At 62.6% G+C, this 51,571-nt stretch carries 54 protein-coding genes and 4 tRNA genes (1 of these 58 cut by a window edge); 15 read left to right on the forward strand and 43 right to left on the reverse strand.

The window, feature by feature from the left end; translation table 11 throughout:
• From DM373_RS00805 to DM373_RS00815, 3 genes are all read right to left on the reverse strand, one after another.
• Window positions 1–414: the 5' end (the start) of a hypothetical protein gene (locus DM373_RS00805; protein WP_110991732.1), read on the reverse strand. Its footprint begins 1,194 nt before the window's first position; 414 of the gene's 1,608 nt are visible here — the first part of the coding sequence; it begins with the start codon at window positions 412–414; the stop codon falls past the left edge of the window.
• 222 nt (window positions 415–636) lie between these two features.
• Complete coding sequence (locus DM373_RS00810; RefSeq protein ID WP_110991733.1) at window positions 637–1,122, reverse strand: PIN domain-containing protein; 486 nt, start codon at window positions 1,120–1,122, stop codon at window positions 637–639.
• Complete coding sequence (locus DM373_RS00815) at window positions 1,103–2,170, reverse strand: helix-turn-helix domain-containing protein (protein WP_110991734.1); 1,068 nt, start codon at window positions 2,168–2,170, stop codon at window positions 1,103–1,105. Before DM373_RS00815 ends, DM373_RS00810 begins: the two co-directional genes overlap by 20 nt.
• A gap of 201 nt (window positions 2,171–2,371) precedes the next feature.
• Here DM373_RS00815 and DM373_RS00825 point away from each other — a divergent pair, with 201 nt between their 5' ends.
• Window positions 2,372–2,965 (forward strand): transglycosylase SLT domain-containing protein, encoded by a 594-nt coding sequence (locus DM373_RS00825; RefSeq protein ID WP_110991736.1) that lies wholly within the window; start codon window positions 2,372–2,374, stop codon window positions 2,963–2,965.
• Between the two features lie 69 nt (window positions 2,966–3,034).
• Here DM373_RS00825 and DM373_RS00830 read toward each other — a convergent pair whose 3' ends face one another.
• Window positions 3,035–3,256 (reverse strand): hypothetical protein, encoded by a 222-nt coding sequence (locus DM373_RS00830; RefSeq protein ID WP_110991737.1) that lies wholly within the window; start codon window positions 3,254–3,256, stop codon window positions 3,035–3,037.
• A gap of 1,206 nt (window positions 3,257–4,462) precedes the next feature.
• On the opposite strand from DM373_RS00830, the gene DM373_RS28635 reads away from it, so the two are divergent.
• Window positions 4,463–5,311: a hypothetical protein gene (locus DM373_RS28635; protein WP_157966798.1), complete on the forward strand. Its 849-nt coding sequence runs from the start codon at window positions 4,463–4,465 to the stop codon at window positions 5,309–5,311.
• 78 nt (window positions 5,312–5,389) lie between these two features.
• On the opposite strand, the gene DM373_RS00840 is transcribed toward DM373_RS28635, so the two are convergent.
• The 3 genes from DM373_RS00840 to DM373_RS00850 all read right to left on the reverse strand — a co-directional run bounded on the left by DM373_RS00840 (window position 5,390) and on the right by DM373_RS00850 (window position 7,363).
• Window positions 5,390–6,544 carry a Fic family protein gene (locus DM373_RS00840; protein ID WP_110991791.1) on the reverse strand — a complete coding sequence of 385 codons (1,155 nt, stop codon included), beginning with the start codon at window positions 6,542–6,544 and terminating at the stop codon, window positions 5,390–5,392.
• A 274-nt stretch (window positions 6,545–6,818) separates the two neighbouring features.
• Window positions 6,819–6,894: transfer RNA gene (locus tag DM373_RS00845), tRNA-Thr, on the reverse strand.
• A gap of 58 nt (window positions 6,895–6,952) precedes the next feature.
• Entirely contained in the window at window positions 6,953–7,363 is a 411-nt protein-coding gene (locus DM373_RS00850) for a pilin (RefSeq protein WP_110991739.1), read from the reverse strand.
• Window positions 7,364–7,574: 211 nt separating this feature from the next.
• Between DM373_RS00850 and DM373_RS00855 the strand changes: the two genes are divergently transcribed.
• Genes DM373_RS00855 through yacG form a run of 4 tightly spaced genes read left to right on the forward strand, consistent with a single transcriptional unit; the run spans window position 7,575 to window position 10,472 of the window.
• A complete protein-coding gene (locus DM373_RS00855; RefSeq protein WP_110991740.1) occupies window positions 7,575–8,783 on the forward strand; it encodes a type II secretion system F family protein in 1,209 nt (402 codons plus the stop codon).
• Window positions 8,784–8,785: 2 nt separating this feature from the next.
• Window positions 8,786–9,652 carry a prepilin peptidase gene (locus tag DM373_RS00860; RefSeq protein ID WP_110991741.1) on the forward strand — a complete coding sequence of 289 codons (867 nt, stop codon included), beginning with the start codon at window positions 8,786–8,788 and terminating at the stop codon, window positions 9,650–9,652.
• A complete protein-coding gene (gene coaE / locus DM373_RS00865; protein WP_110991742.1) occupies window positions 9,652–10,275 on the forward strand; it encodes a dephospho-CoA kinase in 624 nt (207 codons plus the stop codon). The genes DM373_RS00860 and coaE overlap by 1 nt, the downstream gene beginning before the upstream one ends.
• On the forward strand, window positions 10,272–10,472 hold the full coding sequence (gene yacG, locus DM373_RS00870) for a DNA gyrase inhibitor YacG (RefSeq protein WP_110991743.1): 201 nt from the start codon (window positions 10,272–10,274) through the stop codon (window positions 10,470–10,472). Before coaE ends, yacG begins: the two co-directional genes overlap by 4 nt.
• Window positions 10,473–10,685: 213 nt before the next feature.
• Here the strand turns inward: yacG and DM373_RS00875 are convergent, their stop codons facing one another.
• Window positions 10,686–11,393 carry an energy-coupling factor ABC transporter permease gene (locus DM373_RS00875; RefSeq protein WP_110991744.1) on the reverse strand — a complete coding sequence of 236 codons (708 nt, stop codon included), beginning with the start codon at window positions 11,391–11,393 and terminating at the stop codon, window positions 10,686–10,688.
• Between the two features lie 86 nt (window positions 11,394–11,479).
• Here DM373_RS00875 and DM373_RS00880 point away from each other — a divergent pair, with 86 nt between their 5' ends.
• From DM373_RS00880 to DM373_RS00895, 4 genes are all read left to right on the forward strand, one after another.
• Entirely contained in the window at window positions 11,480–11,911 is a 432-nt protein-coding gene (locus DM373_RS00880) for a hypothetical protein (protein ID WP_110991745.1), read from the forward strand.
• Window positions 11,912–11,966: 55 nt separating this feature from the next.
• A complete protein-coding gene (locus tag DM373_RS00885; protein ID WP_110991746.1) occupies window positions 11,967–12,596 on the forward strand; it encodes a DUF1780 domain-containing protein in 630 nt (209 codons plus the stop codon).
• Window positions 12,597–12,727: 131 nt separating this feature from the next.
• Window positions 12,728–12,901, forward strand: coding sequence for a DUF3094 family protein (locus DM373_RS00890; RefSeq protein WP_110991747.1), 174 nt, complete (start codon window positions 12,728–12,730; stop codon window positions 12,899–12,901).
• Window positions 12,902–12,985: 84 nt separating this feature from the next.
• Complete coding sequence (locus tag DM373_RS00895; protein ID WP_110991748.1) at window positions 12,986–14,281, forward strand: NAD(P)/FAD-dependent oxidoreductase; 1,296 nt, start codon at window positions 12,986–12,988, stop codon at window positions 14,279–14,281.
• A 150-nt stretch (window positions 14,282–14,431) separates the two neighbouring features.
• Here DM373_RS00895 and DM373_RS00900 read toward each other — a convergent pair whose 3' ends face one another.
• On the reverse strand, window positions 14,432–14,968 hold the full coding sequence (locus tag DM373_RS00900) for a dihydrofolate reductase family protein (RefSeq protein WP_110991749.1): 537 nt from the start codon (window positions 14,966–14,968) through the stop codon (window positions 14,432–14,434).
• Window positions 14,969–15,158: 190 nt separating this feature from the next.
• On the opposite strand from DM373_RS00900, the gene DM373_RS00905 reads away from it, so the two are divergent.
• Window positions 15,159–16,418 (forward strand): VWA domain-containing protein, encoded by a 1,260-nt coding sequence (locus DM373_RS00905; RefSeq protein ID WP_110991750.1) that lies wholly within the window; start codon window positions 15,159–15,161, stop codon window positions 16,416–16,418.
• 10 nt (window positions 16,419–16,428) lie between these two features.
• Here the strand turns inward: DM373_RS00905 and DM373_RS00910 are convergent, their stop codons facing one another.
• From DM373_RS00910 to rluD, 20 genes are all read right to left on the reverse strand, one after another.
• Window positions 16,429–17,436, reverse strand: a complete 1,008-nt coding sequence (locus tag DM373_RS00910; protein WP_110991751.1) for a hypothetical protein — start codon at window positions 17,434–17,436, stop codon at window positions 16,429–16,431.
• 115 nt (window positions 17,437–17,551) lie between these two features.
• Window positions 17,552–18,130 (reverse strand): TerD family protein, encoded by a 579-nt coding sequence (locus tag DM373_RS00915; protein ID WP_110991752.1) that lies wholly within the window; start codon window positions 18,128–18,130, stop codon window positions 17,552–17,554.
• A gap of 34 nt (window positions 18,131–18,164) precedes the next feature.
• Window positions 18,165–18,740: a TerD family protein gene (locus DM373_RS00920; protein WP_110991753.1), complete on the reverse strand. Its 576-nt coding sequence runs from the start codon at window positions 18,738–18,740 to the stop codon at window positions 18,165–18,167.
• A 29-nt stretch (window positions 18,741–18,769) separates the two neighbouring features.
• Window positions 18,770–19,801 (reverse strand): TerC/Alx family metal homeostasis membrane protein, encoded by a 1,032-nt coding sequence (locus DM373_RS00925; protein WP_425272552.1) that lies wholly within the window; start codon window positions 19,799–19,801, stop codon window positions 18,770–18,772.
• An 11-nt stretch (window positions 19,802–19,812) separates the two neighbouring features.
• Window positions 19,813–20,262, reverse strand: a complete 450-nt coding sequence (locus DM373_RS00930) for a tellurite resistance TerB family protein (RefSeq protein ID WP_110991754.1) — start codon at window positions 20,260–20,262, stop codon at window positions 19,813–19,815.
• Window positions 20,263–20,308: 46 nt separating this feature from the next.
• Window positions 20,309–21,490 (reverse strand): TerD family protein, encoded by a 1,182-nt coding sequence (locus tag DM373_RS00935; RefSeq protein WP_110991755.1) that lies wholly within the window; start codon window positions 21,488–21,490, stop codon window positions 20,309–20,311.
• Complete coding sequence (locus DM373_RS00940) at window positions 21,487–22,086, reverse strand: TerD family protein (protein WP_110991756.1); 600 nt, start codon at window positions 22,084–22,086, stop codon at window positions 21,487–21,489. The genes DM373_RS00935 and DM373_RS00940 overlap by 4 nt, the downstream gene beginning before the upstream one ends.
• Before the next feature lie 2 nt (window positions 22,087–22,088).
• Complete coding sequence (locus DM373_RS00945) at window positions 22,089–22,817, reverse strand: HAD family hydrolase (RefSeq protein ID WP_110991757.1); 729 nt, start codon at window positions 22,815–22,817, stop codon at window positions 22,089–22,091.
• A complete protein-coding gene (locus DM373_RS00950) occupies window positions 22,817–23,764 on the reverse strand; it encodes an HpcH/HpaI aldolase/citrate lyase family protein (RefSeq protein ID WP_110991758.1) in 948 nt (315 codons plus the stop codon). The genes DM373_RS00945 and DM373_RS00950 overlap by 1 nt, the downstream gene beginning before the upstream one ends.
• Entirely contained in the window at window positions 23,761–24,849 is a 1,089-nt protein-coding gene (locus tag DM373_RS00955) for a cysteine protease StiP family protein (protein WP_110991759.1), read from the reverse strand. Before DM373_RS00955 ends, DM373_RS00950 begins: the two co-directional genes overlap by 4 nt.
• Window positions 24,842–25,600, reverse strand: coding sequence for an HAD family hydrolase (locus DM373_RS00960; RefSeq protein ID WP_110991760.1), 759 nt, complete (start codon window positions 25,598–25,600; stop codon window positions 24,842–24,844). Before DM373_RS00960 ends, DM373_RS00955 begins: the two co-directional genes overlap by 8 nt.
• The gene (locus DM373_RS00965) at window positions 25,590–26,717 is read right to left on the reverse strand and encodes a phosphoribosyltransferase domain-containing protein (RefSeq protein ID WP_110991761.1); all 1,128 of its coding nucleotides are present in this window, start codon (window positions 26,715–26,717) and stop codon (window positions 25,590–25,592) included. The genes DM373_RS00960 and DM373_RS00965 overlap by 11 nt, the downstream gene beginning before the upstream one ends.
• A 70-nt stretch (window positions 26,718–26,787) precedes the next feature.
• The gene (locus DM373_RS00970) at window positions 26,788–27,927 is read right to left on the reverse strand and encodes a trypsin-like peptidase domain-containing protein (RefSeq protein ID WP_110991762.1); all 1,140 of its coding nucleotides are present in this window, start codon (window positions 27,925–27,927) and stop codon (window positions 26,788–26,790) included.
• Window positions 27,928–28,000: 73 nt separating this feature from the next.
• Window positions 28,001–28,999, reverse strand: coding sequence for an ATP-grasp domain-containing protein (locus DM373_RS00975; protein ID WP_110991763.1), 999 nt, complete (start codon window positions 28,997–28,999; stop codon window positions 28,001–28,003).
• A 329-nt stretch (window positions 29,000–29,328) separates the two neighbouring features.
• Window positions 29,329–29,404, reverse strand: a tRNA-Lys gene (locus DM373_RS00980).
• A 6-nt stretch (window positions 29,405–29,410) separates the two neighbouring features.
• A tRNA-Pro gene (locus DM373_RS00985) sits at window positions 29,411–29,487 on the reverse strand.
• Window positions 29,488–29,491: 4 nt separating this feature from the next.
• Window positions 29,492–29,567, reverse strand: a tRNA-Asn gene (locus tag DM373_RS00990).
• Between the two features lie 460 nt (window positions 29,568–30,027).
• Window positions 30,028–32,592, reverse strand: coding sequence for an ATP-dependent chaperone ClpB (clpB, locus tag DM373_RS00995; protein ID WP_110991764.1), 2,565 nt, complete (start codon window positions 32,590–32,592; stop codon window positions 30,028–30,030).
• A 262-nt stretch (window positions 32,593–32,854) separates the two neighbouring features.
• Window positions 32,855–33,595, reverse strand: coding sequence for a peptidoglycan editing factor PgeF (gene pgeF, locus DM373_RS01000; RefSeq protein ID WP_110991765.1), 741 nt, complete (start codon window positions 33,593–33,595; stop codon window positions 32,855–32,857).
• On the reverse strand, window positions 33,592–34,554 hold the full coding sequence (gene rluD, locus DM373_RS01005) for a 23S rRNA pseudouridine(1911/1915/1917) synthase RluD (RefSeq protein WP_110991766.1): 963 nt from the start codon (window positions 34,552–34,554) through the stop codon (window positions 33,592–33,594). Before rluD ends, pgeF begins: the two co-directional genes overlap by 4 nt.
• Window positions 34,555–34,703: 149 nt before the next feature.
• Between rluD and DM373_RS01010 the strand changes: the two genes are divergently transcribed.
• Window positions 34,704–35,723 (forward strand): outer membrane protein assembly factor BamD, encoded by a 1,020-nt coding sequence (locus DM373_RS01010; RefSeq protein ID WP_110991767.1) that lies wholly within the window; start codon window positions 34,704–34,706, stop codon window positions 35,721–35,723.
• Between the two features lie 94 nt (window positions 35,724–35,817).
• Window positions 35,818–36,048: a PP0621 family protein gene (locus DM373_RS01015; protein WP_110991768.1), complete on the forward strand. Its 231-nt coding sequence runs from the start codon at window positions 35,818–35,820 to the stop codon at window positions 36,046–36,048.
• A gap of 157 nt (window positions 36,049–36,205) precedes the next feature.
• Here the strand turns inward: DM373_RS01015 and thiO are convergent, their stop codons facing one another.
• From thiO to DM373_RS29480, 5 genes are read right to left on the reverse strand one after another with little or no spacing between them, the layout of a single operon-like run.
• A complete protein-coding gene (gene thiO, locus DM373_RS01020; protein WP_110991769.1) occupies window positions 36,206–37,303 on the reverse strand; it encodes a glycine oxidase ThiO in 1,098 nt (365 codons plus the stop codon).
• Window positions 37,304–37,356: 53 nt separating this feature from the next.
• On the reverse strand, window positions 37,357–37,755 hold the full coding sequence (locus tag DM373_RS01025) for a type IV pilin protein (protein ID WP_110991770.1): 399 nt from the start codon (window positions 37,753–37,755) through the stop codon (window positions 37,357–37,359).
• A gap of 1 nt (window position 37,756) precedes the next feature.
• Window positions 37,757–38,227 (reverse strand): hypothetical protein, encoded by a 471-nt coding sequence (locus DM373_RS01030; protein ID WP_110991771.1) that lies wholly within the window; start codon window positions 38,225–38,227, stop codon window positions 37,757–37,759.
• Window positions 38,224–38,859 (reverse strand): PilW family protein, encoded by a 636-nt coding sequence (locus DM373_RS01035; protein ID WP_110991772.1) that lies wholly within the window; start codon window positions 38,857–38,859, stop codon window positions 38,224–38,226. Before DM373_RS01035 ends, DM373_RS01030 begins: the two co-directional genes overlap by 4 nt.
• Window positions 38,856–39,212: a type IV pilus modification PilV family protein gene (locus tag DM373_RS29480; protein WP_110991773.1), complete on the reverse strand. Its 357-nt coding sequence runs from the start codon at window positions 39,210–39,212 to the stop codon at window positions 38,856–38,858. The genes DM373_RS01035 and DM373_RS29480 overlap by 4 nt, the downstream gene beginning before the upstream one ends.
• Window positions 39,213–39,321: 109 nt before the next feature.
• Between DM373_RS29480 and DM373_RS01045 the strand changes: the two genes are divergently transcribed.
• The gene (locus DM373_RS01045) at window positions 39,322–39,801 is read left to right on the forward strand and encodes a GspH/FimT family pseudopilin (protein ID WP_110991774.1); all 480 of its coding nucleotides are present in this window, start codon (window positions 39,322–39,324) and stop codon (window positions 39,799–39,801) included.
• Here the strand turns inward: DM373_RS01045 and ispH are convergent, their stop codons facing one another.
• The 6 genes from ispH to murJ all read right to left on the reverse strand — a co-directional run bounded on the left by ispH (window position 39,802) and on the right by murJ (window position 47,133).
• Complete coding sequence (gene ispH, locus DM373_RS01050) at window positions 39,802–40,749, reverse strand: 4-hydroxy-3-methylbut-2-enyl diphosphate reductase (protein WP_110991775.1); 948 nt, start codon at window positions 40,747–40,749, stop codon at window positions 39,802–39,804. It lies immediately after the preceding gene.
• Between the two features lie 14 nt (window positions 40,750–40,763).
• Window positions 40,764–41,201 (reverse strand): FKBP-type peptidyl-prolyl cis-trans isomerase, encoded by a 438-nt coding sequence (locus DM373_RS01055; protein WP_110991776.1) that lies wholly within the window; start codon window positions 41,199–41,201, stop codon window positions 40,764–40,766.
• Window positions 41,194–41,706, reverse strand: coding sequence for a signal peptidase II (gene lspA, locus DM373_RS01060; RefSeq protein ID WP_110991777.1), 513 nt, complete (start codon window positions 41,704–41,706; stop codon window positions 41,194–41,196). The genes DM373_RS01055 and lspA overlap by 8 nt, the downstream gene beginning before the upstream one ends.
• Complete coding sequence (gene ileS / locus DM373_RS01065) at window positions 41,699–44,530, reverse strand: isoleucine--tRNA ligase (RefSeq protein ID WP_110991778.1); 2,832 nt, start codon at window positions 44,528–44,530, stop codon at window positions 41,699–41,701. Before ileS ends, lspA begins: the two co-directional genes overlap by 8 nt.
• Entirely contained in the window at window positions 44,527–45,477 is a 951-nt protein-coding gene (ribF, locus tag DM373_RS01070; protein ID WP_110991779.1) for a bifunctional riboflavin kinase/FAD synthetase, read from the reverse strand. Before ribF ends, ileS begins: the two co-directional genes overlap by 4 nt.
• 117 nt (window positions 45,478–45,594) lie before the next feature.
• Window positions 45,595–47,133 (reverse strand): murein biosynthesis integral membrane protein MurJ, encoded by a 1,539-nt coding sequence (murJ, locus tag DM373_RS01075; RefSeq protein WP_110991780.1) that lies wholly within the window; start codon window positions 47,131–47,133, stop codon window positions 45,595–45,597.
• Between the two features lie 251 nt (window positions 47,134–47,384).
• Here murJ and rpsT point away from each other — a divergent pair, with 251 nt between their 5' ends.
• A complete protein-coding gene (rpsT, locus tag DM373_RS01080) occupies window positions 47,385–47,663 on the forward strand; it encodes a 30S ribosomal protein S20 (RefSeq protein WP_003247625.1) in 279 nt (92 codons plus the stop codon).
• Window positions 47,664–47,867: 204 nt separating this feature from the next.
• Here the strand turns inward: rpsT and DM373_RS01085 are convergent, their stop codons facing one another.
• Genes DM373_RS01085 through DM373_RS01095 form a run of 3 tightly spaced genes read right to left on the reverse strand, consistent with a single transcriptional unit; the run spans window position 47,868 to window position 51,430 of the window.
• Complete coding sequence (locus DM373_RS01085) at window positions 47,868–50,168, reverse strand: PqiB family protein (RefSeq protein WP_110991781.1); 2,301 nt, start codon at window positions 50,166–50,168, stop codon at window positions 47,868–47,870.
• Complete coding sequence (locus tag DM373_RS01090) at window positions 50,161–50,784, reverse strand: paraquat-inducible protein A (protein WP_110991782.1); 624 nt, start codon at window positions 50,782–50,784, stop codon at window positions 50,161–50,163. Before DM373_RS01090 ends, DM373_RS01085 begins: the two co-directional genes overlap by 8 nt.
• Window positions 50,771–51,430, reverse strand: coding sequence for a paraquat-inducible protein A (locus DM373_RS01095; protein WP_110991783.1), 660 nt, complete (start codon window positions 51,428–51,430; stop codon window positions 50,771–50,773). Before DM373_RS01095 ends, DM373_RS01090 begins: the two co-directional genes overlap by 14 nt.
• Window positions 51,431–51,571: the final 141 nt, after the last annotated feature.

Raw genomic sequence — 51,571 nt, forward strand, 5'->3', positions numbered from 1 at the left:
CAACTGCCGGGTCACCCCCTCGGCGCACTGTCGATTGTGTTTGTACAACTGCTCGCGGCTGACCGTGCGCTTGCGCACCATCGAGCGGATCGACAGGGAGTACTTGTGAATGGGCAGTTCGACGGGGTCGTTGCCACTCATGTAGGCCAGCGTACCGTCGAGCAGCTCGAAGGTCGTCAGCACTTCCTGGCTCGCCATGCGCTGCGCGTCCAGTGACAACTGTGGGCTGCCGAGGTTGGCCTGCAGGCGGGTGGTGGAGGGTTGCTTGCGATGATTGAGCGGCGTGGCCAGGATCGTGAACGGCGTGGCAGCCCTGCGGTTCCATACCCGCCAGGCCTCTTCGAACTGACAGCAGAGCCCGCGTTGATTAAGCGACAGCGCAATATCGAAATCTATCAGAGGGGTCGTGTCCATGTAGCTTGCAGCCTCGATTGCTGAGTGAGCACAGCAAGGAACCTGAGCAACCTACCTGTCGCGCCCACGTCCTTGCGTTCGCCGATAAATGGCCAGTAGCCATCATTCGGCAGCGTAACTCAACCGATTGGCTTTTTGTATGACGATCTGACAAGGCGTTTGAGGGAGTTGTATGAGGCCCGGCACGGCTTGAAGACAACCCCCAGCCCCGTAAACCCGCCTCTATCGATAAAAATCATCCAGCCGCTGATGAGCAATTGGCCAAGGTAGCCGTCGTGCATTCGCCCGCATCCGACGATAAGCCTCATGGGCCTGATCGACAGTGATGACAGCGTTTCGAACAAGCTCCTCGACCACCCAGAGCGTGCCTTTCACCTCGACAGCTTCCTGCACGGCCGCTTTGCGCAGCGCTTCGTCCCTGGATAACAGCGGACACTTTTCCTGCCTTGCCAGCGCCAACGCGAAGCAATCATTGCGGCCTGGCCCGCTGACTCGCCCTATCAGTTCCATGGCATACAGCAGGGTGGATGGGCTCAGCTCAGCCAGCTCAAGCCCCATGTGCAACAGATGTGCATGCTGCGCTTCTAGCTCATCGAAATAGAGGATGTCCGGCACTGTGAACTGGTAAGGCAGCGTGAAGAGTTGAGCCAGTAGCTCGCCCTCTTCAAGGTCGATCAGGATGTTGGCATCACTGATGAGTAGCTGCATCCAGTAACTCCAGTTTGCGCGCCTGGTGGAACTGGTACACCGTCATGCCCAGCAGCTCCGCCGCCTTGGACTCGCCGACAATCCCCTCCCCCAGCGCGCGGTAGACCAGTTGCTGGAACAGCCGGGTGGTTTCTGGCCGGTACGCCGCACCAGGCTCCTGTTTGCGCCAGCCCTGTTTGGCGAACAGCAAAAACAACCGCTCGCGCACGGCGTGCGGGATGATCTCCAGGTCCCCAGCGCGATACAGGCAACCCTGCATGCTGAGGCCATATTCAGCCTTGAGCAGGTACAACTCGCGAACCTCCAGCATGTGGCGGGTATCGCCCAGATGCTGCCGCATGGCGCTGGCGGGCACCAGCAATGCCGAGGCAAAACGGTTACAGGCCTTTTCCTCATCCAGCGCTTCGGCCAACCGACCGTGCATCAACAGGTGGCCAAGCTCGTGGGCCAGGGTGAAGCGCTGACGATCGCCCGGCCAGTCCGCCGACACCACAATGACCGGCTGCCCTGCCACGCTGGCCTGCAAACCGTCGAATTTCGCCTGTGCATCGACCTGGGTGATGATCACCAGAATCCCGTGAGTCTCCAGCACGTCGATCAAGTCTGGGATGGGGCTCGAACCGAGGCCCCACAGCTGCCGCACCTGGTCGGCCAGGCTGTCGACCGCCTGCAGCGAGGCAATCTCAGCAGGCAGGCCTGCTGGCACGCTGAACGGCTGCACGGGATAGGCCGGCCACAGGTTGATCAGCTCTTGCCAGCGCTCCGCCTGATCCAGTACATCGGCCTCGATGCGTTTCAGGATTGCCTTGGGGGTGCTGCAACGCTTGCGGTACTCGACCCCCGCCAGCTCGACCCTAGCCGGGCGGAAGAAATACTCGGCGCGTACCGACAGCGCCTTGCACAAACGCACGAGCACGCCGGAACTGGGCATGCTCTGGTCATGTTCGTATTTCTTGATCATGTTGGCGCTCACGCCCACCAGTTCGCCTAGCGCCTGCATCGACAGGCCAGCAGCAGCGCGGGCACGTTTGAGGCGCTCGCCGATCATCAGCTGACTCCCTCGGTTTACGAAAAATAAAAATACTGGAGAAATATAAACCCGATAAGCCTGACCGTCGAGGCATGGGCGACGGCCGTACTGGCCTCAGCCTGGGATCGCGCGAAAGCCCGCTGATTCATATGCGCCTGCAAAGCCTGTATAAAGCGCCCGCGAACTGCGATCCCGACGTCTGCAAAAAGGAACTCCTCCATGCTTCGGCTCTCGATGCCAGCCCTGCTCCTGGCGCTTGCCGGCTGTGCCACCAAGCCCCCCGCCAACCCCGACAACCTCTGCGAGATTTTCCGCGAGAAGCCGAAATGGCACGAGGCGGCGCTGAAGATGCAGGCGCGCTGGGGTGCGCCGGTGCAGGTGCCGATGGCGATGATGTACCAGGAGTCCTCGTTCAAGCACGACGCCCTGCCGCCACGTTATTACTTCCTCGGCATCATCCCCTGGGGCCGGGTCAGCACCGCCTACGGCTACGCCCAGGCCAAGGACGAGACCTGGGCCGACTACAAGCGCGAAGCCGGCGGCTGGGGCGCCGCCCGCGACGACTTCGCCGACGCCGTCGACTTCATGGGCTGGTACATGCAGAAGAGCCAGCGGGTGAATGGCGTGTCCAAGTGGGACGCCTACGGCCAGTACCTGAATTACCACGAAGGCTGGGGCGGCTACCGCAACCGCAGCTATGACGCCAAGCCGTGGTTGATGAACGTCTCGCAGAAGGTTCAGGCACGGGCGGAGGTGTTTGGGGCGCAGTATCGCAGCTGTGAGCAAGAGCTTTCGCGGGGTGGGTGGTTTTGACAGGCCCAGCCGATAGAGGCCACGCGAGAGGGCCGCAAAGCGGCCCCTGTGACGCGTAGCATCAGTCGTTTATATCCCCTCTTCTCTCAAAGCCTCCAGCTTGCCGACCTGTTCGCTGGCCAGCCGGCTAATGATCCGGATTACCTGGTGGATCCCCGCCGTGTTGCGGAAGCTCAGTTGCGGGTTGTGTTCGCATTCCAGCATTTCGTCGTGCTGGACCAGGGCTTCGCCTAGCAGTTCGAGGGTCCAGGCGTAGCTTTGGATGGTGGACAGGCGCTCGCGGTCAGTCATGGGGCACCTCACGGGTGGCGAGGGACTGGCTGTCGATTGGGTAGAAGGTTGGGGATGGGGTGGCCGCGGGGGTTGGGCGGCGGAGAGCGGATGCGAGGATCTTGCTCAGAATGCGAATAAGCATGCATGAGACTCCAAGTTTGTGTTTGGAGCGGCCACGATCCTTCCTACGGGATTGGGTGGCAGCTGTGTATGGGGTAGGAATACCGGGAAACTTGGAACCCGGCCAGGCCGAAGCCTGCCCACACACAGCCGCCATGACACAGCGCAGCAGGCACAAAAAAAGCGCCAGCCGTTGTGATGGGGCGCCCAGTGCGTGCGCCAAGTTTACCAGCAGGTTCCTACACCTGGCCGCAGATTTTGCTGCGACTTGGGGAATCTATCCCTAGGGTGGATCGGTTCGCAACAGGCCTGACTGGAGGAAATTTCCCAAAGTGCTGAGGGAAAGAGGTTCGAAAAAATTGCCCTCGTCGATTCAGTCATACTGATGTCCGCAAAGCCATCAAGGTAGTGCATGAGCGCGTTGGTCAGGGGTACGCGTACTGCAACATCAAAGCCCGCGCTTAGCGGGTTTGCTGGATGTTTTACAGACAGTCATAGACTTCTGGGATCTGGTCGGGGTACAGGATTTGTATTTTTACGAAACTCATTGAATTTAAAAGTCATTATTCCTCACATTAGGGGTCTCTATCCTTGGACTTGTCCTTAAACAACCTCTAGATTGCAGACCGTGGTGAGATGGTGCAGACCCGCCAAAGGGCTTTGCCACGAATGCATTAAAGCCGCTTCAGACGCCCCTCAACAGACGGTCGTTGACCGTGACTCCTGCTTTTTGCGGGACTGCACTTTGATATATCTTATAACGCTCCTGATTGGGAATTTTAATAAATCAGCCAGCATGGATTTTAATGAAATCGAATCAAGAATTATCCGACCAATTCAATAGATGAGCTCGACAGGGTGGCTGACGCCGGCAAATTGAGATGTATAAATTACTTCAGCGAGAACCGCGACCACACGTTACAAACACCATGCAGGGATCGTCAGAGCACGGCAATAACCGGAATTTCGAATGTGCCCACTAAACTAATAACCGTTCAGCATCTAAAAGCCATCAGCCATTCCAAATCAACTTAAATCAAATACAGAAACCCCTGAAAAACCTGCCAAACTTTCGTGCAATACCTAATGGCGAGAGCCCGAAAAATGGACGTTATTGACGTAATTTTAAGCTCGGTACCCGCAGCCTTAGCTTCGAGCGTGGGTCTTGCTTTGGCGTTGTGGAATGCTGACAAGCTAATCAGCGCTGCAGGCGCGACGCGACTGTATGGTGCTATTAGCCAGACGCTCAATGCTCCAGAAACGTCGGAAGTTCGAACCGTGCTTGAGTCTTTTCTAGATTGCTATTTTTCGCCTGGAGGAGGGTTTAGATTTTTTTTAAACGTCTTAATACTTACACTAGCCTCGATGATATTCGTACTTGCCTTATATTCAGCACACACACCTGGCATGAGCGAAGCGCTAACAACCAGAGGATTTATTGCTCAGTTTTTTGGCAATGGCTTCTTGGTTACCTTTATTGTTAATTGCGTAGTATTTAGCCAGTACAAAACACTAACCAACCTATTTGTGATCAACTCTATTCTCCGGAACATGCTTACGATTTTTTTCGACATCACAATTAAAGCAGTATTATTCACCACTTTGACACTTGCGACATACATGGGGTTTACATTAATATCTGGCGCGTTCGGAGGCAATATAGAATCATTGCCAAAAATCGTTGCCACCACGATCATTCAAGCATTGCAATTTAAAAACCTGACTTCCGTCTATATTTATTCGCTGACCTTGAGCTCACTTCCGGTTTTTGTTGTCGTTTTGATTAAACTAATGATACTAAGTCCGGGTTTTGCTAAGGCTATCCAGGCGACTTTTTTCTGGTTGCCTTTTGAGGGAAAACCAATACGTGCCGTTGCGGTTGTTTTTTCCGCGCTGGCCGCATTGTTCGCCTTGGCATTTTACATATTGCTATCTAAGCTAGGAACATTTTAAGCGCTGGATTTGTGATGCGGAAGTCTGGGGGATCACCCCCAGCCTGATGCAGTGTTCAATTCGTTGACTCGCTACCCATCACGGCTTATCAAGCGGCTCAGGAATGAACCCCTGCTCCCTCAGCGCCTTGATAACTCCACGTACCAGGTAATTGTTGGAAAACCCCAGCGTGTATTGCCTCGAACCTGCGCTAACCGGAACAAGCATGCCCTGCTCCACCAGTTTCTTGATCTGGTAGGTACGCTGACCCGATGAGAGCTTGGGCAACGCCTGCGCAATATCAGCCGACTTCACGACTTTCCCCCTTATCGCACAGTCCAGAATCAGCTTCTCTACTTCGGTGATCCACTCCCGATCCCGCGCAAAGCTCACCGCGGGTGCCAGGACACTTTTCGTGAGATAGCCATAATCCGTGAGCCTATCCACCTTCTCCAGTTCGTCGCGAATACCTTCCAGAACGTAGATACACCAGGCCTCCAACCCCGCCGTCGTGCCGGTATCGGCCATCCCGAGCATGGTGTAGTAATTCTCTCGATCATTGCAGAACACCGCCGTGGGGTTCAGCACCCTTCCGCCCACATTCACATTGAAGCCGTACTTCATCAGCAGCGCATAGGTGAGCAGCCTCACCACCCGGCCATTGCCATTGCCGAACGGGTGAATCCAGCCGAAACGATGGTGCGCCAGCGCGACTTTCATCAAGGCGTATTTGGGTGAGTCTTCACGATTGATGAAGCTGACCAGCTCCTGCATGTACTGAGGCACCAGCACAGGGTCCGGCGGAAGATGTTCCGACTGAGCAATCCTCACCAGCCCTTCACGATAGGCTCCAGGCGTCTTGTCCCCTTCACGGCGCAATCCGACCACGGTCATGGCAAGCAGCTCTCGGATTGCATGCTCAGTCAGATCTACACCGGGCTTCATTACCTCTTCGATGTAGTCCATGGCCTTTTCGATGTTGGCAATCTCCAGCAACTGATCGGTGCTCTCGGCTTTGCCTTCGACCTTGCTCTCGATGTAGTCCGCCAGGGTGGTGTGGTTCCCCTCGATTCGGGCAGATCCCAAGCTTTCCAGGGTATGGAACAGGGCCTTGAGCTGGAAGAAAACCTGCGGTGGGGTGTCCCCCTCAAGCCTCAGCCTGCGCAGGAATTCAAGCTCGCTCAGCACGTCTACCAAAGGCGAGTCGAAGGACGGGTTCAGCAACTGGAGATCGTGATGCGTAAATCTGGCCATCTGAAAATTATCTCTGATCAGCAAAGGCATTATCTTGAAAAATTTAGCAAAACCACCCGTAAATGCTGGGCAAAAGCCAAGCATCAGATAAGCACTATCTCAAAAGCCATGCAACCGTAAGTGGAATGTGGCTGATCACTAACTTGAACCAGGCCATAGGATGGAGCTGGCCTGATCAGTTGGAAACGATAGGGACGGAGACAAAAAAGCCCGCAAAGTGCGGGCTTTCTTGGAGGGGGCCAACAGCGTGGGACGCTGTATCAGACCTACTGAATGGTGCCGGAGACAGGAATCGAACCTGCGACCTTCGCGTTACGAGTGCGCTGCTCTACCGACTGAGCTACACCGGCGTGTTGCGCAACGTACCACTGCCGTGTGCGTTACGCAAACCCCTGTTCCACCTCACTTTCACTGCACCTTGCAGCCGTTCGGGGCGAGGTCTTCCTCGACAGTGGTGGTGCAGCTCCAGCCGGCCTGGGTGCGGCTGAGCGTGAGGGTTTTGCCGAGTACGTTGGCGGGGGCTTCGGCCAGGGTGCAGACGATGCTGCCGGTGCCGTCGGCAGCGGTGCCGGTGGCGGTGATGGCGCAATGGGCGGTGGCGGCCTGGCCGCCGAGGCTGGCGACGTCGGGGACGTTCTTGCCGTCGTTCAGGCGGATGTCCATCGGGGTCTTGAGGGCGGAGATTTCCAGCAGGGCGGCCGCGGTTTTGGCGCGGGCCTGGTGGTTGGTGTACATCGGGATGGCGATGGTCGCCAGGATGCCGATGATCGCGACGACGATCATCAGTTCGATCAGGGTGATGCCGCGTTGCCCTTTCATAGGCGGTATTCCTTCGTAATGCGTGGAGGCGCAGGGGCGCTGGGGCCCTGCCGGCAGGCGCGCAGTAGGCCTGAACCGACACCTTTTGTCACCCCTGGTTGGCGGGGCGGGCTTGGTGCTGGACTACTCTAGTGACCGTCATGGGATCGCGCCCGCTGTCGGGCCCGGCAAGCTGTTACCGGGCTTGTCGCTTCACTGCAAAGGACTTTGCATGCCACCGTCTACCCGCCTCTACGCCTGGGAGGGCATCGATGCCGCCGGGGTTCGTCAACAGGGCCAGCAGCCTGGGCGCAGCCCGGCGTTCGTGCGGGCGTGGCTGCAGCGCCAGGGCATTCGCGCTACGCGGGTGCAGCCGGCGGGAGGTTGGCGATGGCGCTGGCCGCAGCGCGAAGGCAAAACGGATGCGCCGGGGTTCAGCCGGCAGCTGGCGACCTTGCTGACGGCGGGGGTGCCGCTGTTGCAGGCGTTCGAGGTGATGCTGCGAAGCAACACGGGCAGCGGCATGAGTGGGCTGCTGGCGCGGTTGAAACAGGATGTGGCGGCGGGGCTGGGGCTGGCGGATGCCTTGCAGCGCCACCCGGCGTGGTTCGATGCGCTGTATTGCAACCTGGTGCGGGTGGGTGAGCACTCCGGCACGCTGGACTGCCAACTGGAACAGATGGCGACGATGCTGGAGAAACGCCAGGCGCTGCGGCAGAAGGTGCGCAAGGCGATGTTGTATCCGGCGCTGCTGCTGTTGACCGGGCTGGGGGTGGCGGCGTTGTTGCTGCTGGAGGTGGTGCCGCGGTTCCAGAGCCTGTTCGCCAGTTTCGACAAGGCATTGCCGGCCTTCACCCAGTGGGTGATCGACTTATCCACAGCACTGGGCAATCACGCGGTGTGGTGGGTGGTGCTGATGGCGGCATTGGGGCTGGGCACGCGCGAGCTATATCGGCGGCATGTGCCTGCGCGCTTGTGGATGTTGCGGCTGGTTTTGCGGGTGCCGGTGGTCGGGCGTTTGCTGGGCCATGCGGCGTTGGCGCGGTTCGCCCGTTGCCTGGCGACCTCCTATGCGGCGGGGGTGGCGTTGCTGGATGCGTTGCAGACGGTGGCACCGGTGAGTGGTGACAGCCTGCACGAGCGGGCGATCCTGGCCCTGCGCCAGGGCGTGGCGAACGGGCTGGGCCTGCACCAGGCGATGGAGGCGGACACGCTGTTCCCGCCGTTGTTGCGCCAGCTGGTGGCAGTCGGCGAGGCCAGCGGCACGCTGGACCTGATGCTGGACAAAGCCGCGCTACATTATGAGGAGCAGGTGAGCCAGGGGCTGGAGCAGTTGACCACGCTGCTGGAGCCGGCCATCGTGCTGATTCTCGGGCTGCTGGTGGGGGGCCTGGTGGTGGCGATGTATTTACCCATATTCCAGTTGGGCAGCCTGATCTGAACATGAATGCCTGGTCCTTGGTCGTCGAACATCCTGCGTTTTTCTACAGCCTGGCCGTGGTGCTGGGGTTGCTGGTGGGCAGTTTTCTCAATGTGCTGGCCTACCGCTTGCCGATCATGCTCGAGCGCCAGTGGCAGCGGGAGGCGCAGGCAGTGCTGGGGTTGCCGGGGGCCACGCACGAGCGCTTCGACCTGTGCCTGCCGGCCTCTCGCTGCCCCCATTGCCAGCACCGGATCCGTGCGTGGGAGAACATTCCGGTCTTGAGCTACCTGGCGTTACGCGGGCGCTGCTCGGCGTGCAAGGGGCGGATCAGTGCGCGCTATCCCTTGGTGGAGCTTGGGTGTGCCCTGCTTTCGCTGCTGGTGGCCTGGCATTTCGGGCCGGGCATCGAAGCCTTGCTGGTGATGGTGCTGACCTGGGGCCTGATCGCTTTGAGCCTGATCGATGCCGAGCACCAGTTGCTGCCGGATGTGCTGGTGCTGCCGCTGCTATGGCTGGGGCTGGTGGTCAATGCCTTCGGGCTGCTGGTGCCGCTGGCCGATGCGGTATGGGGCGCGGTGGCGGGTTACTTGAGCCTGTGGTCGGTGTTCTGGGTGTTCAAGCTGTTGACCGGCAAGGACGGCATTGGCCAGGGTGACTTCAAGCTGCTGGCGATGCTCGGCGCCTGGGGCGGCTGGCAGATCCTGCCGCTGGCGCTGATGCTCGGGTCGTTGGCCGGTGCGCTGATCGGGCTGGTTCTGGTGCGCCTGCGCCGGGCGCAGATGGGCGTTGCGCTGCCCTTCGGGCCTTATCTGGCCATTGCGGGCTGGATCGCGGTGCTCTGGGGTGATGAAATAGTCGCCTCTTACCTGCAACTGCTTGGAACCTGATGAGCACAGCGCCCTTCACCCCCTGGATTCTCGGCTTGACCGGCGGCATCGGCAGCGGCAAGAGCGCCGCCGCCGAGCGCTTCGTCGCGTTGGGCGTGCACCTGGTCGATGCCGACCAGGCCGCGCGCTGGGTCGTCGAACCCGGCCGCCCTGCCCTGGCCCGCATCGTCGAGCGCTTCGGCCCTGGTGTATTGCAGGCAGACGGCCAGCTCGACCGCGCCGCCCTGCGCCAGCTGATCTTCGCCGACCCTGCGCAGCGGCAGTGGCTGGAGCAATTGCTGCACCCGCTGATCGGCCAGGAAATCTTCAGCTACCTGGCCAAGGCCGAGTCGCCTTATGCGGTGTATGTCTCGCCGCTGCTGATCGAGTCGGGGCAGTTCAACAAGGTGCAGCGCATCCTGGTGGTCGATGCCCCTACCGAGTTGCAGGTGCAGCGTACCCTGCAGCGCGACAACACCAGCCCCGAACAGGTGCAGGCGATTCTCAAGGCCCAGTTGGCCCGGGAAGAGCGCCTGCGCCACGCACATGATGTGGTGGTCAATGATCGTGACCTGCAAACGCTGCACGACGAGATCGACCGCCTGCACCACTTTTACCTGACTTTGCGAGGAGGCCAGCCATGAGCCAGCCGATGACCGTTGATTGCCCGACCTGTGGCGCGCCCGTTGAATGGGGGGAGCAGAGCCCGTTTCGGCCGTTCTGTTCCGACCGTTGCAAGTTGATCGACCTGGGGGCTTGGGCGGCCGAGGAGCACAAGATTGCCGGCTCCGATGAGTCCGAGGATGAGTTGTATTCGGGGGATCTGGAGCCTCGGCACTGAGCCTGGATTTTGGGTTGCCTGTGCTGGCCTCATCGCTGGCAAGCCAGCTCCCACAGGGATCGCGCTAGCATCAACAGCTGAGCAAGACAGTTGCTCCTACAGCTAAGGCCAAGCCTGGCGCAGCAAGTACCGACGCCATCGCGGGGCAAGCCCGCTCCCACGCGTGCTACGCCATTGGCTGCCTCGTGGGAGCGGGCTTGCCCCGCGATGCTTTCAGCGGTCGTCATCCTTCCACGGCGCCTGCAGGTAGCGGGTGCGGTTGAACGTCTCCAGCCACTCCGGGCTGAACACCACCAAAGCACTGATCACCGTGCCGTTGATGAACGCCTCGGGGAACATCATCAGCCACAGGTAGCCGACGAAGTCGCTCAGCCACTCCGGCATGGCGAAGCGTTCGTCCATCCACAGCAGCCCCAGCCCGGCCATCAGGCACACCAGCACCGTCAGGGCCGCGGGGAAAAAACCGCAGCAGAAGATATAGACGAACAGGTTACGCGGCTGGGCGCGCTCGACCAGGATCGCGCACACCTCGGTGACCAGCACCGGCAGGCCTACGATCAACAGGCCGTTGACGCCGATGGCGGCCAGGTCCTGGCGGCCGAGCAGCAGCAAACCGAGTTGGGCAAGAAAGCCGCCAAGCACCGCCAGCGGCCAGTCCAGCAGCAGGGTCACGGCGGTCATGCCGATGAAGTGATAGGACACGCCAGTGTCGAAGTCGCGGCGCACCAGCCACAGGGCAAACAAGCCGAACACGGTGCCGAACAGCAGGTGCTGGCGGCGAGTATCGGTGAACAGCTCGACCCAGCGGGTGCGGCTGATGGCCCAGGCCAGCAGGGGCACGTAACCGAGCCAGCCAAGGGTGAGGCTGGTGCTGGACAAGACCTGTGCGCTGATCACCTGAGCAATATCCCTGTCGGCCATGTGGACAAGCCTGAGTCTACACCCATTCTCCCTTGCGTCCGGTTGCTATAGGCTGGCATCTCCATTCGATGCAGGAAGCGTCCGCCATGCCTGAAGGGCTCAATCTCCCGCTACTGTTGGGCGCGGCATTCAGCGCGGTCGCGGGCCTGCTGCACCTGGCGATCATCCTGGTCGGGCCGCGCTGGTACCGCTTGTTCGGCGCGGGCGAGCGCATGGCCAGGGCCGCCGAGCAGGGGCGTAGCTACCCGGCACTGGTCACCACGGCCATTGCGCTGGTGTTGCTGGCCTGGTCGGCCTATGCGCTGTCGGCTGCCGGGCTGATCAAACCGTTGCCCTTCCTGCTGCCGGTGATCTGCCTGATCACCCTGGTGTACCTGGCTCGCGGCCTGCTGGGCCCGGTGCTGCTGGCCGGCACGGGGCGAACTCGGCAGTTTATCGCGGTCAGTTCGGTGATCTGCCTGGGGGGCGGGCTGCTGCATTTGCTCGGGGTGGTTCAGCAATGGTTGATGCTGGGCTGATTCCCACGCACAAACAGCATCTTACCGTCATCGTTTAGCGACTAAGCTTGTCCCCATGGATGACTCCGACTACTTGCGCCTGCTTACCATCCAGGCCGAACAAGCCAATGCCTTTCTCTCCAATGCGCGCAAATGGGAGCGCGAGCGTTGGGTGTGCCAGCGCCTGCTGCAAGGGTTGAACATTGCCTACCGCAGCGAGGACTTCACCCCGGCCGGGCAGGAGCCGCCGGATGTGCTGTTCCGCGATGCGGCGTTCGAGGTGTTCTTCGTGCTCGACGAGGGCCGGCGCCTCAACGATGAATGGCGCGAGGAGCTGCAACGCCGGCGCAGCGCGTTTTCCCTGAGCCAGCTGGTGCGTCGCGAAGCACGGCCGCGGCGCATCCCGGCCCAGGAGCTGCTGGCGCGCCTGGCGCCGACCTTGCGCAAGAAGGCGCATAACTACCGAGAGCGCGGGCTGGACTTGAGCGAGCTGGACATCATCGCCTTCGCCAGCCTCAAGCGCGAGGTGCTCGACCTCAACAGCCATTTCCCGCCCCCCACCGAATACCTGCGCCAGGGCTGGCGTTCGCTGTCGCTGGTGGGGCCGACCTTCGCCCGGGTGCTGTTCGCCCACCCGGATGCGCCGGATTTCTTGCGTGGCAACCTGGGGCGCAGCATCGTGTTCGATGTGGGGATCAGTCTTTGATCCAGTGCCGAGAGTCTTTGCGATCACGTACACTCGGCGCCAGAGATAGAACACATTATCATTCGTTCCACGCGTTTGCGTGAACGCTGTGGCGTACACGCAGTCACAAACGTCTATCTACGAGGCCCACCATGACCAGCCGCCTGAATCCTGAAGATCAGCGTCGCGTCGATGAGTACTTGAGTGCCCCCCAGCATCGTGTCGAGCGCAGGCCTTTCCGGCCGTTGCTGCTCCTGTTGCTGGTGGTGGCCGTGACCATCGGTCTGGGCCTGTTGAGCCGCCTGTTGAGTGGACTGGTGCTATGAGCTGCCTTGCGCTCGCCCTCCCCTTGGCTGCGTCGCGGCCGGGCCTTGTGCCCACGAATTCCGTAAAACTTGTGAGATATCCCTATGACTCATCGCATCGTGATTGTCGGCGGCGGCGCCGGCGGCCTGGAACTGGCGACCCGCCTGGGTAAAAGCCTGGGCAAGCGCAAACAGGCCGAGATCACCCTGGTTGATGCCAACCTGACGCACATCTGGAAACCGCTGCTGCACGAAGTGGCGGCCGGTTCGCTGAACTCCTCGGAAGATGAACTGAACTACGTGGCCCAGGCCAAGTGGAACCACTTCAACTTCCAGATGGGCCGCATGAGCGGCCTGGACCGCGAAAGCAAACAGATCCAGCTGGCCGCTACCCTCGACGACGAAGGCCGCGAGCTGCTGCCTGCGCGCACCCTGGGTTATGACACCCTGGTGATCGCCGTGGGCAGCAACACCAACGACTTCGGCACCCTGGGCGCGGCGCAGCACTGCCTGTTCCTCGACAGCCGCAAGCAGGCCGAGCGCTTCCACCAGCAACTGCTCAACCACTACCTGCGCGCCCATGCCGGCGATGTGGCCAGTGAAAAGATCAGCGTGGCCATCGTCGGCGCCGGCGCCACCGGTGTGGAACTGGCGGCCGAGCTGCACAACGCCGCCCATGAACTGGCGGCCTATGGCCTGGACAAGATCCAGCCCAAGGACATGCACATCACCCTGATCGAGGCCGGCCCACGCGTACTGCCGGCACTGCCCGAGCGCATCAGCGTGCCGGTGCACAAGACCCTGGAAAAACTCGGGGTGACGGTGATGACCAACGCCTCGGTCAGTGAAGTGACCGAAGATGGCCTGAAGACGGCGTCCGGCGAAGTGATCCAGGCCAGCCTGAAGGTGTGGGCGGCGGGCATTCGCGCGCCGGGCTTCCTCAAGGACATCGACGGCCTGGAAACCAACCGCATCAACCAGCTGGTGGTGCGCCCGACCCTGCAGACCACCCGCGACGACAATATCTTCGCCTTCGGCGATTGCGCCGCCTGCCCGCAGCCGGGCAGCGACCGCAACGTGCCGCCACGGGCCCAGGCCGCGCACCAGCAGGCGTCGTTGCTGGCCAAGAGCCTGAAGGCGCGCCTGGAGAACAAGGCGCTGCCGACCTACGAGTACAAGGACTACGGCTCGCTGGTGTCGCTGTCGCGCTTCTCGGCGGTGGGCAACCTGATGGGTAACCTGATGGGCAGCGTGAAGCTGGAAGGCTGGCTGGCGCGGATGTTCTATGTGTCGCTGTACCGCATGCACCAGATGGCGCTGTATGGGTTCTTCCGCACGGCGATGCTGATGCTGGGTAGCAAGATTGGGCGCGGGACCGAGCCTCGCCTGAAGCTGCACTGACAGCCACGGCACGGCTCAAGGTCAAGACGAAGATCTAGTGGGAGCGGGCTTGCCCCGCGATGACATCAGCTCAGGCGCCATCGTTGTAACGCCTGACGCCATCGCGGGGCAAGCCCGCTCCCACAAGATCCATATGGCCAATCGGCGAAGTTAACGAAGCACGCGATACGTGCTCTGCACGAACCCACTCTCGTAACTGGTCGTTTTCATGTGCTGCAACAGCACATCCTTCGCCAACTCGCCAAACAACGGTATCCCCTGCCCCAGCAGCACGGGGATGCGGGTAATGGTCAGCTCGTTCACCAGCCCCTCGCGCAAGAACCCCTGAATCAACTTGCCGCCATCCAGGTACAGGCTTTTCGCGCCCGTGGCCTGCAGGTGCTCGAGTAGCTCAGGGATCGGCCCGGGGTGCAGCTCGACTTGCCCAGGCGCATTGGCGGGCAACGCTGCCAGGCTGGCGCTGACCACCACCACGCGGGTGTCTGGGTAGGGCCACTGGCCGAAGGTCATGACCTTGTCAAAGGTGCCACGCCCCATCACCAGCGTATCGACGCCGGCCATGAACCCCGCATAGCCATGGTCATCGGCAGATTCGGTCGCCCCCATCAACCAATCAAGGCTGCCGTCTTCACGGGCGATGAAGCCATCCAGGCTGGTGGCGATGAACACACTGGCTTTCAAAGGCATGGCACGACGCTCCTGCGAGTAATGCCCGCATGCTAGCAAGAAAACCGCACAGCCCGCGCGAAGTGCACATTCATCGGTTTGCCGCGCGCCGGCGAATGGGTTTCGGCGAGTGCAGGGCTTCCCAGCGGCGCCTCGATAGGTCAGGCTCACACGGCGCGCAAAGGGACGCGGTATTTCAAGGAAGTGCTTCATGCAGATCAATCAAGGGCAACGCCTGCCGTTGTCCAACCTCATCCAGGGCCAGGCCCTGTCGTTTTCCCTCAACATCGCCTCGCCACACACGGTGGACTGCGCCTGCTTCGGCCTCGATGCCCAGGGCAAACTGTCGGATGATCGCTACATGGTGTTCTTCAACCAGCCCGCCAGCCCCTGCGCCAGCGTACGCCAGGCCATGCCAGGGGAATTCGCCCTCGACCTCGCCCGCCTGCCTGCCAGCATCGAGCGCCTGGTGTTCACCGCGGCCATTGACGGCCATGGCGCCATGCGCGACCTGCAGGCCAGCACCTTCACGATCAAGGATGCCGGCGGGCGCGCCGTGGCCAGCTGCCCGTTCTCCGGGGCGACGTTCGCTAACGAAAAGGCCATCATGGTGGCGGACATCTATCGCAAGGATGGCCAATGGCGCCTGATGTCCAACCTTCAAGGTTTCAACGAGGGGCTGGCCGCGCTGGTCAGGCATTTCGGCGCTCAAGTCGCCGACGAGCCGACACCAACACCAACACCAACACCAATCCAGGTGACGACACTGTCGCTGGAAAAGAAAGTGGCGGCCAGCGCTCCGCACCTGGTCAGCCTGGCGAAAAAAGCTCAGGTCAGCCTGGAAAAGGCCAGGCTGGACCAGGTGAAGGCGCGGGTCGCACTGATCCTCGATGCATCGGGTTCGATGAACGGCCAATACTCCCGAGGCCGTGTGCAGGAAGTGGTCAATCGCCTGCTGCCGCTAGCGGTGCATTTCGACGACGACGGCGCCATCGACTGCTGGGCCTTCGCCGCCAAACCGCAGAAGCTGTCGTGTATCACCCTCGCCAACCACAAAGCGTTCATCGACACCGACCATGACGGCTGGCGCGACTGGGATGTCGGCCGCCGCCTCAACGACGAACCCAGGGTGATGGAGCAGGTCATCGAACATTACCTGGCCTCGGGCGACCGTTCCCCGGTGTTCGTGCTGTTCATATCCGACGGCGGCGTCTCGGAGAACCGCAAGATCACCCGGCTGATGACCGAGGCGGCGAAGCTGCCGCTCTTCTGGCAGTTCGTGGGCCTCGGTGGCAGGGGCTACGGCATCCTTGAAAAGCTCGATGACATGCCGGGCCGAGTCGTCGACAACTGTGGGTTCTTCGCCCTGGACGATCTCCACCAGGTCAGCGAGGAGCAACTCTACGACCAGTTGATGGCAGAGTTCCCCAACTGGCTGAAGGACGCCGCGGCCAAAGGTATCGTCGCCTGAACCCTGCTTGTCAGCCGGCGTTCTGGCTCGGCGCTGGCAGTTCGGCGAAGGTCGTTCCGGTCCAACGGTACTTCACTTCGGTCTCCAGGCTTGGGCAGCAGCGTGGGTCATCTTCGCCATGGGACAGTACCTTCACGGTGATCGTCTCGGGGCCGGCACGCTGCAGTTGCGTGGCGCCACCGACGACCAAGGTCTGCTGCAACTGCCAGCCATCGCTGCCGTGATAGTAGGCGGCCAGCGTCTGGTAGGCGCTGTTGCCGCCGCCCTGGCCTTCGATGGTATAGAGCACGACCGCGTCCTCCACGCCATCGCCGTTCAGGTCGAGCTGGACCTGCTGGCGACCTTCCGGGTATTCGCTGCCACCGTCGCTGGCGATTTCCTGCGCGATCAAGGCCTGCATGGCGGCATCGAGGGTGACGAATGCGCGATTGGCGCTAGCGGAGGGTGTGAGTACCGGCGCGGCTGCCACCACGGGTGAGGGCGCGGGTTCAGGTGCAACCGGGGCCGGGGCCTGGCCTTGCGTCTCGCCGTATTTGGCGGCGGCGGCTTTGTCCGGCTGCAGGCCGGCGGCCTTGACCTTGGCGATGTAGACACGCTTGACCTGGGCCTGGATCTCTTGCAGGTCGCTCGGTGCGAATTCGATGACACCTTTGCCATCGAACGGCTGGGCATCGCCAAGCACCCAGCGCGAGAAGATGCCCGGGCGTTTCTTCTCCAGTACCTCGATCACCTCGTCCTTGACCTCCTCCTCGGCCTCCAGGAAGAGCGCCCAGCCTTTGTCGCCGAACAGGGCGATCAGCTCGTCCTTGTCCTTCGCGCCGGCAAGCGAAACAGCCTCCAGCACCTGAATGTTGAAGTCGATGGTCTTGCTCACGCAGCTGTTGGTGAAATTGCCGAAGCATTCCTCCCGCAGTGCCTGCCTGGCCATGGAGAGTTTGTAGTCGGTCATGGCATCGCAGCCGGCCAGCGCCAGTACCCCGCCCAAAGCCAAACCCCATTTGATGCTAGTGCTGATCATGTCTTTCGCTTCCTGTTGATACCTGATCGATCCGGCCCGTGGCTGAACCCTTTCCTTGGCGGTCGATGCAAAAAAGCCCCGGCCAGGCCGGGGCTTTTCTTCACCCGAAGATGAATCAGCCGATGTTCACGCCATGGGCTTCGGCCAGCGGCTTGAGGCCACCGGCAAAGCCTTGGCCAATGGCCTTGAACTTGAACTCGTCGTTGTGGCGATACAGCTCACCGAAGATCATCGCGGTTTCGGTGGACGCATCTTCGGACAGGTCGTAACGGGCGATTTCCTTGCCGTCAGCCTTGTTCAGCACGCGGATGTAGGCGTTCGATACCTGGCCGAACGACTGCTTGCGGCCTTCGGCGTCGTGAATGGTCACGGCGAACACCAGCTTCTTCACTTCGCTTGCCAGGCCGTTGAGCTTGACGAACACCTGCTCGTCATCGCCTTCGCCTTGGCCCGAACGGTTGTCACCCAGGTGCTCGATGGAGCCGTCGGCAGACTTCTTGTTGTTGTAGAAGATGAAGCCGGCGTCGCTCAGAACCTTACCGGTCTCACCGGTGACGAACACCGAAGCGTCGAGGTCGAACTCGGTGCCGTCGGTAACGCGTGGGTCCCAGCCCAGGCCAACGATGACTTCGCTCAGACCTGGAGCTTCCTTGGACAGGGAGACGTTACCGCCTTTGGACAGACTTACAGCCATTGTGTGTATTCCTTTCTCGAGAGTGGATGGGCGATCAGAAATTCATGCCGTAGCCATTGGCCAGGGCACGCAGGCCACCGGTGTAGCCTTGGCCGACGGCACGGAACTTCCACTCGCCGTTGTTGCGATAGAGTTCGGCGAAAATCATTGCGGTCTCGGTCGAGGCATCCTCGGCCAGGTCGTAACGCACGATCTCGACACCCGTCACTTCGTTGACGATGCGGATGAACGAGTTGCCGACCTGGCCGAAGTTCTGGCGGCGCGCATCGGCGTCGTGGATGGTCACGGTGAAGGCGATCTTGTCGACGTCCGCAGGCACGCGGCTGAGGTCGACCTTGACCACTTCGTCGTCACCGTCGCCGGCACCGGTACGGTTGTCACCGGTGTGCTCGACCGAACCGTCCTGGCTGCGCAGCTGGTTGTAGAAGATGAAGTCGGCTTCGCTGCGGACCTTGCCGCTGGCGTTCAGCAGGAAGGCGCTGGCGTCCAGGTCGAACTCGGTACCGTCGGTGGCGCGCGGGTCCCAGCCCAGGCCGACCAGGATCTTGGTCAGGCTCGGGTCGGTTTTCGACAGGGACAGGTTGCCGCCCTTTTGAAGAGTCAGTGCCATGAGAACAACTCCTTGTGATTGCTACTGAGTTAAGGGTGTGCGGCCGGGGTCTCTTCCTTTTCCGGGAAGAGCACACTGGCCAGGATGCCGATGACGAGAACAGCCAGCACGATGATCAGGCTGGTGTTCGGGTCGATGCTGATACCGTGGTGGAACAGATGATCGGTGGCATTGAGGCCAAGCTTGGCGGCAATGAAGAACAGCAGCACGATGACGGCTTTCTCGAGGTGCACCAGGTAGCGCTTGAGGGCCTCGAGCACGAAGTACAGGGTACGCAGGCCAAGAATCGCGAAGAGCATCGCCGAGTAGACGATCAGCGGTTCACGGCTGACCGCGATGACCGCCGGGACCGAGTCGAAGGCGAACAGCACGTCGGACACCTCGACCACCACCAGGCACAGGAACAGCGGCGTGGCGAACAGGCCGCCCTTGGCCGCCAGGCTCATGCCCTTGTTCTCGGGCTTTTGCACTTCGACTTCGAGCTTCTTGCGGCTGACGAAGAAGTTGTGGCCATACAGCTTGGGCCAGACAGGGAACAGCTTTTTGGCGAAGCGATAGGCGATGTGCTGGGAATAGTCTTCCTCTTCTTCATCGTCACCGCCGCTTCTGAGCATCATCACCGCCGTCCATGCCACGATCAGCGCGAAGACGATCTCGACCCACGGGCCGAACGCCAACAGGCCGGTACCGATGGCTACGAACACGCCACGGAACACGATGGCACCGATGATGCCCCAGTAGAGAATGCGGTGGCGCAGGCCGTCCGGCACCTTGAACCAGGCGAAGATGGCCATGAACACGAACAGGTTGTCGACCGACAGCACTTTTTCCAAGGCATAACCGGTAACGAACAGGCTGGCCACCTGCGGCCCGTGCTGAACGTAGAGGAATGCGGCAAACGCCAGCGAAATCGCCACCCAGAACAGCGACCAGATCGACGCCCCGGCGAGGGTGATGGGCTTGTCATCGCGATGAGTGACCATGTCCAGCAGCAGCGCGCCAAGCGCGATGCCGACAAATACCGCCATGGTCAGCGGTGGGAAGCCAATTGTCGTTTCCACAGTCGAAGTCCTTAAAGTTCGAAATCAGCTGGGTTGAGGCCCAGCTCCAGGCAGATCAGGCGCCCGACGGCCTTTTCCTTGCTATCAAAGTCGCCATCGGAAGCCCCGACAGCGCAAACCACACGGACCAACAGGCGCGCTTCGCCGTCCTTGCCCTTGACCTTGCTGATGGCCTTCAGGGCTTCGGCCTGGCCGATCTGGAAGTCGAACTCGAACTTCGCGCAGGCGTCGCTGAACACCTTGATCACGTCGGTCAGGTTGAACACCTTCAACTCCGCGGAGTTGTTGATGAAGCCGGTCATCTTCATCTTTTCTTCGGACTTGATCTCGCCGTCAGCCGCCGACATCAGCGCGCAACCGTTGGCGATCGCCTCCATGAAGGTCCGGTTCTTGTACTTGGCGACTTCCGTCGTCAGCGTTTCCCGGGCCTTGGCCGCATTGGTTTTGAGCCATTCGAGCATGCTGTTTCCCTCGTTGCGGGCCGAGCGGCCCGCCTTGATCGGATGGTTATTTGGAGCCGGCCTTCCAGTTCATGCCCCAGCCGTAGGCTCGGTCCATTTCCTGATGGCCCGGGTGGAAATCGACACGGCGCGAAACCTTCACGGCCCCGTTGACGTTTTCCAGCAGGGCGATCGCGCACATGCCGTGGCGGCCGCCCTCCTCGTTCATGCGGACTTCGATCTCAGGCTGGCCTGGCACGAAAATGGTCACCACGCCGTCGGTGGCTCGCCAGTTGGGAGCACCGTCGTAGATGAACGCGAAGATCAGGATGCGTTTGACTTCGCTCCAGAACTGGCCGTTGATGTGCAGCCATTCACCGCCTGCCACCGCGCCGGTGCGGTCGTCGCCCATCAGCTGGATGTAAGGCTCCTCGCGCAAGTCGCCAAAGCGCCTGCCGAGCGCCTGAATCGCGCCCTTGTAGCCATCCTGCATTTCGAACAGGCAACCCAGGTCCAGGTCGATCGCGTTGCGCTTGCCCAGCAGTCCGCCGAGCAGGCCACCACCACCCTGGCCCTGGCCCTGGTTCCAGTTCAGGTTGACCTTGATCTCGCCAAATCCGGCAGCGGTCTTTTCCAGGCTGATGCTCGAACGGGTCTTGTCGAGGGTGACCTTGCTCAGGCTGATCGACGGCTTGGGCGCTGGCGGTGGCACGACTGCAGGGGCCGGAGCCGGCGCCGGGCTTGGCGCCGCAATGTCGACGCCGAAGTGCCTGGCCAGCGGCTCCAGGCCACCGGCAAAGCCCTGCCCGACACAGCGGAACTTCCAGGCGCCCTGGCGCAGGTAGAACTCGCCCAGGATCAATGCTGTTTCGCTCATGCCACGGGTAGGGATCTGAGCCTCGATGCCACCGGATACGGTCAAGGCCAGGGTGCTGACACGGTCGAACGCCGCCTTGTTCTCGTAGATGGTCGCGGTAAGCGCGACCTTTTCCACCGCAGGGTCGACCCGCCCCAGGTCGAGCGTGAACTCGACCCGGCCACTGGCGGACGAGACCAGTTGAACCGCTCCACCGAGGATGCTGGTCTGACCGTAGAAACACATGTCGCCATCGCCACGCACTTTGCCGGATGGCGTGAGCGCGAATGCAGAAATATCGATGTCCGCGCCCGCGATCGGTGAGTAGCTGATATCGACACGCAGTTGGCCGGCGGCTACCGGCGCATTGCCGCCCGGGGCCAAGGTCGTCATGCGCGCACCGCGTCGATGGCCAGGTTTACCAAGTCCTCGGCAGTGCGGCCGTTGGTGGAACGGCCGATCGCCTTGAACTCCCAACCGTTGCCGCCGCGGCTCAGGCTCGCCATGACCACGCCGGTATGCTTGCCTTTTTCCGCCAGGTTGAAACGCGCCAGCTCTTGCTTGCCCGACGCGTTGACGATTCGGCAGTAGGCATTTTCGACCTGGTCGAAGGTCTGCCCACGGAAGCTGTTGACGGTGAAGACCAGGTGTTTCACGTCAGCCGGCAGGCGTTGCAGGTCGACATGGATGGTTTCGTCATCACCATCACCTTCACCGGTGAGGTTGTCGCCGGAGTGCTTGATCGAACCGTCCCGCGAAGTCAATTGGCGGAACCAGACCACGTCGACGGGCTGGAAATCGCCATCCAGCACGATGCACGAGGCATCCAGGTCGATCGAGTCGTTGCCGCCACCGGACAGCAGCTTGCTGAAAAAGCCACCGGTGGCTTTCACTGGATCCCAGCCCAGGCCCAGGCTGACGGTGGTCAGGCCAGTTCCAGCGGTCTTTTCCAGCGAGATGCTCTGATTCTTGCTCAGGGTGAGTGCCATGATTACGCTCCTTGTTGATCGTCAATGCTCATGCGGGAGCCCGTGGTCCTTACCGGTCCCTGGCTCCCTGCCGTGTTGAAGCGCGGACGCGTACGCCGCCACGCCGGATGAAAATGTCGCCAGTGCGGGTCTTGTGCGGCGGCGAGCAGTTCGTGATCGCCGCGGGTGTCGCCCCAGGCGCGCAAGCGGTATTCGGTGAGCGGGCCATACTCGGCCGTCAGGCGCAGCACCTTGTGCTCGCACCGGCAGTTGTTGCCGCTGATGCGCCCGGTCAGCCTGCCGTCGAGCACTTCCAGTTCGGTACCGATCAACTTGACCCCCAGCCGTTCGGCGAAGGGCTGCAGCACCAGTGCCGGCGATGCCGAGCACAGCGTCACCTGGGCGCCGGATGCCAGTTCGGCGGCCACCGCGTGCAGGCCGGTCGGGCGCATCAGCCGGGGCCATGCGCGCAGGCAAAACAGCTCGGCCTTGTGCGTCAACCACTGGGCCTGCACACCGGTCAGGAAGGTGCGCACAAGCTGCGCCTTGAGCTCATCGCGGCTCATGCCCCGTGCCACGTACCTGAGGCTGGGCAGGGCCATCCTCAGGAGGCGCCGCGAGAACTCGCGCTTGCCGAAGGCAAATTGCAGGAACGGCACGAAGCTGTCGTGACGGGTCAGTGTGCCGTCGAAGTCGAACACCGACAGCACCTTGGCGCCTTTCGGACCCGCTTCCAGCATGTCCAGGCTCATCAATGGACCTCCGCCAGGCGCATGCCGGACTCATGTGCACCGGTCTCGGCAGGCTTGATGCCGTGCCAGCGCGCGCGCTCGAGAATGTTCTGCGCCCACTTGAAATGGGTCGCCGGCTCGCACATCGCGTCGTTGTGCCTGAATACGGCCGGCGCGACATCGTTGACGATCAGCCGGGCACAATTCAGGTCCTCCAGGCTGACCCGCAGGGTGTCCTGGATCAGGCCGATCTGGTTGGGGTGGATCGCCGTCTTGCCGACCAGGCCATGGGCGATGTCCAGCTCGAGCTCTTCCTGCAAGAGGTGAGGCGATGCCAATTGCTCGAACACCGGCGCGGTCAGCGCGAAGCCTTGGGCGCCCATGACGCCGGCCAGCATGGGAATGACGTAGCTCATGGGGGTGGCGTACAGCGTGGTCGCCGGGTTGCGGCGCAAGCCCAGGCAGCCCATGAGGTCGTTGCCGCCGATGCGCAGGGCGATGATGCGCTGATCGAGGCTTTCCTTGAGCGCTTGCCCCAGTTCGGTCATGGCGCCGGGGTTGTACACGTCGGCGGTTTCCAGGGTCGGCATGAGCCGCAGCTCAGGGTTGCCGACCGCCCGTTCCCAGGTGACGAGGCTGCCCAGCGTCAGCTTTGGCACCACGAACCCATCGACATGTTTCATCAGCGGCCAGTCATTGAGCACCGCCGCCATCCGGGCATCACGCGGCCGCACGAACAACAGCGGACCACCTTCGCTGCGCCCGCCACGGGCATCGATCTGCTGCAGCAGGGTGCGCAGGTTGGCCAATGCACTGTCCACGTCGATCTGAGCCACGGCATCTTCTAGGCAGACCACCAGCGAGCGCAGCTCGGGGAAGCGAATGCCGTACACCACCTCGAGAATGTCGGACCGCGTAGCGGGCATGTACAAAGTGGCGCCCAGCGCATACGGCGAAATCCTTTTCATCGGTTGACGCTCCGAATGATGGTGACCGCACGATAGGGGCCGAGCTGCTCGCCGCACGCTTCGACGGTGATTCCCGCGCGCTCGGTCAGGTGCAACAGCAACTGCACGTCGCGGTCGTCGCGGTCGCGCACCAGCACATGGTCGGGGACGCGGCGCAAGACAGCGCGCGTCGCTTCCGCAATGCCCGGTTTTACCCGATTCAGGTTACCGATCTGAAAACGTGCCGCGAGATCACGCACCACCTCGCTAGCCTGCGCCTGCAAATGCTGCCGCGCCTCGAGACTCCAGGGAGCGACCGGGGCCACCTCGGCCAGGCGACCGCGCTCGTGTTCGATCTGCTCGATGAAGCTACGCGTAACGTCATGCTCGCTCAGGTGGTCGTAGACCACGCAACCGTGCAGACCACGATCGGTGGGCCAGATCGAACGAGACACCAGGCCCGAGACCGTGGCGCCCAGGATGCCGGACGGGATGATCCAGTCCTCCGCCGAGGCGGCCATCCAGGCCTGGCCGCAAGGGTCGGCCAGCACAACCAGGCGAGGCTCGCCCTGGAAGCGTATGTCGCGGGCCAAGGTACGACGCAGTTCGCCCGCGATCGCCCCCTTGCCGGTCCAGCCATCGACGAAGACGATGTTCTGCGCACCATGGCGCTGGATGACCATCTCCAGTGCCACGTGATCAATGCCGCGATCACGGACGATACTGACGCCGTAGTGGTGAGCGTCACGCCCCAGCCCGACCAGTGCGCGGCGCAACAAGACGCCCAGAGGCAGGCCAGCACGCACGAACGAAACCAGCGCGATGCTTGGGCCGGTACAGGCGATGTCCAGTGCCTGAGCCAACGCCTGCACCTCGGCCGCCATGCGCCGGCCATTCTGCGCCAGGGCCTTGGCGTAAAGCCCCATGTGCACCTCATCCGGGGCATGCTCCTGGCTGATCATTTCGGAGTAGTGCTTCTGATTGGATTGAATCAGCCGCTCCTTCTCAGCCACGTCGGTTACCTGCAACTGCATCGGGCGCAGCAGAAAATGCACGTCGTCGGGCGCATAGCTGCCGCTGCCGACCGTGCCCATTGCCTCAGTCATTCAGCAACCCCTCGACCGCACCGGCCAACTGGCTGCGGGCGGGTGTTGCCCACAGATGACAGAGGTTCATGAAGCCCAGGTCAGTGATGCTGTCACCGAAACCCAGCACCGGGCGCTCGCCGTGCCGGGCGCGATCACGGCGCAGCCACTCCTCCACTGCCAGGCGCTTGCTCAGGCCTTGCGGCAGGAATGCCAGGTTGTTGCCGTTGCCGTGTACATGCATGCCCTCCAACAGCCCGCGTCGGCGAACTTCGGCCAACACCGTGGCCAATACCGCGTCATCGGCCCCGTTGTGCTTGGTCACCACGTAATGGCGCAGGTCGTTCTCCTCCACCACCCAGCCCCGCAGGGAGAAGCCAAGCGACTCTCCGATCGCCAGGGTGGTCTCGCTCAGTGTGTGCAGGCGCTCCTGGAATGGGGCCAGTGCGTCGGCCATGACCCCATGCCAGTCGCTGTCCAACTGCCCCTGGCCACCCAGCATGGTGCCGCCGTGGGAACAGATCGCCCCGAGGCTGAACGGCAGGCGCACCCGGCTATAGGCCTCGACGCTGCGTGCGGTGACCGGTACCACATCGGCTGAACCGAGCAGCCAGTCGACCAGCGCCTGCTGCACCGGGGTCATGAAGCCGTTGGGCTGACCGTTCACATCCAGTGTCGCCACCGCCCTGGCAACGCCTTCGGGCATCTTGCGGGCGGTCTGGAACAGGGTGTCGTCGAGATCGACGAACACCAGTGGGCGCTTAGTGCTCATCGACGATGACCTCCGCGCCCAGCGCCTCGATCAGTTGCGCGCAGACCGCCGGGGCCGGTGTTTCCGAGCAGATGAGCACCCGGTCGAACTGACCGGGGCGCACGTTGTAAAGGAAATTGGGGATCCCCAGGCCGTAGTTGTCCGAGAACGACAAGGCATGGCCAATGGCATGGCCGAGGGCAATCGGCGATCGGCTGGTCGAGCTGAAGTGCACGTTCGCACCCGCACGCTCCAGGCGCTCGGCCAGAAGAAACGGCCGCCAGACGAACTCGCTGGTGCCGATCACGATGACTTTCTCGCCAGGACGAACCTGCAACCCGGGAGCCAAGGTATCCTCGACGTGGCGAACCCCAAGCCGCCCCCAGTCGCCTTTGGGCGACAGCGGCCACGCACCGATGGAAACGGCGGCGACATCCGGCATGTCCGGTAGCGGGGCCGTCGGATCTTCGTGGAACGCATAGCTGCCCTCGAGCAGCGAGACCGAACTGGCCCGGCTGCCGATGGCCCGGCCGACCGCTCCGGCCGACCAGTCGGTCAGCACGCAGGTGACCACGCGCTCCAACTGGTGCAGACCGGCGTCCAGCAGTGCCTGGTAGAGATTGATGAACGTCTTGCCGGTCGACGCCTCGTCATCCACCAGGATCAACGAACGAGCCTGCAGCATCAGCTGACGGGTTTCGGGGTCGGTCGGCAAATGGATCAGATGGGCGCTGGCGTGACTGTGCTCCTCCTCGAACCTTGCGAACAGCTCGGTACCGAGGGGGTGTCGCGTGCTGGTGATATAGACGCAATCGCTGCGTTTGGCACTGTAGGCCCGATGCACGCCGGCCCCCAGGCCGACAGCGGTTTCTGCCATGCCGATGACCAGCACCGGGCCCGGCAGATCATCGGGGATCTCCGCCGCCAGGCTGTCGAAGCCGGCGGCCATCACGGCGGGGCGCACCGGTATGTGACGCCCCAGTACCTTGGAAACGAACAGGAAAGCCCGTTTGGGATTGCGGCGCTCGGCGAAGCCGAACAGCTCGGCCGCAGGCAGGACGGTGTCCTCGATCTTGACCTCAAGCACACCGCGCTTGAGTTGTACGCACAGGGAGGTGGGTACTACGTTGCTTTCCATCAATGGCTTCCTAGTCCGATGCCGAGCCGAGGCCCCGCACCTAATCCTGATGTTTCAATTCAATGGGGTATTAAGGGTTGCGCGCCTCAATCTTCCACAACGACTGCTGGCCCTCCCTGGCCAGCTGTGCGGTTGTGAAGGACTGCCCTGTCGGGTTGCGGGCAACCGTGATGCCGCAGGCATCGAGAAATGCCAGGGCAAGCCCGGCCTTGACGGCAAAATTCATGTTCTGTGCATCAGGGACGGTGGAAGTCACCATCCCCACTACCGTGCCGGAACTGTCGAACAGCGGGCTGCCGCTCGAGCCCGGCTGGATCGGGGCGGTGAACTGCAGCAGGCTGGCATCGTTATGCAGCCCGAACAGTGCCGAAACACCGCCTTGGGTTACGTGCATGCCTCCGCCGGCAAACCCCGCCATGGGGAAACCGAGCGTGACCACGGTTTCACCCAGGTCGCAGCCTTGCCCGTCACGGAAATTCACCGGTTTGAACGGCGGCGCACCCTGGATGCGCAGCAGTGCCAGGTCGTTGCGTGCATCTACGACCACGGGGTCGGCCTTGTGGCGGCCGTCGAAGGAAGCGATGTGGATTTCCTGCATGCCCTCTATGACATGGGCGCAGGTCAGGATGTGCGTATTGGTCACGGCGAAACCCGTGCCGGTGGCACTGCCGCAGGCGCGATTGGAACCGCCGTTGCCGGGACCTCGGAGGGGGTGGCTATCGTCGATGGACAGCCCGATTCTGCGGCCCAGGGCCGAGAGTCCGTAGGCGGAGCCTTCCGCCAATGCGCGGAATTTCCACTGCTGATTGCGGCAGTAGAATTCGCCGATGATAAGCGCTGACTCACCGTGATCGGCGAGCTCGGGTGTGAATTCGATCTGGTTGTCGATCTGCAGCCGAAGTGATCTCAGCTCGCTGACCGGCCCTGCCGCAGAAAAGGTGTAGACCACCAGCAGCACCCGATCGGCACCTGCCGGCAGTTTGCCAAGGTCAAGCTTGCAGCCAATCCGTTCCTGGCTGCCGCTCCACTCCATCCACGGCAGCTCGACCTGGAACAGGGCGGCATCACCCTTGGGCAGGCGCTTGTCGTCCACGGGCAGCAATGCGCAAGCCGCATACTCGCCGAACGCCGTGGTGTTGCCACATTCCAGTGACCAAGAGCACTGAACGGCCCCCAGTGGGGTGTTCGCGCCAGGCGCCAGCACCATCATCCTTGATTCGCTCCTTGGATCTCTATCCATGCCACCAAGGCCAAATTGTAACAACTTGGCCGGCGTTTTAATATCAGCTTGCCATATCCACCGCAACCGTCACCGGTTTCACCCTGACATCCGGCCGCCATTCACTCACCGGCTCCGCCAAACCCATGCGCCGGGTAGCGAAGATGCCGGGCAGATTGACGCCCGCCAGGCGGGTGTAACCTATCCCCCCCGAATAACGCGGATTGATCTCGAGCAAATGGGGAATACCGCGGGCATCGTCCCGGGTCTGGACATTGATCAACCCATCGCAGCGGAAATGCCTGGCTGCTTGCAGTGCGAGCTCGACTGCGGCGCCGTCACGCTCGAAGCACTGATAAAGGCCTTGCTTGCGCCGGCCGACGTAAGCCACGGGGCGCCCGGACTCGCACACCATGTCGATGGAGCACTCGCTGCCCGGCATGTAGGGCATCACCAGCATAGGCGGCCGCTCGGCACCTGCTCGGTAGGCGCGCAGGTAGGTCTGGAAGTCCACTTCACGGGCATCTGGATTGGCAAAGCAACGGAACGGATCAGCGCCATCCTTGAAGCGCCAGAACCCTTGCCCATAAATGCCCACGGCAGGCTTCACACAGACCTCGCCACCGGCACGCAAGCGCTCATAGGCCTCGCTCAGCGCCTCACCATCCAGCACGGTGATAGCCGGAACGCAGGCCAGCCCCGCACGCTCGGCTTCGGCGGTGAATCGGCTCTTGTCATCAACCAGGTCAAAGGTTTGCAGCGACAGACCGCCGGTGACCAGATCCAGGCCATGGGCCTCGAATCGCTGTCGCTGGGCTTCGAAGACACGGCCCTCGCGGCCGGCAACGACAACCTTGATGCCCTGGCTGACGGCCGTCTCGATGACCCAGTTGAGCCGCGCTTCGGCATCCACCGGCTCCATGAGACTGACATCTGCTCCGCCGGTGACTTCTGGCCGGCTCTGCCTATGAGAGGCAAAGACCCGCACCTGGGATGCGAGCGCTTGCTTGGCCCCAGCAACGACATCACGTTGACTCGACTGCCCTTCCAGAAACCAGATCACCGATTCATCCCTAAACTTAGTTGACGAGCTCCGGCAACGACTGGGTTGCGGAGGTCCATTCCATGCAACGTCAAAACGCGGTGAGGTGGTCGCCCCCGGCCTTTCCACCACCATTCCGGGGAAAGACTGGCGCATGATAGCCGCCCTTCGAAGTCGAAGAGGTTACCAAGCCAATTCCGCGTGTTTCAAATCGACAATTGCCAATGGCTCGAGGCGCGCACAGCAGGGCTGGCACATCGCTCGCGGGTAACTCGGGCCCATTAAAACCAAAGGCAACTTTTCAACCGACAAAAGAAAAAGGGCATCTCTTTCGAGATGCCCTCTTTACATGGTGGGTCGTGTAGGATTCGAACCTACGACCAATTGGTTAAAAGCCAACTGCTCTACCAACTGAGCTAACGACCCTGAAAATGGTCGGGGTGAGGGGATTCGAACTCCTGACATCCTGCTCCCAAAGCAGGCGCGCTACCGGACTGCGCTACACCCCGAGATTGGCTCCGCGACCTGGACTCGAACCAGGGACCCAATGATTAACAGTCATTTGCTCTACCGACTGAGCTATCGCGGAACTGAACTTCGGTACAACTCCGAAGACTGTGTTCGCTTCGGACCCTTTAGCTTCGCTGCTTTCGCTTTGTCGCTGCTGAGGCCGGCTATTCTACATTCTTCGTTTTGCTTGTCAACCCCTTTTTTTCATTCAACTTACTGATTTGTAAGTTGTTTTGCGGTCACCGGTGTTGCTGGTGATTCGCTTAGTGGCTGACAACGCGGCGTATATTAGGGGCACTCCCTTTTCCTGGCAAGCGTTTTTTTCAAAAATTTCAGCAAGTTATGAAAAAAGGTCGGGAAGACCCGATTTTGCTGGGCCGGCGCCGGCCCCATCGCGGGGCAAGCCCGCTCCCACAAGCCTCTAACAGGGTCTGAGAACCACGCAATACCTCTAGGAGCGGGCTTGCCCCGCGAAGAGGCCCGCACAGAAATACATAAAAAAAGCCCCGCTTTCGCGGGGCTCTGCATTTCAACAGTGATCAGGCAAAGACGATTTCGTCGCCTTCCACCTTGGCAGTGATCGCTGCGCCTGGCAGGAACTGCCCACCGAGGATCAACTGCGCCAGCGGGTTTTCGATCCAGCGCTGGATCGCACGCTTGAGCGGCCGTGCGCCATACACCGGGTCGTACCCCACCGCAATCAGCTTGTCCAGGGCCTCCGGGCTGAGGCTCAGGCTCAGCTCGCGCTCCAGCAGGCGGCTGCGCAGGCGGCCCAGCTGGATCTCGGTGATACCGGCGATCTGCTCGCGGCCCAGTGGCTCGAACACCACCACTTCGTCGATACGGTTGATGAACTCGGGCCTAAAGTGCGCGCCCACCGCATCCATTACCGCCGCACGCTGCGCCTCGCGGTCACCCACCAGTTCCTGGATCTGTGCCGAGCCCAGGTTGGAGGTCATGACGATCACCGTGTTACGGAAGTCCACGGTGCGGCCGTGGCTGTCGGTCAGACGGCCGTCTTCAAGCACCTGCAGCAGCACGTTGAACACATCCGGGTGGGCTTTCTCCACCTCGTCCAGCAACACCACCGAGTACGGCTTGCGACGCACGGCCTCGGTCAGGTAACCGCCCTCTTCATAACCTACATACCCTGGTGGGGCACCGATCAGACGCGCCACGGAGTGTTTCTCCATGAACTCGGACATGTCGATGCGCACCATGGCCTCTTCGGTGTCGAACAGGAACTCGGCCAGGGCCTTGCACAACTCGGTCTTGCCCACGCCGGTCGGGCCGAGGAACAGGAACGAGCCGCTGGGGCGGTTCGGGTCGGACAGCCCGGCGCGGGAACGGCGCACGGCGTTGGCCACGGCGGTGACCGCTTCGTGCTGGCCGATCACCCGCTGGTGCAGCAAGTCTTCCATCTTCAGCAGCTTCTCGCGCTCGCCTTCGAGCATCTTGGCCACCGGGATGCCGGTCCACTTGGAGACCACTTCGGCGATCTCTTCCTCGGTCACCTTGTTGCGCAGCAGCTGGTTCTCGCTCTTGCCGTGCTGGTCGACCATTTGCAGGCTGCGCTCCAGGTCCGGGATGACCCCGTACTGCAGCTCCGCCATGCGGCTGAGGTCGCCTTTGCGACGGGCGGCCTCGAGCTCCTGGCGGGATTGCTCGATCTTCTGCTGGATCTGCGCCGAACCCTGCACCTCGGCTTTCTCGGAGGCCCAGATTTCTTCGAGGTCGGAGTACTCGCGCTCCAGCCGCTCGATTTCTTCGGTCAGTTTCTCCAGGCGTTTCTTCGCCGCTTCGTCCTCTTCTTTCTTCAGCGCCTGGGATTCCACCTTCAGCTGGATCAGACGGCGGTCGAGGCGGTCCAGCACCTCCGGCTTGGAGTCGATCTCCATGCGGATGCGGCTGGCGGCTTCGTCGATCAGGTCGATGGCCTTGTCCGGCAGCTGACGGTCGGTGATGTAGCGGTGGCTGAGCTTGGCCGCGGCGATGATCGCGCCATCGGTGATGGCCACCTTGTGGTGCACTTCATAGCGCTCTTTCAGGCCGCGCAGGATGGCGATGGTGTCTTCCTCGCTCGGCTCTTCGACCAGCACCTTCTGGAAGCGGCGCTCGAGGGCGGCGTCCTTCTCGATGAACTGGCGGTACTCGTTGAGCGTGGTGGCACCTACGCAGTGCAGCTCGCCACGGGCCAGGGCCGGCTTGAGCATGTTGCCGGCGTCCATGGCGCCCTCGCCCTTGCCGGCGCCGACCATGGTGTGCAGTTCGTCGATGAACAGGATGATCTGGCCTTCCTGCTTGGACAGCTCGTTGAGCAGGCCTTTGAGGCGCTCTTCGAATTCGCCGCGGTACTTGGCGCCGGCGATCAGCGCGCCCATGTCCAGGGCCAGCAGGCGCTTGCCTTTGAGGCCATCGGGCACTTCACCGTTGATGATGCGCTGGGCCAGGCCTTCGGCGATGGCGGTCTTGCCCACGCCAGGTTCGCCGATCAGCACCGGGTTGTTCTTGGTACGGCGCTGCAGCACCTGCACGGTGCGGCGGATTTCGTCGTCACGGCCGATCACCGGGTCGAGCTTGCCTTCCTCGGCACGCTTGGTGAGGTCGACGGTGTACTTGTCCAGGGCCTGGCGCGACTCTTCGGCATTGGCGTCATTCACCGCCGCGCCGCCGCGCAGGTTGTTGATGGCGTTTTCCAGGGCCTTCTTGGTCACGCCTTGGCCGAGCAGCAACTTGCCGACCTTGCTGTTCTCGTCCATGGCGGCGAGCAGCACCAGTTCGCTGGAGATGAACTGGTCGCCCTTCTGCTGGGCCAGGCGGTCGGCCTGGTTGAGCAGGCGCGCCAGGTCCTGGGACATGTTCACGTCGCCGGTGGGGTTCTGGATTTTCGGCAGCTGGTCGAGCTCCTTGGTCAACGCCTTTTTCAGGCTGTTGATGTCGAAGCCCACCTGCATCAGCAGCGGCTTGATCGAGCCGCCCTGCTGGTCGACAAGCGCCTGCAGCAGGTGCAGGGGCTCGATGGCCGGGTGGTCCATACCCACGGCCAGGGATTGGGAATCGGATAACGCGAGTTGCAGCTTGCTGGTCAGTCGGTCTATTCGCATGGGGATACCTTCCTATAAAGGGCAGGCGGAGCGATGGACAGCACCTATATGAAGAACCTGCCTGAGATGACCAATAGATAGGGGTGATTCTGGAAGATTCAAGCGTAGCGGGATTGACGGAGGTCAGCAGGGATGGCGGTGGATTGAGAATGCCGGGGCTGCTGCGCAGCCCTTTCGCGACACAAGGCCGCTCCTACAGGCAACCGCGACCCCCTGTAGGAGCGGCCTTGTGCCGCGAAAGGGGCGCAAAGCGCCCCCAGGGTCATTGAGGCTGTAGCCACACCAGCGAAGCAAAGCGCCCACCCTGCGGGGTGCGACGATAAGAGAAGAAGCGCTGATCGCTGACCGTGCAGAACCCACCGCCGTACACAGCCGTCACACCGCGTGCGGCCAGGCGGATCCGCGCCAGCGCATAGATGTCGGCCATCAGCTTGCCCGGCCGTTCGCCGTCGACAAAGGCTGCAGCCGCCTCGGGATGCACGGCCGTGAACGCATCACGCACTTCCAGGCCCACTTCGAATGCCTGCGGGCCAATGGCAGGCCCCAGCCACACCAGCACGTCTTCGGGCGGCACGGCCAGGCGGTCCAGGGTAGCTTCCAGCACACCGCCGGCCAGCCCGCGCCAGCCGGCATGGGCGGCGGCCACGCGGGTGCCGGCACGGTCGCAGAACAGCGCGGGCAGGCAATCGGCGGTCATCACGGTGCAGGCAATGCCGGGCTGGTCGGTCCAGCTGGCATCAGCCTCGGCAACCAGCGCCGGGTTGGCGTCAGCCACCACCAGCCCATGCACTTGCTTGAGCCAGGCGGGCTGGATGGCGAATTCATCACTGAGGCGACGACGGTTCTCGGCAACGGCCTGCGGGTCATCGCCCACATGGTCGCCAAGATTGAAGGCGGCATAGGGCGGCAGGCTGACGCCGCCCTCGCGGGTGGTGACACAGGCGCGTACCGAGGCCGGGGCCGGCCAGTCGGGGAAGATCAGCGACTGCGTCAGGCCACTCATCCGATGAAGCTCTCGCGATCCTGTTCGAGCAGCGACAGCAGCCACTTGAAGTCGTCCGGCAGCTCCGATTTCCACTCCATGCGCTCACCGGTGGTCGGGTGATCCAGGGCCAGGAAGCGTGCGTGCAGGGCCTGGCGCGGGAAGTTCTTCACCGCCTCGACCATGGTCACGCTGGCAGCGGGTGGAATGCGGAAACGCACGCCGTAAGTCTGGTCGCCGACCAACGGATAGCCGACATGCGCCATGTGCACACGGATCTGGTGGGTACGGCCGGTTTCCAGCTTGACCCGCACATGGGTGTGCGAACGGAAGCGCTTGAGCACCCGGTAGTGGCTGACCGCCGGCTTGCCACCGTCGGTGACCGCCATGCGCTGGCGCAGGCCGCCGTGACGGCCGATCGGCGCGTCGATCTTGCCGCCGGCAATCACCACGCCCACCACGATGCATTCATAGATGCGGCTGACGCTGCGGCTCTGCAGCTGCTCGACCAGCTTGGTCTGTGCCTGCAGGGTCTTGGCCACCACCATCAGGCCGGTGGTGTCCTTGTCCAGGCGATGCACGATACCTGCGCGCGGCACATTGACGATGTCCGGCACATGGTGCAGCAGGGCATTGAGCAAGGTGCCATCGGCATGGCCGGCCGCCGGGTGGACCACCAGCCCGGCAGGCTTGTTGATCACCAGGATCTGGTCGTCTTCATAGACGATGTCCAGCTCGATGTCCTGGGCCACCCATTCACCCTGGGCTTCCTGTTCGGCCTCGAGGGCCAGGATATCGCCACTGTGAACGGTGTCGCGCGGCCGCAGTACCGCGTCGTTGACGGTCAGGCGGCCATCCTTGATCCACGAAGTCAGGCGCGAACGCGAGTACTCGGCGAACAGTTGGGCGGCGACCTGGTCGAGGCGTTGGCCGCCCAGTTCGGACGGGACCTCTGCGCTAAGTTGAATGATCTCGGACATGCTCAATTCGGCGGGCGTACAGCCTTTGGTTTCGGCTGCGTGCTTGTGGTTAAATACGGCTTCTTTTGCCCCGGGGTTTGGCCGGGGGCGCTCATCATAACAGGACGGCTCCGCCCAAGACAGCGGCCGTCAAAGGGACGCAAGCCGCCATGCAAGTGAAACACCTGCTGCTGATCGCCATCCTCGGGCTCACCGCTGCCTGTTCCTCGAACAAGGAAGTCATTGACGAGAACCTCAGCGAGGCCGAGCTTTACCAGCAGGCCCAGGCTGATCTGGACAACTCCAGCTACACCAGCGCCGTGAACAAGCTCAAGGCCCTGGAGTCGCGCTACCCGTTCGGCCGCTACGCCGACCAGGCCCAGCTCGAGCTGATCTACGCCAACTACAAGAACTCCGAGCCCGAGGCCGCCAAGTCCGCCGCCGAGCGCTTCATCCGCCTGCACCCGCAGCACCCGAACGTCGACTACGCCTATTACCTGAAAGGCCTGACCTCCTTCGACCAGGACCGTGGCCTGCTGGCGCGCTTCCTGCCGCTGGACATGACCAAGCGTGACCCAGGCGCCGCGCGTGACTCGTACAACGAGTTCGCCCAGCTGACCAGCCGCTTCCCCAACAGCCGTTACTCGCCAGACGCCAAGCAGCGCATGATCTACCTGCGCAACCTGCTGGCCAGCTACGAAATCCACGTGGCCAACTACTACCTGAGCCGCGAGGCCTACGTGGCCGCCGCCAACCGTGGCCGCTACGTGGTCGAGAACTTCCAGGAAACCCCATCGGTCGGCGACGGCCTGGCGGTGATGGTCGAGTCGTACCAGCACATGCACCTGGACGAACTGGCCGCCACCAGCCTGGAAACCCTCAAGCTCAACTACCCGAACCACCCGAGCCTGGTCGATGGCCAGTTCGTCGCCACCCAGGATGAAAACGGCAACCGCTCCTGGCTGTCCAAGGCCACCCTGGGCCTGATCGAGACCGAGACGCCGCTGCCACCGGGCGAGACCCGCGCCAACCAGGACGTGGTGCGCCAGTTCCAGGACGCTCGCTCCGAGATGCCGGAAGACCTGCTGCCCAAGGACGAGAATGGCGACCCGATCCTGCCGGAAGGCCCGAAAGAAGCCGAGAAAGACCGCTCGTGGTTCAGCTACATGACCTTCGGCATGTTCGACTGACGCTGCGCGAGACAAAGAAGGGAGGCCCAAGGCCTCCCTTTTTTATTGGCCGCATCCTAGACTGTCGCCTTCTTCTCTCGACAAGCTGGACACCATGGTTCGCCTACTTTTCTGGATCGCCCTGATCGCCGCCGCGTTCTGGCTGTGGCGCAAGTTCAAGACCAGTCAGCAATCCCCCGCCGAGCCGCGCCTCGACGACCCGCTGAGGATGGTGCGCTGCGCCCACTGCGGCGTGCACCTGCCCAATGACCGGGCGTTGCAGCAGGGCAAGGAGTGGTATTGCAGCCAACAGCATTTGCAGCAAGGGCCGGGCCGCCAAGGCTAAGCCCACCCTGCAGTGAGCTCGGTAACTGTAGGAGCGGCCTTGTGCCGCGAAAGGCCCGCAAAGCGGGCCCTGGTTCCAGACTGAAATTGCTGGGGCTGCTTTGCAGCCCTTTCGCGGCACGAGGCCGCTCCTACAGAGCGAATCGCTCCCGGCGACTTCAGGCCAGGCGCCCCGCCGGTGCATACGGCGCAGGGTCGATGATCGGCTCACGCCCCAGCAGCAGGTCGCTGAACAGCTGGCACGATGCGGGCGCCAGCACCAGGCCATTGCGGTAATGGCCGCAGTTCAGCCATAGCCCTTCATGCCCCGGCACCGCACCGATGTACGGGATGCCTTCCGGCGAGCCCGGCCGCAAGCCCGCCCAGTGTCCAACGACTTCGGCATCGGCCAATGCCGGCAGCAACTCGATGGCCGAGGCCTTGAGGCTGGCCAGCGCTTCGGCGGTCGGGGTCTTGTCGTAGCCTTCGTGTTCCAGGGTACTGCCCACCAGGATGTGCCCGTCGCGGCGCGGGATCGCGTAGCGCCCCTTGGCCAGGACCATGCTCGGCAAGAAGTCTTCGGCGCACTTGAACAGGATCATCTGGCCTTTGACCGGTTCCACCGGCAATGCCAGGCCCAGGGTCTGCAACAGGTCGCCGCTCCAGGCACCGGCGCTGAGCACCACATCATCGGCGGCCAGCACGCCGTCGTCGGTCTGTACACCGACGATGCGCCCGCCTTCCTGGGCGAAGCCGGTGACTTGGCAGTGCTCGCGCAGGGTGACGTTGGGCAGCGCCAGCAGCGCGGCCTTGAGCGACTTGACCAGGCGCGGGTTGCGCACGTTGGCCACACCGGCCATGTAGATCGCGTGGCGGTAGCCCGGGCCCAGCACCGGCACGGCGTCGTAGGCCGCCGAGATATCCACCGCACTCAGCGGGCGCTGTTCGCGTGCAGCCCAGGCCAGGGCCTCGGCTTCATCGTCCAGGTCCAGCCAGTACAGGCCGGTGGTGTGCACCTCGGGGTCGACGCCGGTGCTGTCGAACAGGCGCTCGCCCAGCTGTGGATAAAAATCCTGCGACCAGTGCGCCAGCGCGGTCACCGCCGTGCTGTAGCGCCACGGGTACAGCGGCGAGACGATACCGCCCCCCGCCCACGACGACTCGCGGCCGACCTCGCCCTGGTCGCACAGCACCACCCGGTCGACCTCGGCCGCCAGGTTGAACGCCGTCAGCAGGCCGATGACGCCACCGCCGACAATTACTACTTGCTTGCTCATCGTTCGATCCAACACCTGAAGTAATTCCACGGTGCCGTGGCACCTTATGATCTTCAGCTTCCCCAGCACAGCTCGGCATTGTCGCCAGCACCTGGGTTGCTGCGCACACCTGCCTGGTCGAGCTGGAAGTCGCCACAGCGATCGTGCGCCATCAACCCGTCGGGCAGGCGCATGGCCAGCAGCGTGAAGCTGTCGCTCTCGCGGCGTGCCTGTAGGCGGTAGTAGCGGTTACCCATGGGCAATGGCGTCACCAGCTGTTCGTTGTCGGCGTAGCCGCCGACGCGGGTGTGGTGGCGCGCAAGGCGCAGCGCCGCATCCTGCAGCAGGCCGACCACTTCGCTGCGCGCGGCACGCCGTAGCTGTTCGCTGTAACTGGGGTAGGCAATGGCTGCCAGCATGCCGATCAGCGCCATGACAATCAACAACTCGATAAGGCTCAGGCCACGCTGCATGTCAGTCGTCCTCCAGGCGTTGGCGCCAGCTGATGCGTCGCGCCACGGCCGCGCCATCCAGCGCGTACATTACTTCAAGGGCCCGACGGCCGCGCACCTGATGGCTGACGGCCGTTACCCGGACCAGCGTCACCTGCTCGCCTGCCGGCATACCGGCAGCCTTGATGCTTTCGCCAAGGTTCTGCAGCAGGACGTAGCCGCTGTCGGTGGCTTGCCAGGGCGGAACAGGATTGTCGCCTGGAAGACTGGGGGGCAGGCACGCCGAGCACTGCTCGGGCAAATGGGTCGGAAACAATGCTGCGCCCTCAATCAGGCTGGCCTCCGCCTGCTCAAAAGCGCGCGCACCCGCCAGTTGCTCGCTCATCAGTTGCTGCTGCACCAGAGCCTCACGTAACCCCTGAGCCGCCAGCAAACCCAACAGCAGGCTCAGGCTCAACGCCAACAGCAGGACGACACCGCGCTGGCGCTTCATGCGTCACCCAGCGGGTTGCGCACGGCCACGCTTATCTGGTGCTGCTGCTCAAGCTGGTGCTGGCGGTCGTACAGGGTAAGACGGATATCCACACGCTCACCCACCCTGGACACCTCCAGCGCCCGCACATTTTCTATCAGCCTGGCGTTCTGGAACCTGGTGGCGAGCCATAGGCTGCCATCGCGTAAATGGTAGGTCAGCCGACGTACGGGCAAGGCGAACAAATCGCCCGCCGACACATGCTGGCTGCCCATCACGTGCGCCCAACTGCTGCAATCGCTGAGCACTGTCCAATCCGATGGGCCAGCCAGGCCGGGTAGCGCAGCGCCGACCAGGGTGATGTTGCCAGGGGTGATCTGGATCGGGTTGGCAAAGGCCTGGGCAGCGTCGGACGCGCGGAAGTCCTCGGGCTCAAGGCGCAAGCAGCCGAACATGCCGGCCATGCGGATATCCTCGGCCATGCGCTGCAGCACCAGCCGGGCGTCATCCTGCATACTCGCGGTCGCGCCTTGCAGGCGCCAGGCCTGATAGACCGAAGCGAACACTTGGCTTGCCGCTGCCAGCAGCATCAGCCCGAGCGCCAGCGCCAGCATCGTTTCGGTCAGGCCGACGCCTGTTTGCCGGCGCGTCATGGCAGCACCCAGCCCTGCAAACCAAGCACCTGCCGCTCAGCGCCCACTGACCAGTGCACCTCCAGCATCAGCCGGCCAGCGCTGTGGCTGACCCTGCCCTCAGCTGAAGCGCCCAGCACGGCAGGTACCTGTACCTGCCAGGCCGCCTGGTCGGCAGGCGATAGCGCACCCGCCGCCCTCACCCGCTCCAGCATGCCCTGCAACAACTGCAGCGCCTGGCTTTCACGCTGGGTATTGTCGCTTGCCTGCAAAGCACGCACCTGCAGTGCCGCTGCCATGAACACACCCAGCGCTAGCACCGTCATGGCCACCAGCACCTCCAACAACGTCATGCCACCTTCCCTGGCCCACATTCCATGCACTCCCCGGATCTTTCCCCGCCCACTACCTGAAGTGGCCGACTGGCACGCCTGCCAAACGACCGCGAAGCTTCAGCGAAGCACTTGCTGGGAGGAATGCACGGTGAGGCAACAAGGCGTAACACTGATACAAATGATGTGCGCGCTGGCCGTGGCCGGCCTTCTGACGCACTTGGGAATATCTGCCTACAGCAAGGTCAACGAAGAGCTGTATCAGTCTGCGACTGCGCGGGAGCTGGTACAGGCGCTACGTGACGCGCGCAACCAGGCGCTGCTGCGCCAACAGGCGGTGCTGGTACTGCCGGTAGAGGGAGACTGGGGCAAGGGTTGGCGCCTGTCGCTGGAGCACGACGGCCAGTTGCTGCGCGAACATCGCCTGGGCAGGCCAATCTGGATTGTCGCCAGCGATCCAAGGGAAATGAGGTTCAGCGGGCGCGGCGCGCCATTGGGATCTGGCTTCGGTGGCATCACACTGCATATCTGCCAGCGCAACACCGGGGCCAGCCTGTATCAGGTGGTGCTGAGCCCCAGTGGAAGAATCCGCCTGCTCAACGACGAAAAACGTCGCTGCGCAGGCGACTGATCAGATCAGCGAGCGAACCCGCAGCTCTTTGGGCATGGAGAAGGTGATGTTCTCCTCACGGCCATCGAGTTCTTCGGCGCCAGTGGCGCCCCAGGCCTTGAGCTGTTCGATCACGCCACGCACCAACACTTCGGGGGCCGAAGCACCGGCGGTGATGCCGATCCGCCCGACACCGTCGAACCAGCTGCGCTGCAGGTCCTCGGCACCGTCGATCAGGTAGGCCGGGGTGCTCATGCGCTCGGCCAGCTCACGCAGGCGGTTGGAGTTGGAGCTGTTGGGGCTGCCGACCACCAGCACCACGTCGCACTCGTCGGCCAGTTGCTTGACGGCGTCCTGGCGGTTCTGGGTGGCGTAGCAGATGTCGTCCTTGCGCGGCCCACCGATGCTCGGGAAGCGTGCGCGCAGGGCGTCGATGACCCGGCTGGTGTCATCCATCGACAGGGTGGTCTGGGTAACGAAGGCCAGGTGCTCGGGGTTGCGCACCTGCAGCGCGGCAACGTCCTTCTCGTCCTCGACGAGGTAGATGGCGCCGCCATTGCTGGCATCGTATTGGCCCATGGTGCCTTCGACTTCCGGGTGCCCGGCGTGGCCGATCAGGATGCACTCACGGCCGTCGCGGCTGTACTTGGCAACCTCGATATGCACCTTGGTCACCAGTGGGCAGGTGGCGTCGAAGACTTTCAGGCCACGGCCGGCGGCCTCCTGGCGCACCGCTTGCGACACACCATGGGCGCTGAAGATGACGATGACGTCGTCCGGCACCTGGTCCAGCTCTTCGACGAAAATCGCGCCACGGCTGCGCAGGTCTTCGACGACGAACTTGTTGTGCACCACTTCGTGGCGCACGTAGATCGGCGGGCCGAAGACTTCCAGGGCGCGGTTGACGATCTCGATCGCCCGGTCGACCCCCGCGCAGAAGCCGCGCGGGTTGGCGAGTTTGATTTGCATGCTCGGCTCCAGGCTCACAGGGCCTTCACGTCGAGGATCTGCACCTCGAAGTTGAGGGTCTTGCCAGCCAGCGGATGGTTGAAGTCGATGGTCACCTGGTTGTCGTCGAACGCTTTGACCACACCCGGCAGCTCGGTGTTGGCGGCATCGTTGAAGATCACCAGCAGCCCGTCGGACAGCTCCATGCCTTCGAACTGCGAGCGCGGCATCACCTGCACGTTCTGCGGGTTGTGCTGGCCGAAGGCGTTCTCTGGGGCGATGCTCAGCTTGCGCTGGTCACCGGCCTTGAAACCGAACAGGGCGCTTTCGAAGCCTGGCAGCAAGTTGCCATCGCCGACCTTGAAGGTGGCCGGGGCCTTGTCGAAGGTGCTGTCGACGGTATCGCCGTTTTCCAGGTGCAGGGCGAAGTGCAGGGTCACTTCGGTGTTCTGGCCAATACGTGTCTCAGTCATGGACAGGCTCCTCGGACTTCTTGCTCTTGAACATATCCAGCGCCAGCATCACCGCACCCACGGTGATGGCGCTGTCGGCCACGTTGAAGGCCGGGAAGTAATGGGTGTTGCGCCAGTGCACCAGGATGAAGTCGACCACATGGCCAAGCACCACGCGGTCGTACAGGTTGCCCAGCGCGCCACCCAGCACCAGGGCCAGGGCCACGGCAAGCCAGGTCTCGTTGCGCCCCAGACGCTTGAGCCAGACCACCAGCACGGCGCTGACCACCACGGCGATCAGGGCGAACAACCAGCGCTGCCAGCCGGAGCTGTCGGCGAGGAAGCTGAAGGCCGCGCCGGTGTTGTAGGCCAGGGTCCAGCTGAAGTAGTCGGGAATGACCACAATCTGCTGGTACAGGCTCAACGCCCCTTCGAAGTAGACCTTGGTGGCCTGGTCGACGACCAGTACCACCAGGCTCAGCCAGAGCCAGGCAAGGCGCCCGAAGCGCCCAGCTGCATTAGGCATAGTGGCGCACCTCACCTTCACCGCTCAGGTTGTCGACGCAACGGCCGCAGATTTCCGGGTGCTCCGGGTGGCTGCCGACGTCGGCGCGGAAGTGCCAGCAACGGCCGCACTTGGCATGGCCGGACTTGACGATCTTCAGCTTGAGGCCTTCGACTTCGGTTGTCACGGCATCGGCCGGAGCCTGGACGAACGGCACCACGCTGGCGGCGGAGGTGATCAGCACGAAGCGCAGCTCGTCGCCGAGCTTGTTCAGGTCGGCAGTCAGGCCCTCTTCGGCGAACAGGGTGACTTCGGCCTGCAGGTTGCCGCCGATGACCTTGGCGCTGCGCTGGTTCTCCAGCTCCTTGTTGACGGCTGCCTTGACTGCCATCACGCGGTCCCAGTAAGCGCGGTCCAGCTCGGCGTCGGCCGGCAGTTCGCTCAGGCCCTGGTACCAGCCGTTGAGCATCACCGACTCGTTACGCTCACCTGGCAGGTACTGCCAGATTTCGTCGGCGGTGAAGGCCAGGATCGGCGCGATCCAGCGCACCAGCGCCTCGCTGATGTGGTACAGCGCGGTCTGGCAGGAACGGCGGGCGACACTGTTGGCGCCGGTGGTGTACTGGCGGTCTTTGATGATGTCGAGGTAGAAGCCGCCCAGCTCCTGCACGCAGAAGTTGTGGATCTTCGAGTAGACGTTCCAGAAGCGGTATTCGCCGTAGTGCTCTTCCAACTCGCGTTGCAGCAGCAGGGTACGGTCCACCGCCCAGCGGTCCAGCGCCAGCATGTCTTCGGCCGGCAGCAGGTCGCGGGCCGGGTCGAAGCCGGACAGGTTGGACAGCAGGAAGCGCGCGGTGTTGCGGATACGGCGGTAGGCGTCGGCGCTGCGCTGCAGGATCTGCTCGGAAACCGCCATCTCACCGGAGTAGTCGGTGGCCGAGACCCACAGGCGCAGGATGTCGGCACCCAGGGTGTTGTTGACCTTTTCCGGCTCGATGGTGTTGCCCAGGGACTTGGACATCTTGCGGCCGCTCTCGTCCACAGTGAAACCGTGGGTCAGCAGCTCGCGGTACGGCGCGTGGTTGTCGATGGCGCAGCCGGTCAGCAACGAGGAGTGGAACCAGCCGCGGTGCTGGTCGGAACCTTCCAGGTACAGGTCGGCGCGCGGGCCGGTGGCGTGGCCGATGTCGTGCGAGCCACGCAGCACATGCCAGTGGGTTGTACCGGAGTCGAACCAGACGTCGAGGGTGTCGGCGATCTTGTCGTACTGGCCGGCTTCGTCACCGAGCAGTTCGGCGGCGTCCATCTTGAACCAGGCTTCGATGCCTTCTTTCTCGACGCGCTTGGCCACTTCTTCCATCAGTTCGACGGTGCGCGGGTGCAGCTCGCCGGTCTGTTTGTCGAGGAAGAACGGGATCGGTACCCCCCAGTTGCGCTGACGCGAGATGCACCAGTCCGGGCGGTTGGCGATCATCGAGTGCAGACGCGCCTGGCCCCAGGCCGGAACGAACTTGGTGTCTTCGATGGCCTTGAGCGCGCGTTCACGCAGCGGCTCGCCAGTGGATGGCTGCTTGTCCATGCCGACGAACCACTGCGCGGTGGCACGGTAGATCAGCGGGGTCTTGTGGCGCCAGCAGTGCATGTAGCTGTGGCTGATGGTTTCGGTGTGCATCAGCGCACCGACTTCGCTCAGCTTGTCGACGATGGCCGGGTTGGCCTTCCAGATGAACTGGCCGCCGAAGAACGGCAGCGACTCGACGTACACGCCGTTGCTTTGCACCGGGGTGAGGATGTCGTCGTTGACCATGCCGTAGCGCTTGCAGGTGACGAAGTCGTCCTCACCGTAGGCAGGCGACGAGTGCACCACACCGGTACCGGCGCCCAGTTCGACGTAGTCGGCCAGGTAGATCGGCGACAGGCGGTCGTAGAACGGGTGACGGAAGTTGATCAGTTCCAGCGCCGAACCTTGCGCGGTGGCGATGACCGAACCTTCGAGGTTGTAACGCTTGAGGCACGACGCTACCAGCTCTTCGGCCAGCACCAGCAGGCGCTCGCCGGTATCGACCAGGGCGTACTTGAACTCGGGGTGGATGTTCAGCGCCTGGTTGGCCGGGATGGTCCACGGGGTGGTGGTCCAGATCACGATGGCCGCTGGCTTGGCCAGCGAGGCCAGGCCGAAGGCGGCGGCCAGCTTGGCGTCGTCCGCGATCGGGAAGGCCACGTCGATGGTCTGGGATTTCTTGTCGGCGTATTCGACTTCGGCTTCGGCCAGGGCCGATGCGCAATCGAAGCACCAGTTCACGGGCTTGAGGCCCTTGAACACGAAACCTTGCTTGACCATCTCGGCCAGGGCGCGGATTTCACCGGCCTCGTTGGCGAAGTTCATGGTCTTGTAGGGGTTGTCCCAGTCGCCCAGCACGCCCAGGCGGATGAACTCGGTCTTCTGCCCTTCGATCTGCTCGGCGGCGTACTCGCGGCACAGCTCGCGGGTACGGTCGGCGGTCAGGTGCTTGCCGTGGGTGACTTCGACCTTGTGCTCGATCGGCAGGCCGTGGCAGTCCCAGCCCGGCACGTAGGGCGCATCGAAGCCCGACAGGGTTTTCGAGCGGACGATCATGTCCTTGAGAATCTTGTTCAGCGCATGACCGATATGGATCTTGCCGTTGGCATAGGGCGGGCCGTCGTGCAGGACGAACTTCGGACGATCCTTGCCAATTTCGCGCAGCTTCTGGTACAGGCCAATGCTGTCCCAGCGCTGCAGAATCTGCGGTTCGCGCTGAGGCAGGCCGGCCTTCATCGGGAAGGCGGTGTCCGGAAGGTTTAGCGTGGCTTTGTAGTCGGTCATTTCAGGCTCTTCGTTAGCGGTTGAGCGTGCCAGTGGGCACGTGCGGCGGCGATGTCCGCGTCGATCGCCGACTTCAGCGCCTCCAGGGAGGCGAAACGCTGCTCTTCACGCAGCTTGTGGTGGAACTCCACCGTCAGACGCCGGCCGTAGAGGTCACCGGCGTAGTCCAGAAGATGAATCTCCAGGTGGGGACGCCCGTCACCGGCGACGGTGGGGCGTACTCCGATGTTGCCGACACCCGGCCACTGCTTACCGTCGATCTCGATGCTGGCCAGGTAGACCCCGGACAGCGGTACGCGGCGGCGCTTGAGCTGGATGTTGGCGGTGGGCGTGCCGAGCTGACGGGCCAGTTTCTGGCCGTGCAGCACGCGCCCGGTAATGCGGTAAGGGCGGCCCAGCAGGTGCGCGGCCAGTTCGAAGTTGCCTTCGCCGAGGGCCTTGCGCACTTCGGTGCTGCTGACCCGCAGGCCGTCCTGGATCACGGTGTTGGCGGCTTCGACGGTAAAGCCGTAGCGCTCGCCTGCATCGACCAGGAAATCGAAGTCGCCGGCGCGGTCACAGCCGAAGCGGAAGTCGTCACCCACTTCGAGATGGCGCACACCCAGGCCATCGACCAGAATCGCCTTGACGAACTCATCGGCGCTGAGCTTGCTCAGGCGCTGGTTGAAAGCCAGGCACAACACCCGGTCGATACCTTCGCCAGCCAGCAGCTCGACCTTGTCGCGCAGGCGCGCCAGGCGGGCCGGGGCGGTGTCGGGGGCGAAGTATTCGCGCGGCTGCGGCTCGAAGATCACCACGCAAGTGGGCATGCCGAGTGCCTGGCCGCGCTCGCGCAGACGCGCGAGGATCGCCTGGTGACCCCGGTGGACCCCGTCGAAGTTGCCAATGGTGGCGACACAGCCCCGGTGCTCGGGGCGCAGGTTGTGAAGACCTCGAACCAGCTGCATAACGCGCTTCTTGCTCATAAAGTGGCCGATTATAACCACACCCGGGCGCTGACGACAGGCAGCAGCGCCACCCGGGTGTGTGGAATGTGAAAAACCGACGCCTGACCCTTTTGCGCCTCAGTGCAGCGCTTTGCGGGCGAAATGCCGCGGGCGGAAACCGCACAGGTACAGGCAACCGAAGTAAGTAACCACACCCGCCGCGATCAGGCCGCCCAGGCGCAGGAAACGCGCCAGCATATCGCCCTGCGCCCAGGCCGGCAGGTAGTGCATGCCCAACAGCAGCACGCCCGACATCAGCCCCACCGCCAACACCAGCTTGAGCAGGAACAGCAGCCAGCCGGGTTGCGGCGTGTACAGCCGTTGGCTGCGCAGCTTCCAGTACAGCAAGCCGGCATTCAGGCAGGCCCCCAGGCTGATCGCCAGGGCCAACCCGGCATGGGCCAGCGGGCCGACCAGCGCCAGGTTGAGCAATTGGGTGCAGACCAGGGTGAACACCGCGATCTTTACCGGCGTGCGGATATTCTGCTGCGCATAGAAGCCTGGAGCCAGCACCTTGACCAGGATGATCGCCAGCAGGCCCACCGAATAGGCGATCAGGGCGCGCTGGGTCATGGCCGCGTCGAAAGCGGTGAACTTGCCGTACTGGAACAATGCCACGGTCAGCGGTTCGGCAAGAATCGCCAGGGCCAGGGTGCACGGCAACACCAGCAGGAAGCACAGGCGCAGGCCCCAGTCGAGAATCCGCGAGTACTCTTCACGGTCCTTGTTGGCGTAGGTCTTGGCCAGGGTCGGCAACAGGATGGTGCCCAGGGCCACGCCCAGCACCCCCGAAGGCAGCTCCATCAGCCGGTCGGCGTAATACATCCACGACACCGAGCCGGCCACCAGGAAGGAGGCGAAAATGGTGTTGATGATCAGCGAGATCTGGCTCACCGATACCCCGAGGATGGCCGGCAGCATCTGCTTGAGCACCCGCCACACGCCGGCGTCGCGCAGGTTCAGGCGCGGCAGCACGAGCATGCCGATCTTCTTCAACGCGGGCAGCTGGTACAACAGTTGCGCCAGGCCACCGGCCAGCACGCCCCAGCCCAGGGCCATGATGGGCGGGTCGAAGTAGGGTGTGAGCAGGACGGCGAAGGCGATCATCGCCACGTTGAGCAGGGTCGGGGTGAAGGCCGGAACGCTGAAGCGATTCCAGGTATTGAGGATGGCGCCTGCCAGGGAAGACAGCGAGATCAGCAATATATAAGGAAAGGTCACCCGCAGCAGCGAAGTGGTCAGCTCGTATTTCTCGGCATTGTCGACAAACCCCGGCGCCGTGGCCCAGACCACCCAGGGCGCGGCAAGCATGCCGACGACCGTCACCAGCGCCAGGACCAGGGTAAGCAGGCCGCTGACATAGGCAATGAAGGTTCGGGTGGCCTCCTCGCCCTGCTGGGTCTTGTACTCGGCCAGGATCGGCACGAAGGCTTGCGAAAACGCCCCTTCGGCAAAGATCCGCCGCAGCAGGTTAGGCAACTTGAAGGCGATGAAAAAGGCGTCGGTGGCTACGCCAGCGCCGAAAATCCGCGCCAGGATGGTGTCGCGCACGAAGCCGAGCACCCGGGAAATCATGGTGATGGAGCTGACCGCAGCCAGGGATTTGAGCAGGTTCATCGAAAAGATTCACGCCAGAGGACGGAGGACGCTGCCAGTTGGCATCCGAATGTGCGATACTCCCGCGCCTTCGCAGGGGAGCCAAAAATTCCCGAGTTTACAGGTCGCGTAGCAGAAAGGAATCTTTCCTGCCTGTTGACCCACCACTCGGCGGAACCTTGCAGGTGGCCTTGACATCCGTTCGACTCGTCGGCATGATTCGCGGCCTATTTTGTTTGCTATTTACCTAAAGTCTTTCGAGGAGCTCGACGGTGGCCAACACACCTTCCGCCAAGAAACGTGCAAAACAGGCTGAGAAGCGTCGCAGCCACAACGCCAGCCTGCGTTCCATGGTTCGCACCTACATCAAGAATGTAGTCAAAGCCATTGACGCAAAAGACGCTGAAAAAGCGCAAGCCGCTTACGTTCTGGCTGTGCCTGTAATCGACCGTATGGCCGACAAGGGCATCATCCACAAGAACAAGGCTGCTCGCCACAAAGGCCGTCTGAATGGCCACATCAAGGCGCTGAAAGAAGCTGCAGCTGCCTAAGCGACGTTCTTGTCGAAAAAACCGACCCTAGGGTCGGTTTTTTTATGCCTGCGATTTAGTGGGCCACGCTGGTAGATCACTCATGCCGTGGGAGCGGCTTCAGCCGCGAAGCAAGCAACGCGGTGCGTGGCACCCGCTGCGCGGGTGTTCGCGGCTAAAGCCGCTCCTACAGAGGGCAGGGCCGCATGACGGCCCTGCCCTTCATCACTTGCCGATCTGCAGCTTCGGCGCCCACTGCAGCCAGGCATCTTCCGGCTTGTCGAACAGGGCGAAGGTCTGCTGCGGCCGTGCCGGGTTGCCCATCTGCTCGCCATCCGGCGTGGCGAAGGCAATACCACCGTCGATCAGGGTCTCCAGTGACTCGGTACGTACCGTGGCGCCTTTGAACAGGCCCCAGTCGAAACCGAACCCACTGCTGTTCCAGAAGCGGCTGCCACCGCGCACCAGGCCTGCATAACGCGGCTCGATAAGGATGTGGATAAGTACCCGGTCGGCAGTCTGGCCCAGCTCGAAGCCGACCACCTTGCCCACCGCGACTTCACGGTAGGTGACCGGCACCCCGGGCTTGATCGAGCCACGCCGCGGCGCACTCAGGGTCAGCGGCAGGCCGACTTCCTCGCCCTTCACCTGCGGCGCATCGGCCAAGGCAATGAAATCACGCTGCGGCCCCTTGTCCTTGAGCGCCGGCAACACTTCCAGGTACTGCCCTCCCACCAAGGTATCGAGGTTCTCGGTGCGCACCAGACCCAGGGCCGGCTTGACCACCCAGAACTGTGTCCCCACCCGCGCAATACGATCCGCGGCCTGGGTAATACGCGCCCTGAGCAGTACGCCCTGCAGGTCGCTGGTCAGATCCACGCTCTCGACACTGCCTACGTCCAGCCCGCGGAAGCGGATCGAGGCACCCGGCTTCAGCCCATCGGCACGTTCCACGCGAATGGTTACCAGGGTGCCGGCACGGTTGGCGGCCTCCTGGCTCTCATGCAGACGGAAACGCGGGATACGCCGCTTGAGCGGCACATCGGGTTTTGGTGTGTCGAAGGAGATACCACCAGCCATAAGGGTCTGCAGCGACTCACTCTTGACCTGAATCCCCGAGAGGCCCCCGGTCAGGGTGATACCGCTGGCATTCCAGAAGCGCGTGGAGCCGTTGACCAGGTTGGCGTACTCCTTCTCGATGTGTACACCGATCAGGATGCGTTTGCTGTTGCGGGCGAACTGATAGCTCTGCACGCTGCCCACGCGTACCTGGCGGTACATCACTGGGCTGCCCACTTCCAGCGAGCCGAGGGTTTCGGCGAACAGCACCATGTGCAAGCCAGGCGCCTTGAGATCAAGCGGTGGCGCCTTGGGCCGTGCCTCGAACTCACGCAAGGGCTTGGCGCCGGGCTCGCCCGGGCGAACAGCGATGTAGTTACCCTTTACCAGCGCTTCCAGGCCAGTGATACCCGCGAGCGAGATGGAAGGCTTGACCACCCAGAACTGGGTCCCTTCGACCAGGTAATCCTCTGCCAGTGGGTCCAGGGTCAATTCCGCCATTGCGCTGGAGAGGTCGCCTTCGATCTTCAGGTCCTTGAGCGAGCCTACCTGGATCCCCTTGTACAGCACCGGGGTACGGCCCTTCTGCAGCCCCTCGAAATCACTCAGTTTGACCTTCACCCGGATACCCGCCTGAGCGGCATCGAAATCCTCGTACAGCCGGAACGGCAGGCTTGGATCAGTGGGCGGGCTGTCCTGGCGATTTTCTGGCGTGGCAAAGGCGATACCGCCGGCGACGATGCTGGAAAGCGATTCGGTGCGCACCTTCACGCCGGACAGGTCGGCATCGATGCTGACGCCACTGGCGTTCCAGAAACGCGTGTGCTTGCGCACCAGGCTGGCGTAGGCGGGCGCGATGAAGACTTTGATCTCCACAGTGCCCTGATCCTCGGACAGGCGATAGCTTTTCACCCGGCCCACCTGGATCTGCTTGTAGAACACCGGGCTGTCACGGTTGAGCGAACCCAGGCGCTCGGCCTTGAGGGTCAGGTGCAAACCGGGCTCGGCATCGGACAACGGCGGGGCTTCCTTGAGCGCGGTGAAGCGCTTGGTCGGTTCGCCCTCTCCTGGCTCCACCGCGATGTAATTGCCTGAGACAAGCGTTTCAAGCCCGGAGATGCCTGCCAGGCTGACGCTGGGCTTCACCAGCCAGAAGCGCGTGCCTTTGGTCAAATGCGGCCCGGCCGCCTTGTTCATTTCAATGGTGGCGATAACACCCCGATTGTCGCCCTTGTTATCCAGTACCAGGCCCGTCACCTTGCCGATCGACATGCCCTTGAAAATGACCTCGGTCTTGTTGGCGACGATGCCCTCGCCGGTTTCGAAGCGCACCTGGATTTCGATACCGGCGTCACGGTAGGCCTGCCAGGCCAGCCAGCCACCGATGGCCAGCGCGATCAGCGGCAGGATCCAGATGGCCGACCAATTCGAAGCAGGGCGGGTTTTAGCCGTAGGCAAGTCACTCATGGTCGTCATCCGACTCCGTGTTGTCCCAGATCAGTCGGGGATCGAAAGTTAAGGCTGCGAGCATCGTCAGGATCACCACACTGGCGAAGGCGACAGCGCCCAGGTTGGCTTCGACACTGGCAATGCGGCCAAAATTCACCACCGCCACCAGGATGGCAATGACGAAGATATCGAGCATGGACCAGCGCCCGATGAACTCGATGAAGCGGTACATCAGAATGCGCTGGCGCGCCGACAGCGGCTGGTGACGCTGCACCGAGTACAACAGCAGGGCAATGCCCACCAGCTTGAAGGTGGGTACCAGGATACTGGCGATGAATACCACGGCGGCGATCGGCAACATGCCGTGCTTGAGCAAGGTAATGACCCCCGACATGATGGTGTCGGGGCTGCCCTGCCCCAGCGCACTGACCGTCATGATCGGCAACACGTTGGCAGGGATATAGAGCACCATCGCAGTGAGCAGCAGCGCCCAGGTGCGCACGATGCTGTTAGGGCGGCGCTCATGGACAATGGCCCCGCAACGGGTGCATGTCTGCGAGGTGGTATCTGCCTCGCGGCGGTTGAGCTCATGGCATTCACCGCAGACCAGAATGCCTGCATCAATCGCCCGCATGGACATCCTCCCCGGACAAAGCTACCCAGATCTGGTGCGGCGACATCACCACTTCCAGCCACACCTGCACCAGCAACAGGCTGATGAAACAGAACAGGCCGAGGCCGATACTCAGTTCAGCCAGGTCGACCAGCTTGACGATGGCAACCAGCACACCCATGAAGTACACCTCGAGCATGCCCCACTCGCGCAAGTGGTGGTAAATACGATAGATCAGCAAACCGTAACTGCGACCGACGTCAAAACGGATGCTCAGCAGTACCAGCAACTGGCACAACAACTTGAGCAGCGGGATGGCCATGCTGCACAGGAACACCACCACGGCGACGCCGCGCATTTCGGAATTGTACAAGCCGAGCACGCCGCTCCAGACGGTATCGTCCGAGGTCTGGCCAAGCAGATGCAGCTGCATGATCGGCAGGAAATTGGCAGGTACATAGAGCAGCAAGGCGGTAAGGACCAGTGCCAGGCTGCGAGCAACGACGTTATGCCGGTGGGCATACAGCTCGTAGCCACAGCGCGGGCAATGGGCCTTCTCGTCGTTTTGCAGCGTCGTCTTGCGCATCAGCAGGTCGCACTCGTGACAGGCTACGAGTTCGTCCAGGGGCAACTGTGCGAGCGCTTGCGTATCGACAGGGTTGGGCATAAGAGGGTTCTGAATGGATGCGTCGGCTCTATTCTAGTGTTCTGACTCGAATTGTGGGAGACGACTATTGTGAGGGACTGTATGCCAGCACCTGCGGCTGGCACTGCTCACTGCCGAGGAGCACTGATTTCGTCCTGGCAA

Source organism: Pseudomonas sichuanensis (genome assembly GCF_003231305.1).
Taxonomy (GTDB): domain Bacteria; phylum Pseudomonadota; class Gammaproteobacteria; order Pseudomonadales; family Pseudomonadaceae; genus Aquipseudomonas; species Aquipseudomonas sichuanensis.

Coding starts and splice junctions, on each gene's coding strand:
- DM373_RS00840 (WP_110991791.1), bottom strand. CDS start 6,544: ATGGCCAGATTTACGCATCACGATCTCCAGTTGCTGAACCCGTCCTTC.
- DM373_RS00885 (WP_110991746.1), top strand. CDS start 11,967: ATGGATGACTCCGACTACTTGCGCCTGCTTACCATCCAGGCCGAACAA.
- DM373_RS01025 (WP_110991770.1), bottom strand. CDS start 37,755: ATGCAGCGTGGCCTGAGCCTTATCGAGTTGTTGATTGTCATGGCGCTG.
- DM373_RS28635 (WP_157966798.1), top strand. CDS start 4,463: ATGGACGTTATTGACGTAATTTTAAGCTCGGTACCCGCAGCCTTAGCT.
- DM373_RS29480 (WP_110991773.1), bottom strand. CDS start 39,212: ATGTGGGCCAGGGAAGGTGGCATGACGTTGTTGGAGGTGCTGGTGGCC.
- DM373_RS00875 (WP_110991744.1), bottom strand. CDS start 11,393: ATGGCCGACAGGGATATTGCTCAGGTGATCAGCGCACAGGTCTTGTCC.
- yacG (WP_110991743.1), top strand. CDS start 10,272: ATGAGCCAGCCGATGACCGTTGATTGCCCGACCTGTGGCGCGCCCGTT.
- DM373_RS00900 (WP_110991749.1), bottom strand. CDS start 14,968: ATGCCTTTGAAAGCCAGTGTGTTCATCGCCACCAGCCTGGATGGCTTC.
- ileS (WP_110991778.1), bottom strand. CDS start 44,530: ATGACCGACTACAAAGCCACGCTAAACCTTCCGGACACCGCCTTCCCG.
- murJ (WP_110991780.1), bottom strand. CDS start 47,133: ATGAACCTGCTCAAATCCCTGGCTGCGGTCAGCTCCATCACCATGATT.
- DM373_RS00880 (WP_110991745.1), top strand. CDS start 11,480: ATGCCTGAAGGGCTCAATCTCCCGCTACTGTTGGGCGCGGCATTCAGC.
- DM373_RS00965 (WP_110991761.1), bottom strand. CDS start 26,717: ATGGAAAGCAACGTAGTACCCACCTCCCTGTGCGTACAACTCAAGCGC.
- pgeF (WP_110991765.1), bottom strand. CDS start 33,595: ATGAGTGGCCTGACGCAGTCGCTGATCTTCCCCGACTGGCCGGCCCCG.
- DM373_RS01055 (WP_110991776.1), bottom strand. CDS start 41,201: ATGACTGAGACACGTATTGGCCAGAACACCGAAGTGACCCTGCACTTC.
- DM373_RS00830 (WP_110991737.1), bottom strand. CDS start 3,256: ATGACTGACCGCGAGCGCCTGTCCACCATCCAAAGCTACGCCTGGACC.
- DM373_RS00935 (WP_110991755.1), bottom strand. CDS start 21,490: ATGACGACCTTGGCCCCGGGCGGCAATGCGCCGGTAGCCGCCGGCCAA.
- DM373_RS00815 (WP_110991734.1), bottom strand. CDS start 2,170: ATGATCGGCGAGCGCCTCAAACGTGCCCGCGCTGCTGCTGGCCTGTCG.
- DM373_RS01035 (WP_110991772.1), bottom strand. CDS start 38,859: ATGACGCGCCGGCAAACAGGCGTCGGCCTGACCGAAACGATGCTGGCG.
- ribF (WP_110991779.1), bottom strand. CDS start 45,477: ATGCAGCTGGTTCGAGGTCTTCACAACCTGCGCCCCGAGCACCGGGGC.
- DM373_RS00970 (WP_110991762.1), bottom strand. CDS start 27,927: ATGATGGTGCTGGCGCCTGGCGCGAACACCCCACTGGGGGCCGTTCAG.
- ispH (WP_110991775.1), bottom strand. CDS start 40,749: ATGCAAATCAAACTCGCCAACCCGCGCGGCTTCTGCGCGGGGGTCGAC.
- DM373_RS00915 (WP_110991752.1), bottom strand. CDS start 18,130: ATGGCTGTAAGTCTGTCCAAAGGCGGTAACGTCTCCCTGTCCAAGGAA.
- DM373_RS00920 (WP_110991753.1), bottom strand. CDS start 18,740: ATGGCACTGACTCTTCAAAAGGGCGGCAACCTGTCCCTGTCGAAAACC.
- clpB (WP_110991764.1), bottom strand. CDS start 32,592: ATGCGAATAGACCGACTGACCAGCAAGCTGCAACTCGCGTTATCCGAT.
- DM373_RS01085 (WP_110991781.1), bottom strand. CDS start 50,168: ATGAGTGACTTGCCTACGGCTAAAACCCGCCCTGCTTCGAATTGGTCG.
- DM373_RS00955 (WP_110991759.1), bottom strand. CDS start 24,849: ATGACTGAGGCAATGGGCACGGTCGGCAGCGGCAGCTATGCGCCCGAC.
- DM373_RS00905 (WP_110991750.1), top strand. CDS start 15,159: ATGCAGATCAATCAAGGGCAACGCCTGCCGTTGTCCAACCTCATCCAG.
- DM373_RS00945 (WP_110991757.1), bottom strand. CDS start 22,817: ATGAGCCTGGACATGCTGGAAGCGGGTCCGAAAGGCGCCAAGGTGCTG.
- DM373_RS00810 (WP_110991733.1), bottom strand. CDS start 1,122: ATGCAGCTACTCATCAGTGATGCCAACATCCTGATCGACCTTGAAGAG.
- DM373_RS01015 (WP_110991768.1), top strand. CDS start 35,818: ATGGTTCGCCTACTTTTCTGGATCGCCCTGATCGCCGCCGCGTTCTGG.
- DM373_RS00930 (WP_110991754.1), bottom strand. CDS start 20,262: ATGCTCGAATGGCTCAAAACCAATGCGGCCAAGGCCCGGGAAACGCTG.
- thiO (WP_110991769.1), bottom strand. CDS start 37,303: ATGAGCAAGCAAGTAGTAATTGTCGGCGGTGGCGTCATCGGCCTGCTG.
- DM373_RS00910 (WP_110991751.1), bottom strand. CDS start 17,436: ATGATCAGCACTAGCATCAAATGGGGTTTGGCTTTGGGCGGGGTACTG.
- DM373_RS00960 (WP_110991760.1), bottom strand. CDS start 25,600: ATGAGCACTAAGCGCCCACTGGTGTTCGTCGATCTCGACGACACCCTG.
- rluD (WP_110991766.1), bottom strand. CDS start 34,554: ATGTCCGAGATCATTCAACTTAGCGCAGAGGTCCCGTCCGAACTGGGC.
- DM373_RS00825 (WP_110991736.1), top strand. CDS start 2,372: ATGCTTCGGCTCTCGATGCCAGCCCTGCTCCTGGCGCTTGCCGGCTGT.
- DM373_RS01095 (WP_110991783.1), bottom strand. CDS start 51,430: ATGCCCAACCCTGTCGATACGCAAGCGCTCGCACAGTTGCCCCTGGAC.
- DM373_RS00895 (WP_110991748.1), top strand. CDS start 12,986: ATGACTCATCGCATCGTGATTGTCGGCGGCGGCGCCGGCGGCCTGGAA.
- lspA (WP_110991777.1), bottom strand. CDS start 41,706: ATGCCTAATGCAGCTGGGCGCTTCGGGCGCCTTGCCTGGCTCTGGCTG.
- DM373_RS00860 (WP_110991741.1), top strand. CDS start 8,786: ATGAATGCCTGGTCCTTGGTCGTCGAACATCCTGCGTTTTTCTACAGC.
- coaE (WP_110991742.1), top strand. CDS start 9,652: ATGAGCACAGCGCCCTTCACCCCCTGGATTCTCGGCTTGACCGGCGGC.
- DM373_RS00940 (WP_110991756.1), bottom strand. CDS start 22,086: ATGGCACTCACCCTGAGCAAGAATCAGAGCATCTCGCTGGAAAAGACC.
- DM373_RS00855 (WP_110991740.1), top strand. CDS start 7,575: ATGCCACCGTCTACCCGCCTCTACGCCTGGGAGGGCATCGATGCCGCC.
- DM373_RS00950 (WP_110991758.1), bottom strand. CDS start 23,764: ATGAAAAGGATTTCGCCGTATGCGCTGGGCGCCACTTTGTACATGCCC.
- DM373_RS00890 (WP_110991747.1), top strand. CDS start 12,728: ATGACCAGCCGCCTGAATCCTGAAGATCAGCGTCGCGTCGATGAGTAC.
- DM373_RS00850 (WP_110991739.1), bottom strand. CDS start 7,363: ATGAAAGGGCAACGCGGCATCACCCTGATCGAACTGATGATCGTCGTC.
- DM373_RS01090 (WP_110991782.1), bottom strand. CDS start 50,784: ATGCGGGCGATTGATGCAGGCATTCTGGTCTGCGGTGAATGCCATGAG.
- DM373_RS01010 (WP_110991767.1), top strand. CDS start 34,704: ATGCAAGTGAAACACCTGCTGCTGATCGCCATCCTCGGGCTCACCGCT.
- DM373_RS01030 (WP_110991771.1), bottom strand. CDS start 38,227: ATGAAGCGCCAGCGCGGTGTCGTCCTGCTGTTGGCGTTGAGCCTGAGC.